The 56,771-nt window shown below is 61.5% G+C and carries 50 protein-coding genes, 5 tRNA genes and 1 pseudogene (2 of these 56 cut by a window edge); 20 read left to right on the top strand and 36 right to left on the bottom strand.

Annotation, left to right across the window (positions count from 1 at the left end):
* Together ACU5AZ_RS00645 and ACU5AZ_RS00640 are read right to left on the bottom strand one after the other, a co-directional pair.
* A protein-coding gene (locus ACU5AZ_RS00645) for a D-alanyl-D-alanine carboxypeptidase family protein (RefSeq protein ID WP_446824160.1) crosses the window boundary here: on the bottom strand, nt 1-310 show its 5' end (the start). 857 nt of this gene lie to the left of the window's left edge; 310 of the gene's 1,167 nt are visible here — the first part of the coding sequence; its start codon is at nt 308-310; the stop codon falls past the left edge of the window.
* Between the two features lie 64 nt (nt 311-374).
* Entirely contained in the window at nt 375-1,508 is a 1,134-nt protein-coding gene (locus ACU5AZ_RS00640) for a septal ring lytic transglycosylase RlpA family protein (protein WP_446826072.1), read from the bottom strand.
* A 310-nt stretch (nt 1,509-1,818) separates the two neighbouring features.
* On the opposite strand from ACU5AZ_RS00640, the gene ACU5AZ_RS00635 reads away from it, so the two are divergent.
* On the top strand, nt 1,819-2,706 hold the full coding sequence (locus tag ACU5AZ_RS00635; RefSeq protein ID WP_446824159.1) for an alpha/beta hydrolase family protein: 888 nt from the start codon (nt 1,819-1,821) through the stop codon (nt 2,704-2,706).
* Between the two features lie 64 nt (nt 2,707-2,770).
* Here ACU5AZ_RS00635 and catB read toward each other — a convergent pair whose 3' ends face one another.
* The 6 genes and pseudogenes from catB to dctP form a co-directional block, all read right to left on the bottom strand.
* Nucleotides 2,771-3,409 (bottom strand): type B chloramphenicol O-acetyltransferase, encoded by a 639-nt coding sequence (gene catB, locus ACU5AZ_RS00630; RefSeq protein WP_446826071.1) that lies wholly within the window; start codon nt 3,407-3,409, stop codon nt 2,771-2,773.
* Between the two features lie 203 nt (nt 3,410-3,612).
* Nucleotides 3,613-3,804, bottom strand: a pseudogene (locus ACU5AZ_RS00625) (IS3 family transposase); the annotation flags it as partial.
* A gap of 97 nt (nt 3,805-3,901) precedes the next feature.
* Nucleotides 3,902-4,705: an alpha/beta fold hydrolase gene (locus tag ACU5AZ_RS00620; RefSeq protein WP_446824158.1), complete on the bottom strand. Its 804-nt coding sequence runs from the start codon at nt 4,703-4,705 to the stop codon at nt 3,902-3,904.
* Between the two features lie 39 nt (nt 4,706-4,744).
* Nucleotides 4,745-6,022, bottom strand: coding sequence for a TRAP transporter large permease (locus ACU5AZ_RS00615; protein WP_446824157.1), 1,278 nt, complete (start codon nt 6,020-6,022; stop codon nt 4,745-4,747).
* 3 nt (nt 6,023-6,025) lie between these two features.
* Nucleotides 6,026-6,517 (bottom strand): TRAP transporter small permease, encoded by a 492-nt coding sequence (locus tag ACU5AZ_RS00610; protein WP_446824156.1) that lies wholly within the window; start codon nt 6,515-6,517, stop codon nt 6,026-6,028.
* A 94-nt stretch (nt 6,518-6,611) separates the two neighbouring features.
* The gene (gene dctP, locus ACU5AZ_RS00605) at nt 6,612-7,622 is read right to left on the bottom strand and encodes a TRAP transporter substrate-binding protein DctP (protein WP_446824155.1); all 1,011 of its coding nucleotides are present in this window, start codon (nt 7,620-7,622) and stop codon (nt 6,612-6,614) included.
* Nucleotides 7,623-7,749: 127 nt separating this feature from the next.
* Between dctP and ACU5AZ_RS00600 the strand changes: the two genes are divergently transcribed.
* Nucleotides 7,750-8,718, top strand: coding sequence for a LysR family transcriptional regulator (locus ACU5AZ_RS00600; protein WP_446824154.1), 969 nt, complete (start codon nt 7,750-7,752; stop codon nt 8,716-8,718).
* A gap of 309 nt (nt 8,719-9,027) precedes the next feature.
* On the opposite strand, the gene ACU5AZ_RS00595 is transcribed toward ACU5AZ_RS00600, so the two are convergent.
* From ACU5AZ_RS00595 to ACU5AZ_RS00585, 3 genes are all read right to left on the bottom strand, one after another.
* A tRNA-Ser gene (locus ACU5AZ_RS00595) sits at nt 9,028-9,117 on the bottom strand.
* A gap of 73 nt (nt 9,118-9,190) precedes the next feature.
* Nucleotides 9,191-9,661: a DUF192 domain-containing protein gene (locus ACU5AZ_RS00590; RefSeq protein WP_446824153.1), complete on the bottom strand. Its 471-nt coding sequence runs from the start codon at nt 9,659-9,661 to the stop codon at nt 9,191-9,193.
* On the bottom strand, nt 9,661-10,239 hold the full coding sequence (locus tag ACU5AZ_RS00585) for a cold-shock protein (RefSeq protein ID WP_261930061.1): 579 nt from the start codon (nt 10,237-10,239) through the stop codon (nt 9,661-9,663). The genes ACU5AZ_RS00590 and ACU5AZ_RS00585 overlap by 1 nt, the downstream gene beginning before the upstream one ends.
* 200 nt (nt 10,240-10,439) lie before the next feature.
* On the opposite strand from ACU5AZ_RS00585, the gene ACU5AZ_RS00580 reads away from it, so the two are divergent.
* The 4 genes from ACU5AZ_RS00580 (at nt 10,440) to ACU5AZ_RS00565 (ending at nt 12,540) form a co-directional block, all read left to right on the top strand.
* Nucleotides 10,440-10,880 carry a VOC family protein gene (locus ACU5AZ_RS00580; RefSeq protein WP_446824152.1) on the top strand — a complete coding sequence of 147 codons (441 nt, stop codon included), beginning with the start codon at nt 10,440-10,442 and terminating at the stop codon, nt 10,878-10,880.
* Nucleotides 10,881-11,026: 146 nt separating this feature from the next.
* Nucleotides 11,027-11,998 (top strand): D-Ala-D-Ala carboxypeptidase family metallohydrolase, encoded by a 972-nt coding sequence (locus tag ACU5AZ_RS00575; protein ID WP_446824151.1) that lies wholly within the window; start codon nt 11,027-11,029, stop codon nt 11,996-11,998.
* 191 nt (nt 11,999-12,189) lie between these two features.
* Nucleotides 12,190-12,264 (top strand) — tRNA-Glu (locus ACU5AZ_RS00570).
* Between the two features lie 201 nt (nt 12,265-12,465).
* A tRNA-Glu gene (locus tag ACU5AZ_RS00565) sits at nt 12,466-12,540 on the top strand.
* Nucleotides 12,541-12,568: 28 nt separating this feature from the next.
* Here the strand turns inward: ACU5AZ_RS00565 and recJ are convergent.
* The 6 genes from recJ to ACU5AZ_RS00535 form a co-directional block, all read right to left on the bottom strand.
* Nucleotides 12,569-14,371 carry a single-stranded-DNA-specific exonuclease RecJ gene (recJ, locus tag ACU5AZ_RS00560; protein WP_446826070.1) on the bottom strand — a complete coding sequence of 601 codons (1,803 nt, stop codon included), beginning with the start codon at nt 14,369-14,371 and terminating at the stop codon, nt 12,569-12,571.
* Nucleotides 14,372-14,453: 82 nt separating this feature from the next.
* Nucleotides 14,454-16,409 (bottom strand): MacB family efflux pump subunit, encoded by a 1,956-nt coding sequence (locus ACU5AZ_RS00555; RefSeq protein WP_446824150.1) that lies wholly within the window; start codon nt 16,407-16,409, stop codon nt 14,454-14,456.
* A 3-nt stretch (nt 16,410-16,412) separates the two neighbouring features.
* Complete coding sequence (locus tag ACU5AZ_RS00550; protein WP_446824149.1) at nt 16,413-17,621, bottom strand: efflux RND transporter periplasmic adaptor subunit; 1,209 nt, start codon at nt 17,619-17,621, stop codon at nt 16,413-16,415.
* A 222-nt stretch (nt 17,622-17,843) separates the two neighbouring features.
* A complete protein-coding gene (locus tag ACU5AZ_RS00545; RefSeq protein ID WP_446824148.1) occupies nt 17,844-19,157 on the bottom strand; it encodes a homoserine dehydrogenase in 1,314 nt (437 codons plus the stop codon).
* A gap of 63 nt (nt 19,158-19,220) precedes the next feature.
* The gene (locus ACU5AZ_RS00540) at nt 19,221-20,438 is read right to left on the bottom strand and encodes an LL-diaminopimelate aminotransferase (protein ID WP_446826069.1); all 1,218 of its coding nucleotides are present in this window, start codon (nt 20,436-20,438) and stop codon (nt 19,221-19,223) included.
* A gap of 228 nt (nt 20,439-20,666) precedes the next feature.
* On the bottom strand, nt 20,667-21,050 hold the full coding sequence (locus tag ACU5AZ_RS00535; protein WP_446824147.1) for a hypothetical protein: 384 nt from the start codon (nt 21,048-21,050) through the stop codon (nt 20,667-20,669).
* Between the two features lie 167 nt (nt 21,051-21,217).
* On the opposite strand from ACU5AZ_RS00535, the gene ACU5AZ_RS00530 reads away from it, so the two are divergent.
* Together ACU5AZ_RS00530 and sfsA are read left to right on the top strand one after the other, a co-directional pair.
* Nucleotides 21,218-23,059 (top strand): PHA/PHB synthase family protein, encoded by a 1,842-nt coding sequence (locus ACU5AZ_RS00530; protein WP_446824146.1) that lies wholly within the window; start codon nt 21,218-21,220, stop codon nt 23,057-23,059.
* Between the two features lie 16 nt (nt 23,060-23,075).
* Nucleotides 23,076-23,780, top strand: a complete 705-nt coding sequence (gene sfsA / locus ACU5AZ_RS00525; RefSeq protein ID WP_446824145.1) for a DNA/RNA nuclease SfsA — start codon at nt 23,076-23,078, stop codon at nt 23,778-23,780.
* Nucleotides 23,781-23,786: 6 nt separating this feature from the next.
* On the opposite strand, the gene ACU5AZ_RS00520 is transcribed toward sfsA, so the two are convergent.
* The gene (locus ACU5AZ_RS00520) at nt 23,787-24,794 is read right to left on the bottom strand and encodes a YeiH family protein (RefSeq protein WP_446824144.1); all 1,008 of its coding nucleotides are present in this window, start codon (nt 24,792-24,794) and stop codon (nt 23,787-23,789) included.
* A 95-nt stretch (nt 24,795-24,889) separates the two neighbouring features.
* On the opposite strand from ACU5AZ_RS00520, the gene ACU5AZ_RS00515 reads away from it, so the two are divergent.
* From ACU5AZ_RS00515 to radC, 3 genes are all read left to right on the top strand, one after another.
* A complete protein-coding gene (locus ACU5AZ_RS00515) occupies nt 24,890-25,780 on the top strand; it encodes a LysR substrate-binding domain-containing protein (RefSeq protein ID WP_446824143.1) in 891 nt (296 codons plus the stop codon).
* Nucleotides 25,781-25,875: 95 nt separating this feature from the next.
* Nucleotides 25,876-26,709 (top strand): type I methionyl aminopeptidase, encoded by an 834-nt coding sequence (gene map / locus ACU5AZ_RS00510; RefSeq protein WP_446824142.1) that lies wholly within the window; start codon nt 25,876-25,878, stop codon nt 26,707-26,709.
* A gap of 9 nt (nt 26,710-26,718) precedes the next feature.
* A complete protein-coding gene (radC, locus tag ACU5AZ_RS00505) occupies nt 26,719-27,567 on the top strand; it encodes a RadC family protein (RefSeq protein WP_446824141.1) in 849 nt (282 codons plus the stop codon).
* 12 nt (nt 27,568-27,579) lie between these two features.
* Here radC and ACU5AZ_RS00500 read toward each other — a convergent pair whose 3' ends face one another.
* The 7 genes from ACU5AZ_RS00500 to ACU5AZ_RS00470 form a co-directional block, all read right to left on the bottom strand.
* Nucleotides 27,580-28,515, bottom strand: a complete 936-nt coding sequence (locus ACU5AZ_RS00500) for a 1-phosphofructokinase family hexose kinase (RefSeq protein WP_446824140.1) — start codon at nt 28,513-28,515, stop codon at nt 27,580-27,582.
* A gap of 45 nt (nt 28,516-28,560) precedes the next feature.
* Nucleotides 28,561-30,078, bottom strand: coding sequence for a bifunctional aminoglycoside phosphotransferase/ATP-binding protein (locus tag ACU5AZ_RS00495; protein WP_446824139.1), 1,518 nt, complete (start codon nt 30,076-30,078; stop codon nt 28,561-28,563).
* A 167-nt stretch (nt 30,079-30,245) separates the two neighbouring features.
* Entirely contained in the window at nt 30,246-31,328 is a 1,083-nt protein-coding gene (locus ACU5AZ_RS00490) for a BMP family ABC transporter substrate-binding protein (RefSeq protein ID WP_446824138.1), read from the bottom strand.
* Between the two features lie 22 nt (nt 31,329-31,350).
* Nucleotides 31,351-32,274, bottom strand: coding sequence for an ABC transporter permease (locus ACU5AZ_RS00485; protein WP_446824137.1), 924 nt, complete (start codon nt 32,272-32,274; stop codon nt 31,351-31,353).
* A 3-nt stretch (nt 32,275-32,277) separates the two neighbouring features.
* On the bottom strand, nt 32,278-33,372 hold the full coding sequence (locus tag ACU5AZ_RS00480) for an ABC transporter permease (RefSeq protein ID WP_446824136.1): 1,095 nt from the start codon (nt 33,370-33,372) through the stop codon (nt 32,278-32,280).
* Nucleotides 33,362-34,927 carry an ABC transporter ATP-binding protein gene (locus tag ACU5AZ_RS00475; protein WP_446824135.1) on the bottom strand — a complete coding sequence of 522 codons (1,566 nt, stop codon included), beginning with the start codon at nt 34,925-34,927 and terminating at the stop codon, nt 33,362-33,364. The genes ACU5AZ_RS00480 and ACU5AZ_RS00475 overlap by 11 nt, the downstream gene beginning before the upstream one ends.
* A gap of 308 nt (nt 34,928-35,235) precedes the next feature.
* Nucleotides 35,236-36,156, bottom strand: coding sequence for a LysR family transcriptional regulator (locus tag ACU5AZ_RS00470; RefSeq protein ID WP_446824134.1), 921 nt, complete (start codon nt 36,154-36,156; stop codon nt 35,236-35,238).
* A 129-nt stretch (nt 36,157-36,285) separates the two neighbouring features.
* Between ACU5AZ_RS00470 and ACU5AZ_RS00465 the strand changes: the two genes are divergently transcribed.
* Nucleotides 36,286-36,765, top strand: a complete 480-nt coding sequence (locus ACU5AZ_RS00465; protein WP_446826068.1) for a nucleoside deaminase — start codon at nt 36,286-36,288, stop codon at nt 36,763-36,765.
* 90 nt (nt 36,766-36,855) lie between these two features.
* Nucleotides 36,856-38,079 carry an MFS transporter gene (locus ACU5AZ_RS00460; protein WP_446824133.1) on the top strand — a complete coding sequence of 408 codons (1,224 nt, stop codon included), beginning with the start codon at nt 36,856-36,858 and terminating at the stop codon, nt 38,077-38,079.
* Here ACU5AZ_RS00460 and ACU5AZ_RS00455 read toward each other — a convergent pair whose 3' ends face one another.
* Nucleotides 38,080-39,366: an amidohydrolase family protein gene (locus tag ACU5AZ_RS00455; protein WP_446824132.1), complete on the bottom strand. Its 1,287-nt coding sequence runs from the start codon at nt 39,364-39,366 to the stop codon at nt 38,080-38,082.
* 180 nt (nt 39,367-39,546) lie between these two features.
* On the opposite strand from ACU5AZ_RS00455, the gene ACU5AZ_RS00450 reads away from it, so the two are divergent.
* The 3 genes from ACU5AZ_RS00450 to ACU5AZ_RS00440 all read left to right on the top strand — a co-directional run bounded on the left by ACU5AZ_RS00450 (nt 39,547) and on the right by ACU5AZ_RS00440 (nt 40,136).
* Nucleotides 39,547-39,623 (top strand) — tRNA-Pro (locus ACU5AZ_RS00450).
* Between the two features lie 84 nt (nt 39,624-39,707).
* Nucleotides 39,708-40,013, top strand: coding sequence for an ETC complex I subunit (locus ACU5AZ_RS00445; protein WP_446824131.1), 306 nt, complete (start codon nt 39,708-39,710; stop codon nt 40,011-40,013).
* A gap of 46 nt (nt 40,014-40,059) precedes the next feature.
* Nucleotides 40,060-40,136: transfer RNA gene (locus ACU5AZ_RS00440), tRNA-Arg, on the top strand.
* 21 nt (nt 40,137-40,157) lie between these two features.
* Here ACU5AZ_RS00440 and ACU5AZ_RS00435 read toward each other — a convergent pair.
* Together ACU5AZ_RS00435 and ACU5AZ_RS00430 are read right to left on the bottom strand one after the other, a co-directional pair.
* Nucleotides 40,158-40,322, bottom strand: a complete 165-nt coding sequence (locus ACU5AZ_RS00435; protein WP_446824130.1) for a hypothetical protein — start codon at nt 40,320-40,322, stop codon at nt 40,158-40,160.
* Nucleotides 40,323-40,436: 114 nt separating this feature from the next.
* Nucleotides 40,437-41,075, bottom strand: a complete 639-nt coding sequence (locus ACU5AZ_RS00430; RefSeq protein ID WP_446824129.1) for an invasion associated locus B family protein — start codon at nt 41,073-41,075, stop codon at nt 40,437-40,439.
* Nucleotides 41,076-41,358: 283 nt separating this feature from the next.
* Between ACU5AZ_RS00430 and ACU5AZ_RS00425 the strand changes: the two genes are divergently transcribed.
* The 3 genes from ACU5AZ_RS00425 (at nt 41,359) to ACU5AZ_RS00415 (ending at nt 45,118) form a co-directional block, all read left to right on the top strand.
* A complete protein-coding gene (locus tag ACU5AZ_RS00425) occupies nt 41,359-43,161 on the top strand; it encodes an extracellular solute-binding protein (RefSeq protein ID WP_446824128.1) in 1,803 nt (600 codons plus the stop codon).
* A gap of 94 nt (nt 43,162-43,255) precedes the next feature.
* A complete protein-coding gene (locus ACU5AZ_RS00420) occupies nt 43,256-43,930 on the top strand; it encodes a DsbA family oxidoreductase (RefSeq protein ID WP_446824127.1) in 675 nt (224 codons plus the stop codon).
* A gap of 207 nt (nt 43,931-44,137) precedes the next feature.
* The gene (locus ACU5AZ_RS00415) at nt 44,138-45,118 is read left to right on the top strand and encodes a DMT family transporter (protein WP_446824126.1); all 981 of its coding nucleotides are present in this window, start codon (nt 44,138-44,140) and stop codon (nt 45,116-45,118) included.
* On the opposite strand, the gene mfd is transcribed toward ACU5AZ_RS00415, so the two are convergent.
* Both mfd and ACU5AZ_RS00405 read right to left on the bottom strand, forming a co-directional pair.
* Entirely contained in the window at nt 45,087-48,593 is a 3,507-nt protein-coding gene (mfd, locus tag ACU5AZ_RS00410; protein ID WP_446824125.1) for a transcription-repair coupling factor, read from the bottom strand. The genes ACU5AZ_RS00415 and mfd overlap by 32 nt on opposite strands.
* Before the next feature lie 18 nt (nt 48,594-48,611).
* Entirely contained in the window at nt 48,612-48,911 is a 300-nt protein-coding gene (locus ACU5AZ_RS00405; protein ID WP_446824124.1) for a succinate dehydrogenase assembly factor 2, read from the bottom strand.
* Nucleotides 48,912-49,003: 92 nt separating this feature from the next.
* Here ACU5AZ_RS00405 and recG point away from each other — a divergent pair, with 92 nt between their 5' ends.
* Nucleotides 49,004-51,109: an ATP-dependent DNA helicase RecG gene (recG, locus tag ACU5AZ_RS00400; protein ID WP_446826067.1), complete on the top strand. Its 2,106-nt coding sequence runs from the start codon at nt 49,004-49,006 to the stop codon at nt 51,107-51,109.
* A 21-nt stretch (nt 51,110-51,130) separates the two neighbouring features.
* Here the strand turns inward: recG and ACU5AZ_RS00395 are convergent, their stop codons facing one another.
* From ACU5AZ_RS00395 to ACU5AZ_RS00370, 6 genes are all read right to left on the bottom strand, one after another.
* Complete coding sequence (locus ACU5AZ_RS00395) at nt 51,131-51,685, bottom strand: GrpB family protein (protein ID WP_446824123.1); 555 nt, start codon at nt 51,683-51,685, stop codon at nt 51,131-51,133.
* The gene (locus ACU5AZ_RS00390) at nt 51,682-52,356 is read right to left on the bottom strand and encodes a DUF502 domain-containing protein (RefSeq protein ID WP_446824122.1); all 675 of its coding nucleotides are present in this window, start codon (nt 52,354-52,356) and stop codon (nt 51,682-51,684) included. Before ACU5AZ_RS00390 ends, ACU5AZ_RS00395 begins: the two co-directional genes overlap by 4 nt.
* Before the next feature lie 124 nt (nt 52,357-52,480).
* Nucleotides 52,481-52,978, bottom strand: a complete 498-nt coding sequence (locus ACU5AZ_RS00385) for a GNAT family N-acetyltransferase (RefSeq protein ID WP_446824121.1) — start codon at nt 52,976-52,978, stop codon at nt 52,481-52,483.
* The gene (gene glmS / locus ACU5AZ_RS00380) at nt 52,975-54,801 is read right to left on the bottom strand and encodes a glutamine--fructose-6-phosphate transaminase (isomerizing) (RefSeq protein WP_446824120.1); all 1,827 of its coding nucleotides are present in this window, start codon (nt 54,799-54,801) and stop codon (nt 52,975-52,977) included. Before glmS ends, ACU5AZ_RS00385 begins: the two co-directional genes overlap by 4 nt.
* 126 nt (nt 54,802-54,927) lie before the next feature.
* The gene (gene glmU, locus ACU5AZ_RS00375) at nt 54,928-56,304 is read right to left on the bottom strand and encodes a bifunctional UDP-N-acetylglucosamine diphosphorylase/glucosamine-1-phosphate N-acetyltransferase GlmU (protein ID WP_446824119.1); all 1,377 of its coding nucleotides are present in this window, start codon (nt 56,302-56,304) and stop codon (nt 54,928-54,930) included.
* Nucleotides 56,305-56,459: 155 nt separating this feature from the next.
* Nucleotides 56,460-56,771 carry the 3' portion of a BMP family ABC transporter substrate-binding protein gene (locus ACU5AZ_RS00370; protein ID WP_446824118.1) on the bottom strand. 759 nt of this gene lie beyond the right edge of the window, so 312 of the gene's 1,071 nt are visible here — the last part of the coding sequence; its start codon lies off the right edge, out of view; it ends in the stop codon at nt 56,460-56,462.

Raw genomic sequence — 56,771 nt, 5'->3', positions numbered from 1 at the left:
TCGTGCGCGAGGGCGCGCCACCTGTCCGCCAGGCATGCTCGGAGACCGGAAACTGCGTATCGAGGGTGATCTCGCCCTTCTTCAGCGCGTCGAACACCACTTCCATCGTCATCAGCTTGGCGAGAGAGGCAGGCGGGAGCGGGCTGTCGGCGTTGCGCGACATCAGCACCGTGCCGGTGTTCGCCTCGAGCAGCAGCACCCGGTCCGCCTTGGTCTCGAAGTCCTGGCCGAAGGCGGCTGCTGGCATGGCGGCCAGTGCCATCACCAAGGCCAGCCAGCCGAAAACCTGTCTGATCTGCGAAATGCGCATGATGGTTCAGCTCACACCCCGTCCAAGCATCCATCCGGGACAATGCGGGCTGAAGGACCGGCCGTCAATTGCCGGCGTCTGCGTTCTGCATCTTGTGGTAAAAGGCGACGATCGAGGCAGGTGTCAGATCGCCCTGCGGACGCAAGACCGCATCGAACGGCGCCTGCGAAGCATCGGCGGACGCGTCATCCTGATAACCGGCGACCAGGCTGCTGCCAGACGTCGTCATGGCCATGTAGCCGCCCGGACGGGCCAGCGGAATCGGGCCTTCTTCCGGCAGAAGTACGAACTGATCGAAGGCAGAGGTTGGCTCGGCGCTCGGCACTGGAACATCGCCGCTATAGCCGCCCGTCGGTGTCGGGCCGGCGAAGGCGGTCTGAGAATAGAGGCTCGATGCGGTGGCGTCAAACGACGGTTGAGCGCTCGGCAGCCGCGATCCCTTCAGCGACGGAACAGGTGTCGGAACCGGAACATTCTCGCTGTGCGACAGCGAGTTCGGCAGAATCTTGTTGGCGGCCATCATGATGCCACCGGCGAGATTGCCCGGGAAGCCGTCCTGCGGAACCCGGCCACCCTTCTTGACGTAGGAGGCCATCATATACTGCATGTCGTTGCCGTTCAGCGGCGCACGGCCGACATATTCGACCTTTACCTTCGCGGTGCCGGCCTGTTTCATGTCGAGGAGCTCGGCGGCCTTGCCGGAAACGTCGATGATACGACCCGGATGATACGGCCCGCGATCGTTCACGCGGACGATCAGCGAGGAGCCGTTTTCAAGATTGGTGACACGGGCATAGCTCGGCAGCGGGAAGGTCGGATGGGCCGCGGAAATGAACTGCTGGTCGTAGATCTCGCCATTGGCGGTCAGGCGGCCATGGAACGCGGAGCCGTACCAGGAGGCTAGGCCCGTCTTGGCGTAGTTTTCATCTTCTGAGGGGAAATACCATTTGCCGCGAACCTGATAGGGCTGACCGACAAGCGCCCGACCGCCGCCGCGCGGGATTTTCGCCGAGGCGGTCGTCACGCGCGGGCTGGCCTTTACGCCATATTCCTTCTCGGAGAAATATTCTTTCGTCGCGGAGGTCTTGACCGGCTTGGTCTCCGTCGTCGTGCATGAAGCAGCTGCGGCACACATAGCCACTACCGCCAGCCATCGCGCCTGCGCGCCGCCTTTAACCCCGCCAATTCGCAATGCTATCTGTCCCCTGCCGCGAAATTCTCATTTCCGATCAATGCTCCACCCGCATGGCTCGATCGATCGAAAGCTCAGTTTGCAAGACCCGATTACAATATGCAATCACGATATGTAACGCCTTATAACATGGCAAAATTGAGAACGGAACGCTCAATTTCCCTGCCATGAATTCCGCTATGGTTAGCGGTTGGTTAACGGTACGCGACCCCAATATTTTTCATGGTGTCATGACTATTCTTGAATATACATGCGCGAGGCTTGTGCCTATCGTTTGACCATGTCCGATATGCCGTCTGCAGCACCCGATAACGTCATGATTCCGGTCAGTCTGCACTGCCGTGACGGCGTGCATTTGTCCGGGCACAGATGGCCGGCGCGCACAGGCGGGCAATCGGGTTGCGTCATCGTCAATCCGGCGACCGGCGTGCAGGCGCGTTACTATCACCGCTACGCGCGGTTTCTGGCCGAAAACGGATTCCATGTCCTGACCTACGACTATCGCGGCATCGGCCTATCCCGACCGCAAGACCTTCGCGGCTGCGGCTATCTCTGGCGGGAATGGGGCGAGCAGGACTTCGATGCCGCGCTCCGCTTTGCCACCGCATGGCAGCCGGACGGGCCGATCATGGTCGTCGGCCACAGCATTGGCGGCTTCCTGCCGGGCCTGTCCGAAAACGCGGCGACCATCGACCGTATGCTGACCATGGGCGCGCAATACGCCTGGTGGGGCGACTATGCCGTACGCCGGCGCGCCGCACTGTTCTGGAAGTGGCACATGGTGATGCCGGCCGCGACCGCTCTGTTCGGCTATTTTCCGGGAAAGCGACTCGGCTGGCTGGAGGACTTACCGGCCGGCGTCGCCAATGAATGGTCGTTTCGCGGCCCGAAATTCGAGCGCAGCCATCCCGCCCCCGAGCGCAAGTCAGCATTGTCACGCATGGCAGCCGTCAAGGCGCCGATCCTCGCCGTCGCCATGGCCGACGACGAACTCGGCACCCTGCCCGCCATCCGCCGGACGCTTGACTACTACACGTCCGCCAACAGGCAGATTGCCCAACTGGCACCTGCCGACTACGGCCGGCAGGCGATCGGCCACTTCAACCTGTTCCACGACAGCCACAGGGATGGCTTCTGGACGGATACGCTTCACTGGCTGAAGGATGGGCGCAATCCTTGGCCAGGGAAGACGGTGGCGCTGTGATCGCCACGCCCTTCCCGACCGCATCCGCAAATGGAACGGGCAGACACCGGTATTTGCGCGCCTGTTACTCCGTCGGCTGAATAACCGCCCTCCAGTGGCGATGCAGTGCCGCAATGTCGCCGCTGGTCAGGATTGGCATGGCCTTCTGCAAGTCCTCGTCTTTCCAGTCCCACCAGCGAAGTTCGAGCAGCATGGCTATTTGGGCGTCGTCAAACCGCTTTCGGATCACTCTGGCGGGATTGCCGCCAACGATCGCATAAGGTTCGACGTCCTTGGTCACCAGGGATCTTGTTCCGATGATCGCCCCATCCCCGATGCTGACGCCCGGCATCACGATTGCCTCGGACCCGATCCACACATCATTGCCGATGATGGTGTCGCCGGCCGGCCGATATCCGTTCTCGGCCGCTTCAAAGAACGGAACTTCATTCATCCAGTAGAACGGAAACGTGCTGATCCAGTCGTTTCTGTGCCCCTGGTTTCCCGCCATGATAAATGCGGCACCCGAACCGATCGAGCAGAAGGAACCGATGATGAGCCGATCCACGCCTTCGTCCGGCAATAGGAAGCGGGCGCAGTCATCGAATCCGTGACCGTGATAATAGCCGGAATAGTAGCTGTATCGTCCGACCTGAATGTTTGGATTGGTGACGAGACGATCGAGAGTGATGCCCCTGAACGGGCTTTCGAAAACATTGTGCATAGGAAGTACCACTTTGTGAGCAAACCGCGCATGCGGCGTCAATCACCCGCATTCGCGGGCAAGCTCCGGCAGCAATCCCCAGGATCGCTGGCCGAGCGCTTCTCACGTCAAGAACGCGGAAGCGATATGGAGGTGGTACAATCTGCGGACTTCATCTCTTTATTTTGCACAAGCTGACACCAATTTCCAGGCCAGACTTGATATGGCTCGATGCCCGCCTGCGCCAGTCGTTCGGAATATGGAATCGACACGTATTGCGAACCATGGTCGGAATGGTGAATCAGCCCGCCACGTTTGAGGGCGTGTCGATCATGCAGTGCCTGGTCGAAAGCATCGAGGACGAATCCCGCGTGCGCCGTTGGAATGACCCGCCGGCCAACGATACGGCGGGCGAAACTAACGCGATGTCCTCTTCAGAATCAGTCTCTCGGAGCTCACCAACGATCTGCTCTGCCCTCCTAGAGATTCCACAATTTCTGAGCCGTTTTGGCTTCAATCTTGGATATCTCGCAAGAAGCCTTCCACCAGCACCAAAAAATCCTCAAGATTATCTTGGTTGATAAGGTGAGCAGCGTTTCGCACCTGCACGAGTTGCGAATCTGGCACCAACTCGTTGACTCGTTCCGCAATGGTCGGGAACGGAGATGGAGACATGCTGCCGACAAGCACGAGTGTCGGAGCCTTTACCGCGCCCAATAGAGTTGCGGAAAGCGGCGGTCGACTTTTGTCTTGCATCTGAAGCAGAATGGAGGAGGCATTCGCCAGAGATATGGCCTTCAATTCCGGCAAGCGCTCCTCCCATTTCAGCCCGCCGCAGACACTGTCAAGATAACGGGCCACTCCCTTTCGCGTCTCGCCGGCCTGCAGCAGAAGTAGCGCCTCTTTCTGGTCCTCAGCAAGGCTGCGCGCTGGCCGCTGCCCTTCCGCCGATCCGCCCGGCTCCATGAGAATGAGGGATCGCGTCAGATCAGGCCGCAAACCTGCCAGGGACGCTGCGAGATACCCGCCATAGGAATGACCCACAAGATGTACAGGCCCCAAGCCGAGTGCATCAATGAATGCAATCATATCCTCAATCTGGTCTTGGGCGCGGTACGGAACGTTCTCGTGGTCTGTCGGGACCGGCCAATGGAATCTGCGACTGGGCGCGATGCAATGATACGAGTCGGAAAGACCCTTTATCGCATCGTTCCAGTAGCGCAGATCCAATGCCGATCCGTGGATGAAGACAAGCGGCGGTCCATTGCCCTCGCAAATGTAGGAAAACTCGTAACCGCGAACACGTAATTTCTTCATCTCAACCTTGCCCTGTGTGACGTTTGCAGCGGAAAGTTCTCACCCATAGACAAGCGTTGGTAGCCATAGTGCCAGTTCGGGAACAAAGGTCACCAAAATCAGCAAAGCCAACATAATCGCAATGAAGGGCATGACACCGCGGGTGACCTCCGACAATGGCGTATTGGTTGACGACGAAAGAACGAACAGGTTCAGGCCAATCGGTGGAGTGATGAGAGCCAGCTCCATGTTGATCACCATAACCACCGCGAAGTGGATGGGATCGATTCCCAGCGGCCCTAGCAACGGCAATATTATTGGCAACGTGATCAACATGATAGCCATGACTTCCAGAAACGTTCCAAGTATCAGGAAGAAAATGTTGATAATGATGAGGAACTGCCATGACTTGAGATTGGCGTCAGCAATAACATCCGCGAGTGCCTGCGGACCCCCGGATCCTGTCAACCAATGCCCGAAGGCAACCGCCGTCATGATAATCGCGATGATGGTGGCGGTTCTGCGCATCGATTCCCCGATAATCGGGATCACGCTGCGTAGTGTGCAGCCATCGTAGAACACGACACTCACGACGATCGACAGGAGTGCAGCAATGCCGGCGGCTTCCGTTACTGTGACAATTCCCGAATAGATGCCCCCCAGGATGACGACGGGGATCGACAACGCGGGCAGTGCGCTCCATGTCCGCTTGATTGCCTCGGCACGTGCAATTGGTGGAGACTTCGAATAATTTTTGCGATGGGCTGTCCATACCGAATAGGCGATGAACAAACCGGCCTGAATCAGCCCCGGCAGCACTCCTGCGAGAAAAAGGCGTGGCACGGATTGCTCCGCAAGCATCGCGTAAACGATGAACGCCAGGCTCGGAGGGATCAGGATCCCGAGCGTACCCGACGCCCCGATCAAGCCTGCGGAGAAGGAGCGAGGGTAATTCTGCTTCACCATTGCCGGCACGAGAATTACCCCGAGCGCAACCGCGGTGGCCACGGAGGAACCGCAGATGGCTGCAAAGACGGTGGTTGCGAGGACGCCGGCCACGGCAAGGCCACCGGTCATTCGCCCCACCAACACATTGGCGAAATCCATAAGAGCTGCAGCAATCCCGCCCCTCTCCATGAATGTCGCGGACATTATGAAGAAGGGAATTGCCAACAATGTCAGCGAGTTCAGATGATCCATGTAGATCTGGGCTACGCTGACGGGAGGCATGCCTTCAAGGAGCAGCATGACACCGGATATCAAACCCAGAACAATGTAGATTGGAATGCCCACCGCCAAAAGCGCCAGCAGGGCGAAGGCTACCAGAATATATTCCATGGCTTAGCCCTCTTCCGTTTCAGCTGCTGCGTGGCGGCGTGTCACAAGACTGGCCCCATAGACGAGGCACTGGAATAGCATTCCGACCGGCAAGGCGAGGTAATAGTAGGCCTTCGGGAAATGCAGAGACGTATCACCGACTTCGCCCAGCATCAGCGCAAAACCCACCATTTTCCAACCAGCCCAAGCCAGCGCCGCGGAAAATGCGAGACCGATGCACCATGTACCGATCAGATAGGCGCGTTTGGCACCCCCCTCCAGGCGCGCAACCAAAAAGTCTGCGCTGACATGTTCGTTTCGCAAGGCGAGTTCTCCAAATGAAAGAAACACCGCCCAGATCACCGCATATACAGTGACTTCAGATCCCCAATCGGTCAGGATTTGCGGAGCAAAATATCGTCCCACAACCTCGTAGCAAACGAGAAGAAGCGCGAGGAGGCCAATGATCCCCGAAACATACTCGGAGAAATGGCACAGTTTCCTAATGTATTTCATAGATTTAAGACCCACGGAATGCACGGACACGCAACCCAATGAAGGTTTGGTGTCCGTGCTTTTGAGATGATTTCCTTATGAGGGAGACCGGCCTTTAATTCGATTTGGCCAATTCGTCGGATACCAATTTGATGAACGCCGGATCGATGCCAAGTTCCTTGATCAGGTCAGGCTGACCTTCCAGCAGCTTTCGACGCGTCGCGTCCAGCGCAGCCGGATCCGGATCAATCGTCTCCACCCCATTGTCGGAATTGAAGCGACGAGCTTCTTCCTGCGAGGTGAGAGCAGACTTGCGGGCATCCGCAACCAGCGTGTTCCAGGTTTCCTCGATCAAAGCCTGAATTTCCGGCGGGTATCCGTCCCACGCCTTCCTGCTGATCATCGGCACATATTGAAGGAAAGCCTGCCGATCCTCGAAGCCGTACTTGATGCCGCTCTCAAACAGTTTGGAGCTGCGGACAGATTCCTGAGTGCTCCAAATTCCGTCGACCGTGCCTCGCTGAAGCGCCTGAGGCACATCAGAAATGGGAATGACCACAGGCGTTGAACCCAGCGCTTCATATCGTTGGATTGTCGCTGCGCCGCCGGGAACACGGATTTTCAGACCCGCCATGTCTTCCGGAACAAGCAGCTTTTTCTGGGTCGTAAATACACTGCCATACCCCAGATCGAAATAGTGGCCGATGACCTTGACGCCCAGCTTCGCTTCGATCAGCTCATTGAGCTTGTCACCGGCGGGGCCATCCCAGAGTTTTGCAATCGTATCCGGATCAAGGCCGTAAAACATGGGCAGAAGCGGAACATTCGCCTCGGGAACGACCTTGGTCAGATGCTGGTGCAATGGCGCGCCCATGTCGATGGCGCCTTGCGCCAAGGCGATCGGAACGGTGGCTCCGCTGTATTTCGAACCCGATGAAAAGACGGTTACCTTGATCTCGCCGTTTGAATTCTTTTCGAGCTCTTCACCAAAACGGATCATCGCCTTGCTGCGAACATGCGTGGGCGGCGACTCCAATGCAATCTCAAGCTTATATTCGGCCGCCTGCACGGCCGTTGTCAGCGCAGCGGCGATCGCAAGCGCGTAAGACGCCAGTAACTTTCCCATTTATTCCTCCCAAGTTGATGTGGCCTACTCATTTGCCTGCCACGGAAACACGAGGTTTTTTAACAGAAATTGCGGATCGGGAAAAATTATGGGAATAGATATCTGATATCAAATTTGGAGATGCCCCATGCTGAGGTCGAGAGACCTGCCGCTCTTGATGGATTTCGTTGCTGTCTGCCGAAGCGGAAGCATCAGCGCCGCGGCTCGCGAGTTGAACACAGTGCAGTCGGCGATAACCCAGCGCGTTCAACGATTGGAAGAGGCTTGCGGAACCGAGCTTCTGGTTCGTCACTCAAGGGGCGTGTCTCCCTCTGACCAAGGGAAAGTCATGTTGCGGCTGGCCGAGAGCTTCGAGACATTGCTCTTCAATGCCAACCAAGAGCTTAACGAATGGCTGTCCTCGCCAAGTGGCTCGATCACTTTCGGCCTCCCCCCTTCCTTGACGCCGACGCTTGTCGAACCACTCATAAATGACTTCGCCCTCCACTTGCCGAATGTTCAGATTTCCCTGACAGAAGCTATGTCTGGCTATCTGGAAGGCTGGCTGGAAAATGGTGAAACCGATTTCGCGATCGTTTTTCAAAGACCGCATGTCGAGGGAATATCAACCACGCCGCTTCTGGATGAGGAACTTTATCTATTGGTCATCCCTGAGCTCGCGGCCGACTTGCCGGCGTCGGTCACCATTCGCGATATTGCCCGGCTTCCGCTGGTTGCGCCGAGCCGTCGGCATTCAACGAGATATCTGCTGGAGTCGGCAGCAGCGGAGGCCGGACTGGAGCTTAACATCCTTTCGATCGACGCGGGCCATCAACTCATCCGGCAAGGCATTGCCGGACGTTGCGGCATGGTGCTGTCGCGCTCGGCCGCAGCGCCTGAACTTGCAGCAGGAGACTTGGTGGCAATTCCCATTCGGCAGCCAAAATTTCAGAGGACAATTTATCTAGCCGAACGCAGCGAGGCATCTAAATCTTATCTGGTCAATGCCGCGCGCCAGCAGTTCCTAACAACCTTCGAACATCTCGTTGTCAGTGGAAAACTCATGGGCCGCCCGCGCGGCGCTTTGACCGATCTTGGAAAAGAGGCATTAAAATAGTCGGCATAGTCCGTACCAAGGGGTCTGGAAGGAATCGCACAACACACTGATTCCCAAGTAAGCTGACCATAGCCGTGCGCAGGCACTGCAAATGGAGCAGTCCAGCGCCCGTCGCGAGCGTCCTCACCCGATTTTAACCGATTTCCGCGCCGTCAATCTGAGTATTTGAGGATGCAACAGCCAATCGGCAGTTTTGCAACACGTATGCAGTTGCAGCATTGTTGCAGAAAAGAATCGAGAATGTTGCAAGCCGCCTCAAATTGAGACGCTTGGGGGAGTGTAGCTATATAATATGTTTTCATAGGGTGTTGGCGGATGGGGTGGGATTCGAACCCACGGTACGGTCTCCCGCACGCCGGTTTTCAAGACCGGTTCCTTAAACCACTCGGACACCCATCCAACGGCTGCCTTATGAACAATGGCCGCCCGCTTTGCAAGCCGGACATTGCGGCAGCCGAATATTTTCGAACTCTCATTTCAGGCCGGAGATGACCTTGTCCCCGATGGCTACCCCTGCCCGCTTGGCGGCGCCACCGTTGATCTCCAGCACATAGGCGACCGGCTGGCCGGATGAAATGATCGTGTCGGAGTACGGTTCGGTGTCCTCGGTGATATTCCGGATGTTGCCGTCCTTGTCGATGAACAGCATGTCGAGCGGCAGCGGCGTGTCGTGCATCCACATCGATACCATCCGCGTCGTGCCGAAATCGAAGAGCATGCCGGCGGTCTCGTCGAGCGTCTTGCGTTCCATCAGGCCCTTTTCGCGCTCGACCTGCGTCGCCGCGATCTCGACCTCAAATGTCACCGTGCCGCCGCTGGCGCGGGCAATCTCCAGCGCTCGCGTGCCACCGGCGCTGGCCGTGAAATTCGAAGCGACGAGCACAAACGAAAACAGCGCCATGACGGCGCTGAAATGCAGGAGCGTTCTGGACAGGAGTCGCATCAGTGCGCGCGGCTGCCCGGATTAGGCATGTCCGGATGGATTTCGGCAGCCATAAGCCCCTTGTCGCCGTCGCCGAAACGGACCAGCACCACCTGGCCCGGCCGCAATTCGGTGAGCCCGAACCGGCGCAGCGTCTCCATGTGGATGAAGATGTCCTCGGTGCCCTCGCCGCGCGTCAGGAAGCCGAAGCCCTTGGTGCGGTTGAACCACTTGACGATCGCCCGTTCCAGGCCGCTTGTCGGCGTCACCTGCACATGCGTCTTGACCGGCGGCAGCTGCGAGGGATGCACCGCCGTCGACTGGTCCATGGAGAGAATGCGGAAGGCCTGGAAGCCGCGATCTCGCTTCTGGATCAGCGCCACGATGCGCGTGCCTTCGAGAATGGTCTGGTAGCCGTCCCGTCTGAGGCAGCTCACATGCAGGAGAATGTCCTGCATGCCGTTGTCCGGAATGATGAAACCGTATCCCTTGGCGACGTCGAACCATTTCACGACGCCGGTGATTTCGATGAGGTCTACCGGTTCGCCCGCAAGATCTTCAAGCTGCGGTATCCCTTTGGATGAAATCCTGTCAGCCATGCCTAAGTCAGCCCCTCGAATACGCGTTACCACAATAAAGGATACGTGCAATTTTGATTCTTGCAGACGAGATTAACATCCGGTTAACCATAGGGCGCAAGCCCCAGATTGCAATTATCCCATGGGCTTTTTATGGGCCATGCCTTGCCTGAAGCTGATTTGCGACCAAATATGCGTTGCAACGAACAAAGGGAGAGGTCATGCGCTATCTGCACACCATGGTCCGGGTCAAGGACGTCGACGCATCCATGCGTTTCTACTGTGAGCTGTTCGGGCTCGAGGAAGTCCGCCGCATCGAAAACGAAAAGGGCCGCTTCACGCTGATTTTCCTCGCCGCGCCGGACGATGTCCCGGCCGCCAAGGAGAACAAGGCGCCCTGCCTGGAGCTTACCTACAACTGGGATCCGGAAGACTACACCGGCGGCCGCAATTTCGGCCACCTCGCCTATGAGGTCGATGACATCTATGCCTTCTGCCAGAAGCTGATGGACAATGGCGTGACGATCAACCGCCCGCCGCGCGACGGCCACATGGCGTTCGTCCGTTCGCCGGACGGCATTTCGATCGAGATCCTGCAGAAGACGGAAGCGCTTCCCGCGCAGGAACCCTGGGCCTCCATGCCGAACACCGGCAGCTGGTAACAACCGCCCGCATCGGCGCTTGCCGAGACGGGCCGCGTCAAACCGCACAGCTTAACGCAAGCCCTGCATGCTCAACTGCATTGGCCGCCTTCATGTCCAGCCCGGAATGAAGGCGGCCATGTGTTGTTTGCGGGGATTTCTCGAAGGTGCGGCAAAAGCCAGTTTCCATTCCATCCCGCCGCCATCTCCTTGGCGGCCTGGCGATCCTGATGACCGTTGCGCCGTTAAGCGCCTGCACGACATCCGGCAAGGCTGATGTCGATTCGGTGCTCTCGCAGGCCGCAGATGCCGACGCAACCGAAACGGAAGCAACCGACGTCGCCCGCAACGCCGAAGATGCAAAGCGGCTGCAGACGCCCAATCTGGCCGAAGCGAGCCAAACGCCAGACAATCTCCAGACTGCATCCGTGCCCGCATCCGATCCGGCTGCCTCGTTCCAGAACGCCGTCATGCAGCCGACCGCGATCAACGCTTCGGCCATGAGCATCTTCGCCAACGCCCGCTCCGCTGCCCAGCCGGTCCAGGTCGCCTCCTATGCGCCGGATACGGGAACGCGTTCGTTCTTCGCGCAGGTCTACTCGATGCCGGAACAGGCCTATGCGGCCTCGCCCGGCCTCTATCAGAGCCTGCAGATCGAATCGCCGAAGGAAACCCATCCGGACCTCTCGACGCGCATGGCGGTGGATGAGGATTCGGAGGAGGACGAAAAGCCGCGAGGCCTCGCACGTCTCGTCTCCCTCTCCGGCATGACGCGCATCGCGCCCAACGGTCTGGCCATCCAGACACCGGATATCGATGTCTCCTGCTTCAAGCCCGAGCTGATGGGCATGATCCACAATATCGAGAGCCATTTCGGCAAGAAGGTGCTGGTCACTTCCGGCTACCGCGACAAGGAACGCAACCGCCGCGCCGGCGGTGTCGAAGGATCGCTCCACACCCATTGCGACGCCGCAGACATCCAGGTGAAGGGTGTTTCCAACGGCGATCTCGCCAATTACGTCCGCGCGCTTCCGGATCGCGGCGGCGTCGGCACCTATTGTCACACCAAGTCCATCCATATCGATACCGGGCGCCCGCGCGACTGGAACTGGACCTGCGACGTCGCCTCGCGAAAGTAGCCGGCCGCGTGGCTTCCCGAGGGGATCGGTAAATATCTGTTTTCAATGGATGTTTGCATGAGGTTCACAGCACGTTCCCCGGCTGTCATCTTTTTGCAAAAAAAACGGAAATGCCGCTTGCGGGAATCCGAAGTCCTGACTATAAGGTCGCCACGTCGCGAGACGCCGCAAGGCGAAAGCGACACAGGCATGCGCCCTTCGTCTATCGGTTAGGACGTCAGATTTTCATTCTGAAAAGAGGGGTTCGACTCCCCTAGGGCGTGCCACCTTATCCCCTCAGTACTGACTTTAAAATATACTTCTATCGCGCTGATATCGTGACGTTATCAACGCTTGCATTCCTTCCTTGAGAATCTCCGAAAAAATCCGGCCGGGCTGAATTTTTCTACTTGCGGCGCAGCAAAGCCCTGACTATAAGGGCGCCACACCGCAAGACGCCGACGGATCGGCGCCCCGCGGAACGGCATGCGCCCTTCGTCTATCGGTTAGGACGCCAGATTTTCATTCTGGAAAGAGGGGTTCGATTCCCCTAGGGCGTGCCACCCACTTCTCCCAAACATATTTGATATCTCAAATCGGACTTGCCGCATCGACGACGCGGATCTGTACGCGCCGCGAGCCCTGCCAGTGATCGGCGGAGAGTGAACCGGCCAGATGCATCTGCGTGCCGCGGCCGTTCAGCAGGAACTGTCCGAGCGGCGTCTCCGCGGCGCGGAAGGCAATGCCGTCGATCCGGCTGCCGTCGGCGGCCGCTGCGCTGATCTTCACATGAGTCGTGCCAACGACCCGGGCATCGGTGATGCGATGGGAGGGCAACGCGAAGATCGGTTGCGGATGACCCGAGCCGTAGGGACCACCGGTCTCCAGCCGGTCGATGAGCTCCAGCGTCGCGCCCGAGGCAGAGAGCGCGCCGTCCACCTTGAGCGTGCGGTTGTCGGTGAGTGTCGGGACCACCTTCTGTGCACGCTCGTCGAAGAACTGCCGGAGTTTGCCCAGATTGCTCCGCTCGACCGTCAGGCCGGCAGCCATCGCATGGCCTCCACCCTTCACAAGCAGGCCCTCGTCGACGGCGGCGCGCACCATGCGGCCGAGATCGAAGCCGGCAATCGAGCGTCCGGACCCCGTCCCCTTGCCGGACGGATCGAAGGCGATGGCAAATGCCGGCCGATGAAAGCGATCTTTCAGCCGTGACGACAGAAGACCGACGATCCCCGGATGCCAGTTGTCGCGCGCCGTGATGATCACCGAGGCGGCCGAGCCGTCCCCGTATTCCGCCAGCGCCTCGGCTTCCGCCTCCTCCAGCATCACGGCCTCCATCGCCTGACGCTCGCGATTGAGTTCGTCCAGTTCCCCGGCGACCTCTTCCGCCGCGATCGGATCGTCGAGCGTCAGAAGCCGGCTACCGAGCGCTGCGTCACCGATCCGTCCGCCGGCATTGATCCGGGGGCCGATCAGGAAGCCCAGATGATAGGGCGTCACAGGACCATTGACGCCCGCCTTGCGAAACAGGGCAGCCAGCCCCGGGTTCGACATCAGCCGGGCCGCCAGCATGCCCTTGACCACGTAGGCGCGGTTCAAGCCCTTGAGCGGCACCACATCGCAGACCGTGGCCAGCGCCACCAGGTCGAGCAATGCCAACAGGTCGAAGCTGCCAACCCGCTTGTCGCCGCGCTCGCGCAGGAGCCGCATGCAGGCGACCATAACGAGAAAGACGACGCCTGCCGCGCAGAGATGCCCCTGCCCCGACAGATCATCCTCCCGGTTCGGATTGACCAGCGCATGGCAGACCGGCAGGTCATGGTTGACCTGATGGTGATCGATGACGACCACGTCGATTCCGCGCTTTGCCGCGGCCTCCAGTGATGTGTGGCTCGTCGAGCCGCAATCGACGGTGACGATCAGTTGCGCGCCCTCGTCGATCAGCTGGTTGATCGCCTGCGGGTTGGGGCCATAGCCTTCGAAGATCCTGTCGGGAATGTAGATATGCGCTTTCACGCCGAAATGCGTGAGGAACCGGTAGAGCAGCGCCGAAGACGCCGCGCCGTCGACATCGTAGTCCCCGAAGATCGCCACATGCTCCTCCCGGCCGATCGCGTCGACGATGCGTTCGGCGGCCTTGTTGCAGTCGGTCAAAGTCGAAGGATCCGGCATCAGGTTGCGAATGGTGGGGTCGAGAAAGGCCGGCGCCTCGTCTATTCCGACGCTGCGTCCCGCCAGCACCCGGGCGATCAGCTCGGGAATGCCGTGCACCTGCGCGATCGCCAGCGCGCGGTTCTGCGCCGCCTGGTCGAGCCGGGAGATCCAGCGCTGCCCGCTGGCCGACTTTTCGACGTTGAGAAAGGCCCTTTGTACGGGATCGGCGGGTTCGTTCATGGCTTTCGTCATATTTGCCCTTCGCTTGCCCTTCCTTGTCCTCTTTCCTGGCCCGTCGTCAACACCAACGACAAGAGAAAGATCAGCGCGCGAGGGCGGCGACGGGATCGAGGCGCGAGGCATTCCGCGCCGGGAGGAAGCCGAAGGCGACGCCGATCATGAAGGAGCATAGGAAGGCCAATACGATCGATTCCGACGAGAAGACGAGGCTGAAGCTCGGAACAAAGGCGTTGAACACAGCGCCGAAACCGAGCGCGGTGCCGATACCGAGCGCTCCGCCGATCAGGCAGACAAGCACGGCCTCGATCAGAAACTGCTGCAGGATGTCGTAGCGACGCGCGCCGACAGCCATGCGCACGCCGATCTCGCCGACGCGCTCGGAGACGGAGACCAGCATGATGTTCATCACCCCGATCCCGCCGACGACGAGGGAAATGACCGCGATCGCCGCCACCAGAAGCGTCAGCGTCTGTGTGGTCGATGTGATCGTTTGGCGGATGTCGTCGGTATTGAGGATGAAGAAGTCCTTGGTCCCGTGCCGCGCGGTCAGATAATCCGTGACCGCTTTTTCCGCCACGCCGGTATCAGTGTCGTCGGAGACCCTGACGGTGATGCTGCGAAGCGACATGCTGCCGAGGAAGCGCGCCTGCACGCTTCTGTAGGGTAGGTAGATGGAGAGGTTGTTGCGCCCGCCGAAGCCGCTCTGGGAAGCCGCGATGACGCCGACGATCCGGCACGGTACATCGCCGATGAAGACCACCTGACCCAGCGGATCGACGCCGCTGTCGCCGAACAGCGCCTTGGCCGCATCCTCGTCGATGACGGCATTCTGCGACATGGAATCGACATCGCTTTGGTCGAAGAACTGTCCGTCGACGAGCCTGGAGCCCTTGACGGCGAAATATTGCGCGCCGACGCCGTTGACCAGCGCGTTGGCCACCGTCGCGCGGAAGCGCACCGTGCCATTGGTCGAAACGGTCGGAGTGACCGCGGCGACATAGGGCAGTTGTGCCAGCGCATTCGCGTCGGAGACGACCAGCGTCGTCACCCTGCCCGACCGCACGTCGCCGAATCCGGAGCCGGGAAACACCTCAAGCGTGTTGGTTCCGAGGCTGGAGATGTTCTCCAGCACCTTGCGCTGCGATCCTTCGCCGAGCGCGACGACACAGACGACCGATGCAATGCCGATAATGATGCCGAGCATCGTCAGGAAGGTCCGCAGCCGATGCGCCTTGAGCGCCAGAAGCGCCATGAAGAACGCCTCCCGGAAGCGGTCGAGCGTAGCCCCGAGCGCCGAGCGCCCCCGCCCTGCCAAAGCCTTGGCGGGTACGTCCGAAGCCGCCCGCTTCTCCTTGGAGAGGCTGTCGCCGACGATGACGCCGTCGGCGATCTCGATGATCCGGTTGGCGCGGCGGGCGACATTCATGTCGTGCGTGACGATGATGACCGTTCGGCCGTCGCGGTTGAGTTCGTCGAGGATTCGCAGCACCTCGTCGCCGCTCGCCTGATCGAGCGCGCCGGTCGGCTCGTCGGCCAGGATGACATCGCCGTCGTTCATCAGCGCGCGGGCAATCGAGACGCGCTGCTGCTGGCCGCCGGAAAGCTGACCCGGACGGTGATCGAGCCTCTCATGCATGCCGAGCCGGTCGAGAAGCTGGCTTGCCCGGGACAGGCGATCGCGCCGAGTTCGCCCCGCATAGATTGCCGGCACCTCGACATTGCCGATGGCGGAGAGTTCACCGAGAAGATGATAGCGCTGGAAGATGAAGCCGAAATGTTCGCGCCGCAGCGCAGACCGCTCGTCCGGATCGAGAAGGCTAGTCTCCTTGCCGGAGACCTGATAGCTGCCGGATGTCGGCCGGTCGAGCAGTCCGATGATGTTCATCAGCGTCGACTTGCCCGAACCGGACGGCCCGACGATCGCGACCATTTCGCCGCGGGCGATCTCGAGATCGATATCGTTGAGGACCGTCAGAACCTGATCGCCTGCGGGATATTCACGCCGGACGTTCTTGAGGCGGATGATTGCGTCCTTCATCGGCTAGAGCCCCATGGCGCCTGCTGGCGGCCCGCCCCTGCCCGAAAAGGGACCAGCCGTACCCGTCCCCTCGCCGATGACGACCCGTTCGCCCTCGGACAGTCCGGACTTTACCTCGACCAGCGTCTTGTTGTTCAGTCCGGTTTCTATCTGCCTCTTTTCGAGAGTGCCGTCCTTGCCGACCACCTGCACGCTGTATGCACCATCCTTGCCGGCACCGCTCAATGCCGAGGACGGGATGACGAGCACGTCCTTCGCCTCGCCGAGGACGATCTTCACTTCCGCCGTCATGTATGTGCGGAACTTGCGATCCTTGTTGTCGATGTCGAACACACCGATGTAGTAGACCGCGGACGACGAGGATGACGACGAACTCGAGCTTGTGGACGTCGTTACCGCGCTGTCGCTGGTGATTGATTCCGGTGCCGGTTCGATCGAGGCAAGCGTCGCCTCATATTCGTGATCCGGCTGCCCGAGAATGTTGAAATAGACTTTTTGCCCGGGCTCGACCCTGACGATGTCCGCCTCCGAAATTTCGGCCCTGACGGTCATGGTGCTGAGGTCGCCCAGGATGACGATCGTCGGCGCCGATTGCGAGGCGTTGACCGTCCGGCCCTCCTGGTTGACGACGGCAAGGACAGTGCCGTCGATCGGGGCAGAAATCCGCGTATAGCCGATATTGACCTTCGCAGTGTCGACGTCGACCTGCGATTCGACGATCTGCGCATCGATCGCGGCGATCTGTGCCTTGGCGGCCTCGACATTGGCCTCGGCCGTCTCAAGGTCCGCCTGGGAGCCGGCCTTCTGCCTGTAGATCGACTGCTGGCGTGCCAGCGTGAGCTCCGCACTTCTGAGGTCGGCCGCCTTCTCGTTGCGCTGGGCCTTGGCGTAGTCGAGCTGCGCCTGGCTCGTCTTCAGGTTGTTTTCCTGCGTCGCCGAATCGATCTCGGCGATCAGGTCTCCCTTCTTGACCTGATCCCCAGCAGCCACCTTGACAGACGTGATCCGTCCGGACACCTGGGCCCCGACGGCGACCAGCTGTTTCGGCTTGATGATGCCGGTGGCCAGGACAGTTTGCGAAATCGTGCCCTTGTGCACGTCCGCTGCGATGTAGCGCGGCGTCTCGGCGCCGAAATAACGCGTCTTGATCCAGTACCCTCCGCCAATCAGAAGAAGGAGACCCAAAGCGGAGATAAACAAACGGAATTTCATCACATACTGCCGCAATCTGGCATGCGGTCCATCGAGAACAACACTGGTTGAAAAAATCGGGTGACAAAGCGTCACACCTCAAAGACCGATATCAGAGTTGCATTCCGCCTGAAACTTAAAGTTTAGCAAGGTTTGACATATGGCAGGTGTGCCTCTGCCGCACACACGAAAAGGCCCGCGACAACCGGAGCCGCGGGCCTGTCTTCACGATTGCAGCAGCGCTCAGGGGCGCTCGATGCGGATGACCTGCGGTTCGCCGCGCAGGTAGCCTTCCCGCTGGATCGACGCCACGGCCTGGCGCACGGCTTCTTCCATCGTCGCGTGCGTGACCAGGATGATCGTCTTGTCGCCGGCCGAATTGACCGGCTCCTTGGAGTGCTGGACGATCGATTCGAGCGAGATCTTGTTCTCGGCCATGCGTGTGGCGATCGAGGCGAAGACGCCGGTGCGATCCTCGACCGTCAGACGGATGAAATAGCCTCCTTCGTGGCTGCGCATTTCCGCACGCTTGTAGGGCGCAAGGAGTGCGGCCGGCCGGCCGAGTGACGGCACGCTCTGCGCGCCCGGCTGGCTCTTGGCAATGTCGGCAATGTCGCCAAGCACGGCCGAGGCCGTCGCATCGCCGCCGGCGCCGGGACCGACCATCAGGAGTTCGCCGAGAATGTCGGCTTCCAGCGCCACGGCATTGGTCACGCCATCAACCTGGGCGATCACCGAATCGCGCGGCACCATGGTCGGATGCACGCGCTGCTCGATCCCCGTCTCGGTTCTCTGCGCGACGCCGAGAAGCTTGATCCGGTAGCCGAGATCGGCAGCCGCATTGATGTCCTCGATGGTGATGTTGGTGATGCCTTCCAGATAGATCTCGTCGGCGGCAATCTCTGTGCCGAAGGCAAGCGTCGTCAGGATCGCCAGCTTGTGCGCCGTATCGTTGCCCTCGATGTCGAAGGCGGGCTCGGCCTCGGCGTAGCCGAGACGCTGGGCCTCTGCGAGGCATACTTCGAACGACAGGCCTTCCTTCTCCATCCGGGTCAGGATGTAATTGCAGGTGCCGTTCATGATCCCGTAGATGCGGGAGATGTTGTTGCCGGTCAGCGATTCTCGCAGCGCCTTGATCACCGGAATGCCACCGGCGACGGCGGCCTCGAAATTGAGAAGCGCGCCCTGATTTTCCGCAAGCTTGGCGAGCGCCACGCCATGACGGGCCAGCAGTGCCTTGTTGGCGGTCACCACATGGAGACCGCGGGCCAGCGCCGCCTCGACGGACGCATGGGCCGAACCGCCCTCGCCGCCCATCAACTCGACGAAGACGTCGATGTCGGCCTCTTTCGCCATGGCGACCGGATCGTCGAACCAGGTGTATGTCGAAATGTCGATGCCGCGGTCCCTGTTGCGCGTGCGTGCCGAAACGGCTGTGATCGTGATCGGACGACCACAGGTCACGGCCAGCTGGTTGGCACGGTTTTGGAGGATTCGGACAAGCGCGACACCGACGGTGCCGAGGCCCGCAATGCCGATCTTCAGGGCATCTGCCATTGGGTATTCCTGACGTTTGGGCTGAAGGGCGGCCGGACGGCCGCCCGTCGGAGGGTGATGGACTTAACGGTGGGCGTTGAGCGAGACGACGTTGTGCAGCGTGTCGTCCGCCGTCGACAGGAAGCGCTTGATGTTGCGAGCGGCCTGGCGGATGCGGTGTTCGTTTTCGACGAGCGCGATACGGACATGCTCGTCACCCTGCTCGCCGAAGCCGACGCCCGGCGCCACTGCGACATCCGCCTTTTCAACCAGCAGCTTGGAGAATTCCAAGGAGCCGAGATGACGGAACTTTTCCGGGATCTTCGCCCAGGCGAACATGGTCGCCGCCGGCGGCGGCACGTCGAAGCCTGCCTTGCCGAAGCTGTCAACCAGCACGTCGCGGCGCTTCTTGTAGATCGAGCGCACTTCGGCGATGTCGCTGCCGTCGCCATTCAGCGCATGCGTCGCCGCCACCTGGATCGGCGTGAAGGCGCCGTAGTCGAGATAGGACTTCACGCGGGTCAGCGCCGAGATCAGCCGCTCGTTGCCGACGGCAAAGCCCATGCGCCAGCCGGGCATGGAGAAGGTCTTCGACATCGAGGTGAATTCGACGGTGATGTCGATCGCGCCGGGCACTTCCAGAACCGACGGCGGCGGGTTGCCGTCGAAATAGATTTCCGAATAGGCCAGGTCCGACAGCACGATGATGTCGTGCTTCTTGGCGAACGCGATGACGTCCTTGTAGAAGTCCAGCGTCGCGACATAGGCCGTCGGGTTGGACGGATAGTTGAGGATCAGCGCCAGCGGCTTCGGGATGGAGTGGCGCACGGCGCGCTCCAGCGGTCCGAAGAAGCTTTCATCCGGTTCGACGGAAAGCGAGCGGATGACGCCACCGGCCATCAGGAAGCCGAAGGCATGGATCGGATAGGTCGGATTCGGGCAGAGAATGACATCGCCGGGCGCGGTGATCGCCTGCGCCATGTTGGCGAAGCCTTCCTTGGAACCGAGCGTGGCGACGATCTGCGTGTCGGGATTGAGCTTCACGCCGAAACGGCGGGCGTAATAGCCGGCCTGAGCCCGGCGAAGACCGGGAATGCCCTTCGACGCGGAATAGCGATGCGTACGCGGGTCCTGGACCACTTCGCACAGCTTGTCGACGATCGCCTTCGGGGTCGGCAAATCGGGATTGCCCATGCCGAGGTCGATGATGTCCGCTCCGCCCGCTCGCGCGCTCGCTTTCAAACGGTTGACCTGTTCGAAAACGTAGGGCGGCAGACGCCGGACTTTATGAAATTCTTCCATCATCGTTCCTCATGGAAATCTGCGGCTCAGCCGGCCGCCAGCGATCCCCGTTTTCCTTTCTCTTTCGACGCTACCCGGCAACGGGGTTCAAAAACAGGGTAGCATGAAGTGCATTCGAACGCATGGACGCTGGCGAATTTGTGGCCTGCGCCGCATTTCGGCACAGTGATTTGCGGCGAAAATGTCTGAAACGCAAGTCCCGTGGCGCACGCGATCGAGAAAACTTGCCTACTGCTTGATCTGGGTTTCCATATCCGTGCCGTGCGACTGGGCCAGCTTGCGCAGTTCCGCGACCTTCGCCTTGTACTGCGCATCGGTAAGAGTGCCGGCCTTTCGCTGCTGGCCAAGGGCTGTCAGCTGCGCCTGCAGGGCGGCCGCGTCGCCGTCGCTCATCTGGGTATTGGCGGCCACCAGAGGCGTCGAAATGTTGGGATAGCCATCCTTGCCGACAAGGGCGGACTTCTCCGCAGAACGCGTCGAAATGGTCGGCGGTGGCGGCTTGCGCAAAGCCAGGTCTTCCAGCGGAAAGGCGCTGCATCCGCTGATCAGCCCGAAACCCAGGACAGCAACGGGCAGAAATCTGGCCCCGAGTGACATCGTACGGTAGGTCACAGAAATTCCTTCAACAACGATTCCGGTGCACCCCCGCACCACCCTATTCACGTCTATTATCGAAAAGACGCGGGCAACTGCAATGGCGGGATGCCTAGCGCTTGTATTCTTTTTCATGCAGAATGTAAAAAGCCAAAAGAAAATGCGTTGTTCGGGAGGAAACTGGATTGGCTGATGGAGGTCGCACTGCGCGAGGTGAAAACGGTGACCGTGAGGCTCCCGGCTCCATCGACATAGAGCCTTTTGTCGTCAAGGACCCAGAAAACATGGCGATGAACATCGCCCGCGCGCTCCAGAATCTGGGCGAAGCCGCATCCGAATGGATCGGCCCTCGCGAGCGCGGCGAGGTGGCCGATGTCGTCGCCGAGCCGATGGCCGACATGGTCAAGACGCTGTCCAAGGTGGTGGAATACTGGGTCGCCGACCCGAAGCGGACGCTCGAAGCCCAGACGATGCTGATGAACAGCTTCTTCGGCATCTGGATGCAGACGATGCAGCGCATGCAGGGACAGGAAACGGCGCCACCCGTCCCGTCCAAGGACAAGCGCTTCGCCTTCGACGACTGGTACAGCAATCCCTTCTACAGTTTCCTGCGCGAAGCCTATCAACTCGTGTCCAATTGGGCGGCAAAGCTCGTGACCGAGGCGGAGGGGCTGGACGAGCACACCCGCCACAAGGCGCAGTTTTACGTCACGCAGATCGTCGCGGCGCTGTCGCCGGCCAACTTCTCGGTCACCAATCCCGAAGTCTACCGCGAAACGGTTGCCACGAGCGGCATGAACCTCGTCAAGGGCATGAAGATGTTCGCCGAGGACATCAAGGCCGGCAAGGGCGACCTGCGCATGCGCCAGACGGATGCGAGCAAGTTCGCCGTTGGCGAGAACATGGCGCTGACACCCGGTCAGGTGATTGCGCAAAGCGATGTCTGCCAGGTGATCCAGTACAATCCGTCGACGGAAACGGTGCTGAAGCGTCCGCTGCTGATCGTGCCGCCATGGATCAACAAGTTCTACATCCTCGACCTCAACCCGCAGAAATCCTTCATCAAGTGGTGCGTCGACCAAGGGCATACCGTCTTCGTCATCTCCTGGGTCAACCCGGACGAGCGGCATGCGAGCAAGAACTGGGAATCCTATATCCGTGAAGGCATAGATTTCGCGCTCGAAGCGGTGGAAACGTCGACCGGCGAAAAGGGCGTCAATGCCATCGGCTACTGCGTCGGCGGCACATTGCTGGCCGCGACGCTGGCCCTGCATGCGCGGGAGAAGAACACCCGTATCAAGACGGTGACGCTGTTTACCACGCAGGTCGATTTCACCTATGCCGGCGACCTGAAGGTGTTCGTGGACGAGGAGCAGCTAGACACCATCGAGACGCAGATGATGGCCAATGGCTATCTGGACGGCTCGAAGATGGCGATGGCCTTCAACATGCTGCGTTCGCAGGAGCTGATCTGGCCCTATTTCGTCAACAACTACCTTCGCGGCCAGGACCCCACGCCATTCGACCTGCTCTACTGGAATTCCGATTCCACCCGCATGGCGGCGGCCAACCATTCCTACTACCTGCGCAATTGCTACCTCGACAACACGCTGGCTCAGGACAAGATGGTGCTGGCCGGCTACAAGCTGTCGCTGAAGGATGTGAAGATCCCGGTCTATAATCTGGCGACCAAGGAAGATCACATCGCGCCACCGAAATCCGTCTTTCACGGCTGCCAGTTCTTCGGCGGTCCGGTCGAGTACGTGCTGTCCGGCTCCGGACATATCGCCGGCGTGGTCAATCCGCCGGACAAGAAGAAGTACCAGTACTGGACGAACGGCGAACCGGTCGGCGATCTGGAAACCTGGTTCGCCAATGCCAAGGAAACTCCTGGCTCCTGGTGGCCGCACTGGGACGGCTGGATCAGGAGCCACAACGACAAGCAGGTGCCGGCGCGCCAGCCGGGCGGCGGCCACATGAACGCGATCGAGGAAGCGCCGGGCTCCTACGTCCGCGCCCGCATCTAGGCCGAAACCTGTCTCAATGAAGTTCCCCTCGCCTCTCGTTCCGGCAACCCTGGTGCGCCGCTACAAGCGTTTCCTGTTCGATGCCGTCCTCGACACCGGCGAGGCAATTACCGGCTCCTGCCCCAACACCGGTTCCATGCTTGGCCTGACCACGCCCGGCTCCCGTATCTGGCTCTCCGAACACGACATGGCCGGCGGGCGGAAATACCGGCACCGCTTCGAGATGATCGAGGCGGACGGCACGACCGTCGGGGTCAACACCGGTCTGCCCAACCGCCTGGCCGAAGAAGCCATCTGTAAGGGAATGATTGCCGATCTTGGGGGTTACACGACAATCCTGCGCGAACAGAAATACGGACGCAATTCGCGCATCGACCTGCAGCTAAAGTCGGACGGGCTGCCGGACGCCTATGTCGAGGTCAAGAACGTACACTTCATCCGCGAGCCCGGACTTGCGGAGTTTCCCGATACCGTCACCGCGCGTGGCGCCAAGCATCTCCAGGAACTGTCGGACATGGCAGCGATGGGTCACCGGGCGGTGATGGTCTATCTCATCCAGCGCGACGATTGCGACCGGTTCTCGATCTGCGGCGATCTCGACCCGGCCTATCAAACCGCGTTCCACCGTGCCCGGGCGCTCGGTGTCGAGGCCTATGCCGTCAAATGCCAGGCAACGCCCGACGCGATCACGCCCATGCAGGCCGTGCCGCTGGTCGACTGACCGGCCTCAGAGCGCCAGGGAATAGATGAGCGCGCCGCTGATCGCAGTCAACGCGAGGATCGACAGACAGCCTGCTGCCAGAACCCGTCCACCGGAGGCGAAAACGGAACGGATGTCGACGGAAAGACCCAGCGCAGCCATCGACAGGATCGTCAGAAGCGTTGCGATCTCGCCCATCGGCGCGATGCTCCAATGCGGCAGGGCGTCTGCGGTGCGCAGCAGCATCATGGCAAAGAAACCGACGATGAACCAGGGAACGAGGTGGCGGATCTTCAGCGTGCCGCTGGTCCTTGTCCCGCTGCTCAGACCAAGCACCAGAATGACAGGTCCGAGCATGAGCACCCGCATCAGCTTGACGACGGTACCAAGCTGCACGCTGATCGCGCCGACCGGCACTGTGGCGGCCAGCACCTGCGGCACGGCATAGACCGTCATGCCGGCAAGAATGCCATAGCTGTGCTGACCGATATCGAAGACCCTGGCGCCGAGCGGCAGAAGAAGCACGACGGCAATGCCGAGCGCTGCCGTGAAGGCGATCGATGCTGCGACATCGTCGGATTCAGCTTCGATGACAGGCGCTGCCGCGACGATCGCCGAATTGCCGCAGATGGAATTGCCGCAGGCGACAAGAAGCGCCAGCTGCCGGTGAAGGCCGAGCGATCGCCCAATCGCGTAACTGACCATGATGGCCACAACCACCACACCGGCAACGACCGCGACCAGCAGTCCGCCCATTCCGGTGATGACCGAAAGGCTGAGAGACGCGCCGAGAAAGACGATTGCCAGCTCCAGCAACGTCTTGGCTGAAAACTGGACCCCGCGATGGAAACGCGGATGGAGGCCGGCGAGGCTGTGATAGGCCGTCCCGAGCAGGATGGCAAAGACGAGGGCGTCGATGAAGCGTTCACCCGTGAGGTGAACCTCGAGCCATTCCGCGCAATAGGATACCCCGGCGATGGCTACGCAGAGCAGAATTCCCGGAAGAAAGTCCTTGGCAAATTGAATGTGCTTCATGTCGACCTCGCTAATGTGGCCTGACATTGGCATTGAAATTCATTCAGAAAAATCGAATAATAATGCATGTTTCATGCATCTGGATTTCATGAATTATGACATTCGAACAATTGTCCATCTTCGTCGCGGTCGCGGAACGCCAGCACGTGACCAAGGCCGCCGATGCGCTCGGCCTGACCCCATCCGCCGTAAGCGCCGCGATCAAGACACTGGAAAACTTCTATAATGTCAGCCTGTTCGACCGCGTCGGGCGGGGCATACGCCTGACGCGGGCCGGCGTGATCTTTCTCCAGGAGGCGCGCGACACGCTGGCCCGCGCCAAGGCGGCCTCGCTGGTGCTGAGCGAACTCGGCGGCTTGAAGCGCGGCGCGCTGGAGGTCCAGGCCAGCCAGACGGTCGCAAGCTACTGGCTCCCGCCGCGGCTGATGCGCTTTCACGAACGCTATCCGGACATCGACATTCAGCTGCATGTCGGCAACACGGACACCGTCAGCCGGGCGATTCGCGACGGCGCCGCCGACATGGGCTTCATCGAGGGGGAAATCGACGAGCCGGCACTGAGCAAGATCATGGTCGGCAGCGACGAGATCGGCATCATCGTCGATGCCTCGAACCCGCTGGCAGACCTGCAACGCAAGGACATGCTCGAAGAACTGGCAAGGACCCGCTGGATCATGCGTGAAAAGGGATCCGGCACCCGATCCGTCTTCGAAAGCGCGATCGCCACCCTCGGGCTGGACAGCGACCAGATGAGCATTGCCCTGATCTTGCCGTCGAACGAAAGCATCCTCACGGCGCTGATCGGCAGTGCCTGCGCGGCGGCGGTCTCCAAGGCGGCGGCGGAGCCCTTCGTCGCAACCGGTCGCCTGCGGCTTCTCGATCTCCCGCTACCGCCGCGACGGTTCTACGCGCTCTGTCACAAGGAGCGGCATTTGAGCCGCGCTGCGCACGAATTTCTGCACCTCTGCGGCGGAAATCTCGGCTGATCCGGTCACAAAACGCCTTTGCCGACGACGGCGCCATGGACGAGAGCCGCCAGACTGCTTTATGTATTGAAAAAACACATCGGGAATATAACCAAATGGTGAACTACATCGAAGCGGCCGGCGCGCCGCTGAAGAACACCGGCGCGATCCGGCTTTATGGCTCCGAGGCTTTCGAAGGAATGCGGGCCGCCTGCCAGTTGACGGCGCGCTGCCTTGATGCGCTCGTGGATGTCGTCAAGCCGGGCGTGACCACCGACGAAATCGACCGTTTCATCCTGGCTTTCGGTCTCGATCACGGCGCCCTGCCCGCGACCCTCAATTACCGTGGCTATACGAAATCGTCCTGCACCTCGATCAACCATGTTGTCTGCCACGGCATCCCGAATGACAAGCCGCTGCGCGAAGGCGACGTCGTCAACGTCGATGTGACGTTCATTCTCAACGGTTGGCATGGCGATGCGAGCCGCATGTATCCCGTCGGTGTCATCAAGCGGGCGGCGGAACGTCTCCTCGAGGTGACATATGAATGCCTGATGCTCGGCATTGCCGCCGTCAGGCCGGGCGCGCGCACCGGCGCCATCGGCGAAGCCATCCAGACCTTCGCCGAAGCGGAGCGCTGCTCTGTGGTCCGCGACTTCTGCGGCCATGGCGTCGGCCAGCTTTTCCACGACACGCCGAACATCCTCCATTACGGCCGCGCCAACGAAGGCCCGGAAATCCGCGAAGGCATGATCTTCACCATCGAGCCGATGATCAATCTCGGCCGGCCGCATGTGAAGGTATTGGCTGACGGGTGGACGGCCGTCACCCGCGACCGTTCGCTGTCGGCCCAATACGAGCATACCGTCGGCGTGACGGCGGATGGATGCGAGATCTTCACCCTGTCGCCGGCGGGCCTCGATCGCCCGGGCCTCGCGTCGAACACCTAGAGGGTCGACATGGCAACACGCTCCGGCCGTTCAGGAAACAAAGGGAAAGGTGACACTCTCCCCGGTTTCGCTGAAGGACCGGAAGATGCGTTGCCCGACGACGAACGCGGCTTCTTCGCCGAGCAGGCACCCAAACGCGGCGGAATGCCGGCGGGACCGCCAATTGTCGCGGGTCGGGACGCAAAGGCCTCCCATTTCCATGGCCATCGCGAACGCCTTCGGACCCGCTACCGCGAAAACGGCGACGGCGCGCTCGCCGATTACGAGCTGCTGGAACTCTTCCTCTTCCGCCTGATACCACGGCGTGACACCAAGCCGATCGCAAAGGCGCTCATCGACCGCTTCGGCTCGCTGGCTGAAGTGTTCGGCGCGCCGCCTGCGCTGCTGCAGGAGGTGAGCGGCGTCGGCGAGACGGTGGCGCTGGACATCAAACTCGTCGCCAGCATCTCCCAGCGCATGCTGAAGGGCGAACTGAAAGGCCGACAGGTTCTCGGCTCATGGTCGGCCGTCATCGATTACTGTCACACGGCGATGGCCCATGAAGCCCGCGAGCAATTCCGCATCCTGTTCCTAGACAAGCGCAACGCGCTGATCGCCGACGAGGTGCAGGGCAAGGGCACCGTCGACCACACGCCAGTCTATCCCCGCGAAGTGGTGCGCCGCGCGCTGGAACTGTCGGCAACGGCCGTCATCCTCGTGCACAACCATCCCTCCGGCGACCCGACGCCCTCGCGCGCCGACATAGACATGACGCGCATGATCATCGACACGGCCAAGCCGCTCGGCATCACCGTCCACGATCACATCATCATCGGCAAGCAGGGGCATGCGAGCCTGAAGGGCCTGCGGCTGATCTGACCGACGCAACTGTCACGCCCCGGTGTCGTAGGCCGCCCTGCCCTCGTAAATCGCAAAGATATCGTCGCGATGGCAAAGTTCGGTGCCCGGCGTCATGGCCGCCGCGGCCCCCGCTGCAACCCCGAAACGGAAGGCCTCTTCCATGGTGCCGCCGTTGGAAAGCATCCAGACCAGTGCGCCGACGAAGCTGTCGCCCGCGCCGACCGCAGACTTGACCGGGACGTGAATGGCGGGCACGCGCAGAATGCCGTTCGCACCGGCAAGGATTGCGCCCTCGCGCCCCAGCGTGACGGCGACATACTGCGAACGGCCTTCTCTTACCAGCCGCATCGCCTCTTCGCGCAGGCCCGCCTCGTCGAGCTTTCGCCCTGCCAGCGTTTCCAGTTCGCCGAGGCTCGGCTTGACCAGAAAGACCTGGCCCTTGTCGAGCGTCGCGCGCAGCGGCCCGCCGGACGTGTCGAGCACGAAACGGACCCCGTTGGCGGCAGCAATATCGGACATCTTCGCATAGGTGTCGTCCGGCGCCCCACGCGGAAGCGAGCCGCTGGCAACAATGTAGTCGCCTCGAAACCCGGCCACCGCCGCCATCGCCTTTTCGAGTTCATCTGCGGTGATGTCCGCACCCTCCGGAACGAAACGGTACTCCTGCCCGGTGTCCCTTTCAAAGACCATGAAGGCAATGCGCGTGGAGCCGCTGACATGCACAGTCCTGAGCGTGATCGGCAATTGCGCGAGAATTTCCTCGAGAAGCGCCCCCGTCGCCCCGCCTGAGAGAATCAGAAGTTCCGGACGCTCGCCAAGCTTGGCGATGACCCGCGCGACATTGACACCGCCGCCACCGGCATGGCGCTCCTGGAGCGACGTGCGCATCTTGTGCGTCGGCTGCACATGCTGCACCTCGCTGGAGATGTCGATGGTGGGGTTGAGGGCGACTGCGAGAATAGTCATGGGTGATCTCCTCCTGCCGATCGGTCCGTCTTCATCATGCGCATGTCAGCTGCCATTGACGATATCAAGAATGGAGCGGACCACCTCGTCCACCGGCCGATCCGCGTCGATGCGAATCCAGTCATTGTCACCGGCGCCGCGCTGCAGCTGGCGTTCCAACACATCGACGGTGGCATCCGACGAGCCGCCCCGGCGCGCGCCGACCCTTTCGCGCAGTCGCTGCGGTTCGATGTCCAGCCAGACACCGCGGAAGGGCACGCTTGCCGCCGCCGCGCTGGCGGCAATCCCGGCCCGCATCGCCGGCAGATCGAAGACCGCGTTTGCAAGGACCGCCGCGCCCTGCATAAGTGTGGCCTGACTGCGGGCAAATATCTGCCCATAGACCTGTTCCGAGACCTCCGGGCGATAGGCTTCCGATAGCAGATGCGTTTCACGCGATACGCCGTGCATCGCCTTGCGAATCGTATCGCTTTCCAGAATGCGGGCACCCGGCGGCGGCCCCAGCCGATCGGCCAGCCGTTCCGCCACGGTGCTCTTGCCGGATCCGCTGAATCCGCCGATCGCCAGAAGCCGTGAGGGACGCTCCTCCAGAAGGTCCCGGGCCAGCGCAAGATAGCTGAATGCAACAGCCTCGAGATCAGTCCTGTCGCCTGTGCTTTCCTCGATAGCCGTCGCGGTCACATGAGCGCGGACAGCGGCGCGGAGGGCCATCAGGAACGAGAGCAAAGCAAAACCGTCCTCTTCTGCGGTCATGTCGAAATATCGGTTGGCAACCAGATTGGCATGGGCGGTCAGGCCGCGATGCCAGAGGTCCATCAGCAGGAAAGCGAGATCATAGAGCACGTCGGTCGTGGCGATCCGGTCGTTGAACTCGATGCAATCGAACAGCCGCGGCGCGCCATCAAGCCAGCAGATGTTGCGCAGGTGCAGATCGCCATGGCACCGCCGGATTTTCCCCGCGGAGGCTCGTGCATCGAGATGTCCGGCATGGCGAGAAAGATGGACGCGGAACAGCGCATTGAGGCGCGCGACCTCGTCCGGATCGAAGACACGGCTACTGGCAAAGCCTTGCTCGTTGATGTCGAGGACAGCCGCGATATTTGCCGCGCCACCCTCGCTGCGGATGATCTCCGCGCCCCGGTGAAATGCGGCGACAGTCTCGGCGACCCGCTCGACGTGAGCCGTCGTCAACTCGCCAACCTCCGCCATGGCGTCCATGAGCGCGGATTGCTCGAAGCGGCGCATGACGACAACCGCGTCGACAAGCTCCCCCTCGCCGCCGAATCCGAGGCTGCCGTCAGCCTGCCGAACGATCCGCTCGATGCCGAGATAAAGCCCCGGCGCGGTGGGCGTGTTGAGCGCGACTTCCTTCTCGCAGGCTGCCAGGCGTTTGCCGACCGTCGAGAAATCGACATAGGGCAACGCCACCGCCCGCTTCAGCTTGAAGACGCGGTCGCGGCCGAGGAATATCCTCGAAATATGCGTCTCGATCTCGTCCGCTTCTGCGCTCCCCGCCGCGCTGCGCAGGAAGTCGGCTACGGCATTCTGGTCCTCGGTAATCATCCGCGCGCCATCCCTTCATGCCGGAGACCGACTGGATACCGGTCTTTCCTACAGCACGCAGGGCACCATGGCTTTGACAAGTGTCAAAAGAACAGCAAGCCTCGACGGAGCAACGAGAAAGGGCGGGGATCGCTCCCCGCCCTTCCTGATCGAATACCGCGTTGAAATCAGGCGGCGCTCTCGACGCCCTTGACGAACCAGTCGATGACGGCGAGCTGATCCATGGTCATGACCTCACCGTCCTTGACCTTGAGGTTGCCGTCCTGATCGTAGATCGGGCCCGTGAAGATGTCATAGCTGCCGTCCTTGTAGCCGGCCTGAATGTCGTCGGCGAGCTTGCGCACATCCTCCGGAATGACCTCGTTGTACGGCGAAATCACCACGGTGCCTTCCTTCATGCCGTCCCAGGTATCGGCCGATTTCCACGTGCCTTCGACAATCGCCTTTGCACGCTCGACGTAATACGGACCCCAGATGTCCTCGATCGCAGTCAGGTGCGCCTTCGGTGCGAAGGACGACATGTCGGCGCCCTGGCCAAAGCCGTAAAGGCCCTTCTGCTCGAGGATCTGCAGCGCAGCCGGGCTGTCGGTGTGGGTGGTGACGATATCGCAGCCGAGGTTGATCAGCGTTTCGGTCGCAGCCGCTTCCTTCGGCGGGTCGAACCAGCTGTCGATCATCACGAGCTTGACCTTGGCGTCCGGGTTCTGCTTCTGCGCCGACAGGCAGAAGGAGTTCACGCCGAGCACCACTTCCGGAACCTTGAACGAGCCGAGGTAGCCGAGCGTGCCGGACTTCGACATCTTGCCGGCGATCGTGCCGAGAACGGCGCGGCCTTCATGGAACTTCGAGTTGTAGGTCGAGACGTTGTCGGCGCGCTTGAAGCCCGTGCAATGCTCGAACATCACATCCGGGAATTCCTTGGCGACTTCGATGGTCTGGTCCATGTAGCCGTAGGAAGTCGTGAAGATGAGCTTGCAGCCCTGCTGTGCCAGATCGCGAATAACCGGGATGGCGGACGCATCTTCCGGCACGTTTTCGACATAGACCGTCTCGACCTTGTCGCCGAGCGCTTCGTCGACGGCCAGGCGGCCCTTGTTGTGGGCCCAGGTCCAGCCGTAGTCGCCGATCGGGCCGAGGAAGACGAAGCCGATCTTGACCTTGTCAGCGGCGAAGGCGGCACGGCCCAGCAGCGGCAGGGCCGCAGCGGCGCCAGCGGCCTTGAGCATTGTGCGACGATTGATAATTCCCATGGAGGTCTCCTGTTTATGATGTTCAGGTTGAGGGTAGGAAAGGCTTGCCGAGGCAGGCAGGCGCGCTGCCCCCGGCATTCTTGCGGGCGGAAATAGCCGCCAGCGCGACAACGGTCATCAGATAGGGCATGGCCGCCCAGAACTGCGACGGAAGGAAGGAGAAACCGGCGGCCTTGGCGTAGAGTTCGAGCGCCATCAGGATGCCGAAGAAGTAGGCGCCGACCAGAAGGCGACCCGTACGCCAGCCGGCGAAGACAACGAGTGCAAGAGCGATCCAGCCCCTGCCCGCGGTCATCTTCTCCGCCCACATCGGCGTGATCACCATCGAGAAGTAGGCGCCGCCAATGCCGGCCATCGCCCCGCCGAAAGCGATCGCGGCATAGCGCACGCCGATCACCGAATAGCCGATCGAATGCGCAGAATGGTCGTTCTCGCCGACGGCGCGCAGGATGAGCCCGGCGCGCGTCGACTTCAGGAACCAGGCCACCAGCGGCACCATGATCAGCGCGAAATAGACGATCGGCGAATAGCCGAAGATGACCTTGAGGATCGGGTCGCGGGCGAGAAAGTCCGGAAAGATCGAGCCGAACGGCATGACGATGCGGCCGACGAAGGAAAGTCCGAGCAACGATGACAGGCCAGTGCCGAAAATCGTCAGCGCAAGGCCGGTCGCAACCTGGTTCGAATTCAGTTGCAGCACGAGCACGGCAAACAGCATGGAGGACAGCGCACCGCCGGCGGCGGCACCGAGCATGCCGATCCAGGGATTGAAGGTCATGACCGTGACGCCGAAGCCAGAGATCGCCCCCATCAGCATCATGCCTTCGACGCCGAGATTGAGAACGCCGGATTTTTCGACAACCAGTTCACCGAGGCCGGCGAGCAGGATGGGTGTCGTGAGGCCGACGACGGTGATGATCGCAGCGATGATGAAATCGAGGCTCATGCGTTACTCTCCCGCTGCCGGCACTGGGGCGGCCTTGTGGCTTGGCACGATGCGCACACGGTAGCGCACCAGGATATCACTCGCCAGGATGAAGAACAGCATCATCGCCTGGAAGATGCCCGCCGTCGAATTGGGGATGTGAACGGTTGTCTGTGCCACCTGTCCGCCGACATAGGTGACGGCAAGCACGATGCCGGCCAGGAGGCAGCCGATCGGATGCAGCCGGCCGAGGAAGGAGACGATGATGGCGGTGAAGCCGTAACCGGAAGGGAAGCCGAGATTGATGGCCTTCAACAGGCCGGCAAATTCCAGCGCACCGGCAAGCCCCGCCATGCCGCCGCCGATCAGCAGAGTCACCCAGATCGTCTGCTTGGCATCGAACCCGCCGTGGCGGGCCGCCTGCGGGGCACTGCCGACGACGCGGATCTGGAAGCCGAAGACCGACCGGGACATGATCAGCCAGAAGACAAATGGCAGGATGACCGCGATCGCAACGCCGAGATGGATCGTCGTGCCGGGAAACAGGATCGGCAGGGTCTGGTCGGGCTGTAGCGGTGCGGTGGCCGGAAAGTTTCGCCCGTTCGGATCCTTCCACGGACCACCGACGAGATAGCCCAGCACCTGCAGCGCCACGTAGGTGAACATCAGCGTCGACAGGATCTCGTTGACGTTGTACCGGGTGCGCAGGAAGGCCGGCACCGCCGCCCACAGCGTGCCGCCAACGATACCGGCAATGATCATGGCGATCATCACGGGCGCCCCGCCGGCGGTACCAGCAGCAATGCCCATACCGGCGGCGCAGAGCGCGCCGATAATATACTGACCTTCAGCCCCGATGTTCCACACCTGGGCCCGGTTGCCGAGCGACAGACCGAGCGCGATGATGATCAGCGGCGCGGCCTTCACGGCGACGTCCTGCCACTTGTAGGAGGCGAGCAACGGCGTCAGGAAGATGTCGATGACCGCCTGCAGGCCGTTGACGCCAATGGCGTCGAAAACGATGACGCCGATGATCATGGTGGCCAGAACGGAGGCGATCGGTGTCACCACCAGCATCAGCCGGCTGGGCTCGGGGCGTTTTTCCAGTTTAATGCGCATGGGCGGGCTCCGCCTTGGTCTGGGTTGCGGATGCGTGGCTCTCGCCGTGAATGCCGCCCATCAGCAATCCGATCTCCTCGATGTCCGCGTCGACGACCCGCATCGATTTCGACAGCCGTCCTTCATTGATGACGGCGAGCGTATCGCAGAGAGACAGGAGTTCGTCGAGGTCCTGGCTGATGACGACGATTGCGGAGCCAGCGGCGGCAAGATCGACCAGCGCTTGGTGGATGGCCGCGGCCGCTCCCGCATCGACGCCCCATGTCGGCTGGCTGACCACCAGCACGGTCGGCTTCTGCATGATCTCGCGGCCCATGATGTATTTCTGCAGGTTACCGCCCGAAAGCGAACCGGCCATGGAACCGGGACCGAGCGCCTTGACCGAAAAGGATGTGATGACCTCGCCGGCATAGGTCCGCGCGACACCGGAATCGATGAGGCCCATTCTGACCATGCCAAGCCGGTCGCGGGCCGTGAGCACCGCATTGTCGGAGAGCGAGAAATCCGGTACCGCGGCATGACCGTTGCGTTCTTCCGGAACGGTCGCCATGCCGGACAGGCGTCGCTGCTTTGCGGTCATCTTGCCGATCGCAGCGCCGTCCACAGTGACGTGGTCCGCCCCGAGCGACGGGATCTCACCGGAGAGCGCCAGCAACAACTCGTTCTGGCCGTTGCCCGCCACACCGGCAATGCCGAAGATCTCGCCGGCCTTCACCGTGAAGGTCACGTCCTTCAGCGACGTTCCGAAGGCCTCGGTCGTCGGCACGTCCATCTTGTTGACGATCAGCATGTCCTGCCCGAAGGAGCGGTCGGCCGCCTTCTGGATATCCTTCAGCCCGCCGCCGATCATTTTTTCGGCCATCGAGCGCGACGTCTCGACCTTCGGGTCGCAGGTGTCGACCAGCTTGCCGCCGCGCAGGATCGTCGCCGTATCGCACAGCGCCTTGATCTCGTGCAGCTTGTGGGAAATGTAGAGGATCGAACAGCCTTCCTTGGCAAGCTGGCGCAGGACGACGAACAATTGCTCGACTTCCTGCGGCGTCAGCACCGAGGTCGGCTCGTCCATGATCAGCAGGCTCGGATTGAGGAGCAGCGCCCGCACGATCTCGATACGCTGACGCTCGCCGACGGAGAGCGTCGACACGATGCGATGCGGCTCCAGCTTCAGGCCGTATTGCTTCATGACCTCGAGGATGCGCGCTTCCAGATCGCGGGCCGGGATCTTCGCATCCATGCCGAGCGCGATGTTTTCCAGAACGGTCATCGCGTCGAACAGCGAGAAGTGCTGGAAAACCATACCGATGCCGAGCTTGCGCGCGGCCTTCGGATTGGAAATCGTCATCGCCTGGCCGTTCCAGCGGATCTGACCCTCGTCCGGCTGCATGATGCCATAGATCATCTTGACGAGCGTCGACTTACCCGCGCCGTTCTCGCCGAGAAGGGCGTGAATTTCGCCGGGCAGCACCGAAAAGCTGACATGATCATTCGCGAGAACGCCGGGGAACCGCTTGGTAATTCCCGTCAGTTCAAGGCGAGGTAAAGGCTTGTTTTCCATCGCTGTCCCCTGCTCAACCCCAAGCCGTCGAATAATATGTCGACTGCGCGCTCATGCGACTGATCGCACCGGCGCCCGGCTCTTTTCGATGTGCTGAATTGCAGGAAATGACCAAACGGATATGTGCCGGTGCCACACTGTCACCGGCCGTATTCGGATGCGCTACCGACGCATGCCGACCTACTGCCAAATCACCCAGTTCCACTCATGTCCCCTTGCATTCTTATAACCGGTAGTTGGTGCCGCTTTTGCAGCGCACACAAGCATATTGTTTCGAGCGGTGCGTTGCAAAAAACGCAACACTGACGTTAGACCGCTTTCGTGTGGTAAGGCAAGGCTTCCATGCGCTCCTTCAAGAGTTGAATGATGGCCTGAACGGCCGCGCTCGGCGCATGCGTGCTGCGGGTTATGAGCGACAATTCCTCGTATGGCATCTGGCGTCCCGATACGGCGAGAAACCGCAGACGATTGTCCTTGAGCTCCTGCATGATGTTGACCGGCCCGAGGAAGGCAATGTGCCGGTGATCGCCGACGAGCAGCTTGAGGAGACTGCTGGAATTGGTGACGAGGCTGGGGATCGCCCGAAAATTGGCCGCTTCGAGCGCACGGTCGATCAGCTTGCGGGATGCCAGCGTCGCATCCGGCAGGATGTAGGGAAAATCCATGCAGTCGCTCAGATGCACGCTGGAGCGTGCGGCCAGCGGATGCTCCGGCGACACGACGATCCCGGCCGGCACCTGGAAGGTCACCAGTTTGCGGATATAGGGAAGGTCCGCGACGTTGAAACATATGGCGATATCGAGTTCGCTCGCCTGCAGCTTCTCGATGATATGCGACGTGCCGCCGATGAAGACGTCGAGCGTGAAACGCGAGAATTTCTGCTGCACGGTCTCGAACATGTCGCGGGCGAAGTCGCCCGCCAGGCATTCCATCAGTCCGACCGCCAGATGGCCACGACGCAGGCCCTGCATCTCCTGAAGTCGGACGCGGGAACGATCCTGCTCGGCCCGCCAGCGGCGAATGTCGGCGATCAGCACTTCTCCCGCCGAGGTCAGGCGAACACCGCGCGGCAGCCGCTCGAAGAGCTTCACGCCATATTCGGCCTCGAGATTGAGAATGCGGCGGTTGAGCGCCGACGGCGACACGTTCAGATGCTCCGCGGCCCGCCGAATGGAGCCGATGCGGGCCACTTCGTCGAAAAGCATGGCTGCGGGAGAAATCAGGGACACCGGCGCACCTCCGAACGTGCGAACAATTCGCACGATGCAAATCAATAGATGCACTTGAAAAGAACGGCGATCAAGGCGAGTTTCAGCACCAATAGAGACGCCAGAACAGGAGCAAGGATATTGGCGATGATGTGCGAAGAACTCGACCACGAGGCGCTGCTGCGCCAGGCCATCGACGAATCGGCCAAGGCGAAGGCTGCAGGTGTGCACCCCTTCGCCTCCATCCTGGTCGGCCCGGACGGCAAGGTGCTGATGACCCAGCACAACGCCTTCATGCCGGATCACGACATGACCGGCCACGCCGAACGCGTTTTGATGACGCGTGCCTCGACGACGCTGCCGATGGAGCTCCTCAAGGAATGCACCATCTACACATCCGCCGAACCCTGCGCCATGTGCGCCGGCGCCATCTACTGGACCGGTTTGAAGCGCGTCGTCTACGGCCTATCGGAATCGAAGCTGAAGACGATCACCGGAAATCATCCGGAAAATCCGACCCTGGACCTCCCCTGCCGTACGGTCTTTGCCGCCGGACAGAGGGAAGTGGAAGTCATTGGACCGATGCTGGAGGACGAAGCTGCCGTCATTCACGAGGGCGTCTGGGGCTGATTTCACCCCGATTTTGTCGCCTCTTGCGATCCGGACTTAATGTTGATATCAACATAAACAACAGGTCTACGGTTTCGTCCGGAGGGAACAATGCAGCAGTCGCCTTATCGTTGGGTCATGGTCGCCGCCGGGGGGTTGATGGGCTGCGTGGCAATGGGGACGCTGTTCTCCCTGCCGGTGCTTCTCAACCCGATGACGGTCGCCACCGGCTGGTCGCGGACAGGCATTTCCGGGGCGATGACGATCGCCTTTCTCGCCATGGCCTTCAGCTCGATGATCTGGGGTGCATTGTCCGACCGGTTCGGCGCGCGTCCGGTCGTGCTTGCCGGCGCCGCCATGTTTGCGGCAAGCGTCTGGCTTGCGGCACATGCGACATCGCTCCTCGCCTTCCAGCTGACATTCGGCATCCTGATGGGTGGCACGGTGGCAGCCTTCTTCGCGCCGATGATGGCGACCGTCGTCGGCTGGTTCCAGACCGGGCGCGGCCTTGCGGTCTCCCTCGTCTCCGCCGGCATGGGGCTGGCCCCCGTCACCATGTCGCCGCTCGCCGCAAGGCTTGCCGAAACGCATGACTGGCAGCAGGTGCTGATGATCCTCGCCGCCGTCGTCGCGGTCACCACCATCCCGACGGCGCTGCTGCTCCGCCGTCCGCCTGTCATAACCGCACCGATGGGTGGTACCGGTGGAGCATCTTTCGATGACCCGAACCCGGCGATGACCGTGCGCGAGGCAGTGACCTCGCCGCAGTTCATCTGCCTGGTGCTGACCAACTTCTTCTGTTGCGCTACCCATTCCGGCCCGATCTTCCATACCGTCAGCTACGCGGAAATCTGCGGCATTTCGGCGATCGCCGCCGTTTCCATCTATTCCGTCGAGGGCATTGCCGGCATGGGCGGACGCATCGGCTTCGGCCTGATGGGAGACCGCTTCGGCGCCAAGCGCGTTCTCGTCGCCGGCCTGCTGGCCCAGTCCGTCGGCGCCATGGGCTACTATTTCACCCGCGAACTCTTCCAGTTCTATCTGGTCGCCGCCATCTTCGGCTTCATCTATGCCGGCATCATGCCGCTCTACGCCGTGCTGGTGCGCGAAAATTTCCCGATGAAGATGATGGGCACGATCATGGGCGGCACCGGCATGGCCGGCGGGCTTGGCATGGCGACGGGTCCCGTGCTCGGCGGCTGGATCTACGACACGACCGGCAGCTACGGCCTGATGTACATCACCTGCGCGGTGCTTGGGCTTGGCGCCTTCGCGATCGCCATGACCTTCCGCCCGTTCCCGAGACCGCAGGCAGCGTCGCCGCAGCCGGTCTGATCAGACGTTCGGGGCATAGGTGGAGGCATCCACCGAGCCTGGCCTGCCCGGCAGGAAAATGTCGCTGACGCGCGGCGCAGAGCGCGCGATCACCTTGCCACCCTTGATCACGGCCAGCCGGTTGGCCTTCAGCCGCAGCGCCTCCTGCGGATCGCGCGCCTGCAGGATTACGAGATCGGCATTGCAGCCCTTGGTAAGACCATAGCCTTCGAGCCCCATCGTCTTCGCCGAATTGACGGTGATCGCGTCGAATATCTGCCGCTTGTCCTCGATGCCGGCCATCTGCGCCACATGGATCGCCATGTGCCCGACCTCCAGCATGTCGCCGGAGCCCATGGAATACCAGGGGTCCATCACGCAGTCATGGCCGAAGGAGACGTTGAGCCCGGCCTCCATCAGTTCCTTCACCCGCGTCATGCCGCGCCGCTTCGGATAGGTGTCGTGCCGCCCCTGCAGCATGATGTTGATCAGCGGATTAGGAATGACGTTGATTCTCGCCTCCGCCATCAGCGGGATCAGCTTGGAGACGTAGTAATTATCCATCGAATGCATGGAAGTCAGGTGCGATCCCACCACCCTGCCCTGCAGCCCGAACCGCACCGTCTCCGCCGCCAGCGTCTCGATGTGACGCGACATCGGATCGTCGGTCTCGTCGCAGTGCATGTCGACCGGCAGACCGCGCTCCGCGGCGATCCGGCAGAGCGCCTCGACCGATTGGCGACCCTCATCCATCGTCCGCTCGAAATGCGGAATGCCGCCGACGATGTCGACGCCCATGTCGAGCGCCCGGACGAGCGAAGCGACCCCGTCTTTCGCCCGGTAGTAGCCGTCCTGCGGAAAGGCAACGAGCTGCAGGTCGATATACGGACGGACCTTCTCTTTGACTTCCAGCATCGCTTCGACCGTCACCAGCCGCGGATCGGAGGTATCGACATGGCTGCGGATGAACAGGAGCCCCTGCGAGACGGCAAGGTCGCAATAGCGAAGCGCGCGCTCGACCAGCGCCTCGCGCGTCAGGATCGGCCTCAACTCGCCCCAGAGCGCGATTCCCTCCAGCAGCGTGCCGGACACGTTCATCCGCGGCAGTCCGAGAGACAGCGTCGCGTCCATGTGAAAATGCGGGTCGACGAAAGGCGGCGTCACCAGCCGTCCGATCGCATCGATCACCTCGGCGCCCTCGACGGAAATGCCGGGTTCGACGGCTGCAATCCTGCCGCCGGCGATGCCAATGTCCACACCAGCGCGGCCGTCGGGAAGGTTTGCGTTCTTAATAATCAGGTCGATCATGGGAGGTCCCGGAAGCAGGAAGACGGAAGGCAAGCGGAGAGATCATCCGCAGGCGATCCTTTCCAATTCTTCCGGGCCCGTCAAGCGTGGCAGCACCCGGGCGATGGACACTGCCGGTACAAGGACAAATTGCTATTGCAGCGCGGAAACGAAACGTGTATCCCCGCTTCGTTGGTCAAACGGAGTGTAGCGCAGCCTGGTAGCGCATCTGGTTTGGGACCAGAGGGTCGGGAGTTCGAATCTCTCCACTCCGACCAGCCGCCTTGAACGGAATGGAAAGACATTCGGTTCAAACTGTGGAACAATATCATCGGAACCTTCATTCGGAGCGTGTTCGAAACATGTCTGCCAAGATCTACCGTCCCGCCAAGACCGCCATGCAGTCCGGAAAGGCAAAGACGCATCTCTGGGTACTCGAATTCGATCAAAGCGTTGCCCGCAAGATCGATCCGATCATGGGTTACACCTCCTCATCGGACATGCTGCAGCAGGTCAAGCTGACCTTCGAAACGCAGGAAGAAGCCGAAGCCTACGCCCAGCGCAAGGGTATCGAATACCGGGTGATCCAGCCCAAGGAAGCGACCCGCAAGGCGCTGTCCTACACGGATAACTTCCGCTACAGCCGCACGCAGCCCTGGACCCACTGAGGTCCCAAAGGCGCATATCGCCATTTGACCGCTTTTCCCGGCAAACGGCCCCTTAGCTCAGCTGGATAGAGCACCGGCCTTCTAAGCCGATGGTCGCAGGTTCGAATCCTGCAGGGGTCGCCATTTGCATTTCCGTTGAAAAAATCAGACGCCTGCCTGCCCCGGTAGGGTCAGCGCATAATAGGTGTAGACCGCGGCGATCCCGAGGATGACGCCGGCGATGATCAGGAGCTTCTGCGTCCTGGGCGACATCGGCCGCTTTTCCTTCGGCTTTTTCGGGCGCTCAAATTTGATGACGTTGTTGTTCATGGCAATTCCAGTTCGGCGATGACGGCGGCGCCGTAAGCAGCTTCTTTCATACAACAAAAAACCCGGCTCGAAAGCCGGGTTCTGTTATGCAGACGCGCATGCGCGGCGATCCGATCAGTTGTTTTCGGACTGCTTGGCGGCGTTCTGGGCGTCTTCGAGTTTCTTGCGAGCCTCTTCGGCCTTCTTCTGCATGCTTTCTTCCAGGCTGCGCTGGGTTTCGGCAAGCTTCGATTCCGACATCGGCTCGCCGTCATAGGCTGCCGTGAAGCCGCCGAGGCTGACCTTGATCGGGTTCGGGGCGCGACGGAAGTTGATCGAGGTGAACACGACTTCGCCGCCCTTCTTCAGCGATGCGATCATCGCGTCGGTCAGCGGCACTTCGGCCGTGCAGCGGTCCGGCAGGCAGACGGCGTAATCGATCTTCTGGCCCTGGCCACCGTCGATCTGCATCTGTACGCCCGGCTGGATCAGGCGGGCGGTCGGAACCGACACCTGCAAGAGCTTGCGGTTGACCTTGCCTTCGATGCTGATCAGCGCAACGGCGGTCAGCATCTGGCCGTTGTTGGCGCGAACGATGTTCTGGACGAGGCAGATGTCGTTGTCTTCCTGCTTGTTGCAGGTCTTGAACCAGCCAAGCGGCGGCTGCCCGGCCGCAGGCGCGTCCTGAGCGGCAACCGGCTGCGCGCCGTAGCCAATGCCCAGCGCAAGCGTTGCTGCAAAGGCCGGAAGAATTTTACGCGCGATTGAGATCATAACGAATTCCATCTCCTGAAATTGAAACGGCGGCGGCTTCCTGCCGACCTTCCGCGTCACGGGTCACATGTGGTGATCACCTGTCTCCCAAATAAGGCAATTGGATGACCCCGGCATTTCCGCCCATCCTGTTACATTGCCACAATCGGGATATCCAGTATTTCTTTCGCATTTTTTGACACCCGGCCCAACAAAGGCCGCTTCCGGAAGGTCAAAGGTTGGAAATGCCGCCGCCCATGGTAACGTCCAGGGGAATCGTCCGCACTCTATGGGATACAGCGAAATGCGCCGCCTTCTCCTCTGCCTTTCCATGCTTCTGGCTCCCGCTCTGGCTTGCGCCGAGCCCGTCCACGGCATCGCCATGCACGGAGATCCGGCACTGCCGTCCGACTACAAGAACTTCCCTTACGTCAATCCGGATGTGAAGAAGGGCGGCGAGATCACCTATGGCGTCGTCGGCACCTTCGACAGCCTCAATTCCTTCGTGCTGAAGGGCATGCGCACCACCGCCCGCGGCATCTGGGATCCGGAATATGGCAATCTCTTCTACGAGTCGCTGATGACGCGGTCCTCCGACGAGCCCTTCAGCCTCTACGGACTGCTCGCCGAGAGCGTCGAGTGGGACGACGACCGCACCTATATCCAGTTCAATCTCAATCCCAGGGCGCATTGGCAGGACGGAAAGCCGGTCACCGCCGATGATGTGATCTTCTCCTTCAATCTGCTCGCCGACAAGGGCCGCCCGCCCTACAACAACCGGCTGAAGACAGTCGAGAAGATGGAGAAGATCGGCGACAACAGCGTGCGCTTCACCTTCAACGACAAGGCGAACCGGGAAACGCCGATGATCATCGCCATGTCGCCAATCCTCCCGAAGCATGCGATCAATCCCGACACATTCGAGCAGACGTCGCTCGACATTCCGGTCGGATCGGGACCCTACAAGATTAAGTCCATCACGCCCGGCGAGCAGATCGTCTACGAACGCGATCCAAACTACTGGGGCAAGGATATTCCTGCCAAGGTCGGCTTCGACAATTACGACAAGATCACGGTCAAGTATTTCCTCCAGCAGTCGACGCTGTTCGAGGCCTTCAAGAAGGGCAACGTCAACGTCTATCCGGAGGGCGATGCGACGCATTGGGCGCGTGCCTACGACTTCCCGGCGGTCCAGAATGGCGACGTGATCAAGGAGACGGTCAAGCCTGGTCTGCCGTCCGGCATGCTCGGCTTCGTCTTCAACATGCGCCGGCCCGTCTTCCAGAACGAGAAGCTGCGTGAAGCCCTCACCTGGTCGCTCGATTTCGAGTGGATGAACAGGAACCTCTACGGCAACCAGTTCCATCGCACCGAAAGCTTCTGGCAGAATTCCGATCTCGGCGCCTATGGCCACGCCGCCGACGAGCGGGAGCTGAAACTGCTCGGCCCGGCGAAGGACAAGCTCGATCCGGCCATTCTCGCCGGCACCTACGAGTTCCCGGTGACCGACGGTTCGGGCAGCGACCGCAAGGTGCTGCGCAAGGCCGTCGATCTCTTCAAGGAGGCAGGCTACACGATCCAGGGGCGTCAGATGGTGGGTCCCGACGGCAAGCCGCTCGCCTTCGAGGTCATGACCCAGAACGCCGACCAGGAAAAGATGGCTCTTGCCTATCAGCGAACGCTGAAGCTGATCGGCGTCAACATGGCGATCCGCACCGTCGATGACGCGCAATACCAGAGCCGCTCGAACAGCTACGACTACGATGTGATCATCAAGGCATACCCGTCCTCCCTTTCGCCCGGCGCCGAGCAGCTCTATCGCTGGGGTTCCATTTCGAAGGACCTGGAAGGCACGTACAATTATGCCGGTGTCGCCGACCCGGATATCGACCGGATGATCGAGGCGCTGCTGGCCGCCCGCAGCCAGGAGGATTTCACGGCCGCGGTGCGCGCCTACGACCGGCTGCTGGTCGCCGGCCACTACGTCATCCCCCTCTACTATGTCGGCGAACAATGGGTCGCTCGCTGGAAGCAGATCGAGCATGTCGAGAAGGCGCCGCTCTACGGCTACCAGCTCGAAACATGGTGGGACGCCAGGGCGCAGTAGCAGACGAGAGGTAGTTACCTCCGCGTAACGCCTTGAAGTTCGGCGCCTTCCGGCCTAGGTCTGGCAAAAAGCCAAAGCCGGAAGGACCCCGTTCATGGAAAAGCTCGTCATCGATGTCGTCTCCGACGTTGTCTGCCCCTGGTGCTATCTCGGCAAGGCCCGTCTGGAAAAGGCGTTGGCCGAAGTGGCCCCGCAAGGCATCGAGGCCGAGGTGACATTTCGTCCCTTTCAGCTCAATCCGGACTTCCCGCCGGAAGGCGTCGATCAGCGCGCGCATCTGGCCGCCAAGTTCGGCGGCGAGGAAGCCCTCGATCGAGCCCATGCCCAGCTGACGGAACTCGGCAAGGAAGACGGCATCGACTATCACTTCGACAAGATCAAGGTCGGTCCGAACACGCTCGACGCGCACCGCCTGATCCATTGGGCCATGCAGGAAGGCAACGATGTCCACCAGAATGTCGTCGATCTGCTGTTCAAGGCCAATTTCGAAGAGGGACTCAACATCGGCGACGCCGGCGTCCTGCTCGACATCGGCCAAAAGGCCGGCCTCGACCGCGCCGTTGTCGAACGCCTCCTCTATTCGGATGCGGACAAGGACACCGTGAAGGACGAGATCCAGCAGGCACAGAAAATGGGCGTCAGCGGCGTGCCCTTCATCATCATCGATCAGAAATATGCGGTCAGCGGCGCCCAGCCCGCACAGGTGCTCGCCAATGCCTTCCGTCAGATTGCCGCGGAGAAGGAACGGGGCAGCGCGAATCTGAATTGACGGGAAAGGGCCGCGGTCTTAGAGCAGGTTCGATCTGAGCGCATTCGCAAGACACGATGCGGCGACAGGGTTGAAATGCGACCGGAGCAGGATGTGGCAATTGCCGCAGGGAGGAACCGGTCAGCGTTGAAGACCGCCGGCCGACGAATGACGGATGTGCCCGATCGATTGAACGTCTCATCTCCCGTATCCAAGAGACCGCGACCCATGCGCAATGATTTTGTCCTCAAGGGCGTCCTGATCGCTTTCGGCTCGTTTGCCGCGTTTTCCTTCAGCGACGCGTCGGTGAAGATGATCGAAGGCCGCATCCCGCCCTACGAATCGGCCTTTTTCGGTGCGCTTCTCTCGCTGCTCGCCTTGCCCTTTCTCAAGAAACGCTCGGACCGCTGGCTCGACACTGTCCGCAGTGTCAACCGGCCACTCTGGATGTTGCGATTCGTCTGTTCGGCGATCGGGGCGATCACCAGCGTCACGGCCTTCACGCATCTGTCGATGGCAGAAGCCTTCTCGCTGATCTTCCTGCTGCCGTGCTTCGTCACCATCATGTCGGTGATCTTCCTGAAAGAAGAGGTCGGCATCCGTCGCTGGAGCGCCGTCATCCTCGGATTCATCGGCGTTCTGGTCGTCCTGCGTCCCGGCTTTCGCGAGCTCGGAATCGGTCACGCTGCCGCCCTCGCTGCCGGTCTGGCTGCGGCGATCAACATCGTCATCATGCGCGGCATCGGCCCCTCGGAGAAAAGCATCTCATTGTTCGGTGCCGGTTCGCTCGGCGCGCTGATCATCTGCGCCGCGGTCATGGCGCCGACCTTCACCATGCCCGAAGGGCACGAATGGCTGCTGCTGCTCGGCTACGGCATCCTCGGAGCGCTCGGAAACGTGCTGTTGATGTATGCGACGTTTTACGCGCCCGCCGCGGTCGTCAGTCCCATCCAGTACAGCCAGATGATCTGGGCGATCATCCTCGGCTACCTCATCTTTGGAGACGGCGTCGACGCGCCCATGCTGCTCGGAATCGGTCTCATCATCGGCTCCGGCCTGATCACGCTGGTGCGCGAACGCAAGCGCGGCGTCGCCATGCCGCCACCGGTCGCGCCCAACACCCAGGCCGCCGTCGCCATCAGCGACGACGCGCTCACCAATCCCGACGACGCGAACGCTACTTCAGCAGTCCCGCCAGCTGGGTCATGATGACGCCGGCACCGGCCAGGCGCTTTTCCGGGGTCGGCAGGTCGCGCAGGAAGAACACGCTCTGATCCGGACGGATCTTCGCCATCGAGCCCTGCTTGGCGATGAAGCCGACAAGGCTTGCCGGATCGGGGAATTCCTTGTTGCGGAACTGCACGACGATGCCCTTCGGGCCTGCTTCCAGCTTCTCGACATTCGCCTTGCGGCAGAGCGCCTTGATATAGACGATCTTGAGGAGATGCTGGACCTCGATCGGCAGCGGGCCGAAGCGGTCGATCATCTCCGCTCCGAACGCGTCGATCTCCTGCAGGTCCCGGATTTCGCCAAGACGGCGATAGAGACCGAGACGCAGGTGCAGGTCCGGCACATATTCATCCGGGATCATCACAGGTGTGCCGACGGAAATCTGCGGCGACCAGCCGCTGTCGTGGATTTCCTCCTCGCCCTTCACCTCGGCGACCGCCTCTTCCAGCATCTGCTGGTAGAGTTCGAAACCGACTTCCTTGATGTGGCCGGACTGCTCCTCGCCCAGCAAGTTGCCGGCGCCGCGGATGTCGAGGTCGTGGGAGGCAAGCTGGAAGCCCGCGCCCAACGTATCAAGCGACTGCAGCACCTTCAGGCGCCGCTCGGCGGTTGCCGTCAGCGTCTTGTTGGCCGGCAGCGTGAACAGCGCAAAGGCGCGGACCTTGGAACGGCCGACGCGACCGCGCAGCTGGTAGAGCTGGGCAAGGCCGAACATGTCGGCCCGGTGGACGATCAGCGTGTTGGCGGTCGGCACGTCGAGGCCGGATTCGACGATCGTCGTCGACAGCAGCACGTCGTAGCGCCCGTCATAGAAGGCGTTCATGATGTCTTCGAGCTCGCCCGCCGCCATCTGGCCATGAGCAACCGCCACCTTCAGTTCTGGGCAGTCCGACTGCAGGAAGGCGTGAATGTCGGCAAGGTCGGCGAGCCGCGGGCAGACATAAAAGCTCTGGCCGCCGCGATAATGCTCGCGCATCAGCGTCTCGCGGATCACCAGCGGATCGAACGGCGATATGAAGGTGCGCACCGCCATGCGGTCGACCGGCGGCGTGGTGATCAGAGACAGTTCGCGCACACCCGTCATGGCCAGTTGCAGCGTCCGCGGGATCGGCGTCGCCGACAACGTCACCACGTGGACGTCCGATTTCAGCTCTTTCAGCCGTTCCTTGTGCTTCACCCCGAAATGCTGTTCTTCGTCGATGATCAAGAGACCGAGATTGGCGAACTTGATGCCGGAGCCGAGAAGCGCATGAGTGCCGACGACGATGTCGGTCTTGCCTTCGGATACTTCCTTCTTGGTCAGCGCCAGTTCCTTGGCGCCAACGAGGCGGGACGCCTGCTGCACGCGGATAGGCAGGCCGCGGAAGCGCTCGGAGAATGTCTTGAAATGCTGGCGGGCGAGCAGCGTCGTCGGCACGACGACCGCCACCTGCACACCGTTCATCGCGGCGATGAAGGCGGCGCGCAGCGCCACTTCCGTCTTCCCGAATCCGACGTCGCCGCAGATCAGGCGGTCCATCGGCTTGCCGGCGGCGAGATCCTCACGCACCGCCTCAATGGCATTCATCTGGTCTTCCGTCTCGTCATAGGGGAAGCGGGCGGCAAATTCGTCGTAGATCCCGTCAGGTGCTGCAAGCGCCGGCGCATGACGCGTCACGCGTTCCGCGGCGATGCGGATCAGCGCGCCGGCCATGTCGAGCAGCCGCTTCTTCAGCTTCGCCTTGCGTGCCTGCCAGGCGACGCCGCCCAGCTTGTCGAGCTGCGAGTCGGAGCCATCCGCCGAGCCGTAGCGCGACAGAAGCTCGATGTTTTCGACCGGCAGGTAGAGCTTGGCCTCGTCGGCATAGTGCAAGAGCAGGCAGGCATGCGGCGCACCGGCGGCCTGGATGGTTTCCAGCCCCACGAACCGGCCGATGCCGTGCTGGGCGTGAACGACGAGCGCGCCCTCCTCCAGCCCCGCCACCTCGGAGATGAAGTCCGAACCGCGCTTGCGCCGCTTCGACCGGCGCACCATGCGGTCGCCGAGAATATCCTGTTCGCCGATGACGGCGACGTCACCCACCTCGAAACCGGATTCGAGGCTGAGAACCGTCGAGGCCGCCTCGCCCTTTTTGAGGCTTGCCAGTTCCTTGAAGCTTGCGACCGGCTTGATCTTTTCGAGCCCGTGTTCGTCGAGCACCTGCAGCAGACGGTCGAGAGAGCCTTCGGACCAGCCGGCGATCAGCACCTTCGAACCCTTGGCGCGCTTGTCGGCGATATGCTTGACCGCGATGTCGAAGACGTTGACGCGGTCGGTCTCGGCTTTGGCCTCGAGCGTAGAAGTCGCCCAGCGCGGTCCGGCATGGGCGTCGAGATTGATGACGGGCCGGGTTTCACCCTCGTGCTCGTTGAAGGGCGACAGGCGGATCGCGCCAAAGGCTTCCAGCCCGGCCTTGAACTGATCGGCGCCGAGATAGAGCATGCCGGGCGGAACCGGCTTGTAAGGCGTGCCTTGCGAAAAGCCGGCCTTGCCGGAATCGCCGGTCGTCCGCCGCGCGTCGTAATAGTCCTCGATCAGCTTGAAGCGTTCCTCGGCCGCCTGCAGCGCCGTATGATCGGTGACGATGCGGAAGCCGGAAAGGTAATCGAAGACTGTCGAAAGCTCATCGTGGAACAGCGGCAGCCAATGCTCCATGCCGGCATAGCGCCGGCCCTCGGAAATCGCCGCATAGAGCGCATCGTCGCGGGTCGCCGCGCCGAACAGGCTCAGATAGTTCTTGCGGAAGCGGCTGATCGTTTCCGGCGTCAGGCTGACCTCGCTCATCGGGTTGAGGTCGAGCGTTCTCGCCTGGCCGGTCGTGCGCTGGCTGGCCGGATCGAAGGAGCGGATCGATTCCAGCGTGTCCCCGAAGAAATCGAGCCGCACTGGCTCCTCGGCGCCGGGAACATAGACGTCGAGGATGCCGCCGCGCACGGCGAATTCGCCGACCTCGCGTACCGTTGAAACGCGCTCGAACCCGTTGGCGGCCAAGCGGTCCGCGATATCCTCCATGCGGATCTGGTTGCCGGGCCTTGCCGAGAAGGTCAGGCTCTCGATCACCGGAGCCGGCGTCAGCCGCTGCAGCATGGCATTGACGGTGACGAGGACGATTGCCGCATGCGGCTTCTTCTGATGCGCCACGAGGCCGGCCAGTGCGGACAGACGGCGCGCGGACGTGTCTGCGCTCGGTGACACACGGTCGTAGGGTAGACAGTCCCAGGCAGGCAGGCTCAGCACCGGAATTTCAGGGGCAAAGAAGCCGAGCATCTGTTCGAGGTCGCTCACCACCTGTCCGTCGGACACGACATAGGCCACAGGCTTGCCGGTGCGCGCCAGTTCGGCGATCAGCAGCGGCTCCATGCCGGAAGGCACATTGCCGACAGTCAGGGCGGAGGCGTCTTCCGCCAGTCTCTTGGCATCAAAACCGGGTATCATGGGACCTTACGGGAATTGTCAGGAAGCTGTCTTCGGATCGAAATCCGGAACATAGGAACAGATTTTGGAAAACAAGGGCGTCAGCATCCGCTCGGGCGTCGCCTCCGCACCGGTCACCCATTTCACCAGATCATTGTCCTCCTCCTTCATGATCAACTCGAGCTCGTCGAGCTGATCGTCGGAGAGGTCGGAGATATTCTCCTCGGCGAACTGGCCGAGCACCAGATCCATTTCGCGAATGCCGCGGTGCCAGCAGCGGAATAGAATGCGGCGGCGGCGGGGATCGAGATCGGCGCTGGTGCGGGAGAGACCGGTCATGAGCGGAACCTTTCGTTTGCATGGCTTCTATAGACGGTGATTTCCCAAATGTCAGCCTTGCAAATGGCGCGAATGTCGTCTCTTTTCGTGCCATGCGCCCGGCCCTCCTCGATCCCCTGTTTGCTTCCGTTTCGTCGCTTGCCGGCGTCGGCCCGAAACTCGCCGACACGCTGGCGCGGCTGTTCGGCCGCGAAGACGCCGACGACTGCCGCGTCATCGACGTGCTGTTTCATGCGCCCTACGCGCTGATCGACCGGCGCAAGCAGCCGGGAATCGCACTGGCGCCGCAAGGCGCGATCGTCACCGTCACCGGCCGCGTCGACCGCCACCAGCCGCCGCCGAACAGCCGTTCCAACGTGCCTTACCGCGTGTATCTGCACGACGACACAGGCGAACTGACGCTAGTCTTCTTCCATGCCAAGTCCTCATGGCTGGAAAAGTCTCTGCCCGAGGGCGAGACGGTCATCGTCTCCGGCAAGATCGACTGGTTCAACGGCCGCGCCTCCATGGTTCATCCGGACCACATGGTCACCGAGGATCGCGCCGGCGAGCTGCCGCTCGTCGAGCCAGTCTATCCGCTGACGGCGGGTCTCTCGCCCAAGGTGCTGCGCCGCGCGGTCGAGCAGAGCCTGGAACGCCTGCCCGACCTGCCGGAATGGCTGGATGCGGCGTTCACCGGCAAGCAGCGCTTTCCCTCTTTGAAGGAAGCCTTCGACTGCCTCCACAATCCAAGCGACGATGCCGACATCGATCCACAATCGCCGTCCCGTCGCAGGCTTGCCTATGACGAATTCCTGGCCGGGCAGCTGTCACTGGCGCTCGTCCGCCAGCGCATCCGCAAGGTCGCGGGGCGGCCGGTTCAGGACAAGGGCGTGCTACGCGAGAAGATCGCCTCCTCCCTGCCCTTCTCGCTGACCAACAGCCAGACGATGGCCATCGCCGACATCCTGAAGGACATGGCGGGCACGGATCGGATGCTGCGCCTGCTGCAGGGCGACGTCGGGGCCGGCAAGACGCTGGTGGCGCTGATGGCCATGGCCGCGGCGGTCGAAAGCGGCGGCCAGGCCGTTCTGATGGCGCCGACGGAAATCCTTGCCCGCCAGCATCTGGCGACCATCACCCCGCTTGCCGCTGCGGCCGGGATCACCGTGGAAATCCTCACCGGCAAGATGAAGGCGGCCGAGCGCCGCGAAGCGCTGGAGCGTATCGCCAGCGGCGAGGCGCAGATCATTCTCGGCACCCACGCGCTTTTCCAGGACAGCGTCGCCTATCACGACCTGCTGCTTGCCGTCGTCGACGAGCAGCACCGCTTCGGTGTGCACCAGCGGCTGCGGCTGACCGCCAAGGGCATCTCTCCCCACATGCTGGTCATGACCGCCACCCCGATTCCGCGAACCCTTGTGCTCGCCGCCTTCGGCGACATGGACGTCTCCAAGCTGACCGAAAAGCCCGCCGGGCGTAAGCCGGTGCAGACCGTCACCGTACCGATGGAACGGATCGCCGACATCATTAGCCGACTAAAGACGGCGATCGCCGAGGGCAAGAAAGCCTACTGGATCTGCCCGCTGGTCGAGGAATCGGATGTCTCCGACCTGATGTCGGCCGAGGAACGCCACGCCGTCCTGACCCGGGAACTCGGGCCCGGCGTCGGCCTTGTCCACGGCCGCATGTCCGGTATCGAGAAGGACGAGGTGATGGGCCGTTTCAAGTCGGGAGACCTGCGGCTTCTGGTGGCGACGACCGTCGTCGAGGTCGGCGTCGACGTGCCAGATGCTACGATCATGGTCATCGAGCACGCCGAACGCTTCGGGCTCGCCCAGCTCCACCAGCTGCGCGGCCGCGTCGGTCGTGGCGCGGAGGCGTCGAGCTGCATCCTGCTCTACAAGGGTCCGCTCGGCGACACCGGCCACGCCCGCCTCTCGATCATGCGCGACACAGAGGACGGTTTCGTCATCGCCGAGGAAGATTTGCGCCTGCGCGGTGAAGGTGAGCTCTTGGGCACCCGCCAGTCGGGCACGCCGGGTTTCCGTTTTGCCAGCCTCGAAGCCCATGGAGACCTGCTGGAGACTGCGCGCCGCGATGCGTCCTACATGATCGAGAAGGATCCCGACCTGCTGTCACCGCGTGGTGACGCACTCCGAACGCTTCTCTATTTCCACCGCCGCGACGAAGCCGTGCGCTTCCTGAGCGCGGGCTAAGCAAATGCGGTCCTAGCGTCATCAAGAGTCTGAGGGACCGACATGCCATCCTGTCCGCTGCGCCCATTCACTGGCCTTGCGGATGCAGGCCCAAACATGTTGGTTCTTGCCGTCGACATACAACGCACGGTTGGCGCCGGCTGATTGTGCCAAGTCGCGTTTCAAGGCGACATATGCGACATGATCTTCCGGATGCATTCGCATGAAGTCCCGAAATAGAAGTGAACACTGTTCATGAAACGAGCCAAGCTCTCGAACGTGAATATGCAATCGCCGCTCGTTCTCCCTCTCCCGGAAGTAGCGCTTTGTAAGATCTTTGTTTGAAGATCTGTAGTGGTATCCCAGCGCAGTCAGTCCCGCGATAAGATCGTAATCTATGGCAAGATCGACAACAGAAATCTGAATGTCGACAATGGGCTTTCCCGCGAGTCCCGCAACAGATGTCGATCCGATATGATCAATCCGCACGGCTGTTGCACCAAGCTCCGCGCGAATGAATTTGGCATGCTTGAGGAATTCGTCACGATAGCCGTCTGTCCAATCCACAATGGCAATCGTCTCTGACCCGAGCATCATGCCTCTTCTGGTGTCTTGACGGGCTTCGACTTGTACTCGGGCGTGATGATGCCGCCGGAAATCAAGAGCTTGGTCGCATCTTCCGGCGACATGTCGAGCGGCACGACCTTGTTCTTCGGCACGTAGAGCAGGAAGCCCGCGGTCGGAACCGGTGTCGGCGGCACGAAGACGGCGACCATTTCCTGCCCGAGTTCGTCGAATTTCTCCGCCAGTTCCCCCTGAGGCTCGGACGAGATGAAGGCGACCACCCAGGTTCCGGGCGTCGGGAATTCGACCAAGCCGACCTTGCGGAACGACGTCGACTGTTCCTTGAGAACGGTCTCGAAAATCTGCTTCAGGCTTTTATACAGCGTCCTCACCAGCGGCATGCGGTGCAGGATGGAATCGCCGAAACTGAAGATCGACCGACCGATCAGGTTCTTGCCGAGAAAGCCGATCAGCGTGATGATGATCATGGCGATCAGCAGACCGAGACCGGGAATGGCGATCGGCAGATATTTTTCCGGGTTGTAGTAGGGCGGAATATAGGGCGTCACCCAGCTGTCGGCCCAGCGGATGAAGGTAAGCGTCAGCCAGATTGTGATGGCGATCGGCGCGCAGATGACAAGCCCGGCGAGGAAATTGTTCCGCAGACGGGAGGCAAAGGAATCGCGCTTCAGCTCTTCGGGCATAGGCTCTATGATCGCTATCGGGATTGGAGTGGGCCTTCGGGGATCGCCGTCCCCTGACAGCGTGACAATGCCCAAGCCCGCAGCAAGAGGCAAGCGGCAGAGACGATAAAATTCCCGCGAGCCGTCAGGGATTGAAGGCTGGGTCGAAGTGGACTGCGGTCTTCGGAAACGGTCCGGCAAAGCCGATGGCCATGAAATAGGCCGCCGGCGCACCGGCGTAAATCAGTCCCGTGTGCTGAACGAATCCGTGGCGCATGTAATAATTCGGATCGCCGAGGACGACGCAGCCGGCGGCGCCGCGCTCCTTAAGCTCATTGAGACCAGTCTCGATCAACCGGCTGCCCACCCCGGTCCGCTGATGGGCGGGTACCACCGAGATCGGACCGAGTCCGTACCATCCGGCAGTGCCGTCGCTCAAACTCACGGCCGAATAAGCCGCATGACCGATGACCCGGCCTTCCGCCTCCGCCACGAGGGATAGCGAAAGAGCCCCTTTGTCACGCAACCGCGCAGGAATGAGATGTTCGTACCCGGCGGCAAAGGGCATGTCGAGGAAGCCCGCCCGCGTCACCTGCTCGATCGCCGAGCAATCCTCTTCCTTTTCCGGCCTGATGGCGATCATTCCACCGTCACCGACTTGGCGAGGTTGCGCGGCTGGTCGACGTCCGTACCCATGAAGACAGCCGTATGGTAGGCGATCAGCTGGATGGGCAGCGAGAAGACCATCGGCGCGATGATCTCGTCGACATTCGGCAGCACGATAGTCGCCATGGTCGGCAGGTTCGAGGCCGAGGCGCCCTTCTCGTCCGTGATGAAGATGATCCTGCCGCCGCGCGCGGCGACCTCCTGCATGTTGGAGACGGTCTTCTCGAAGAAGCGGTCATGCGGCGCAATCACGATCACCGGCATGTTTTCGTCGATCAGCGCGATCGGGCCATGCTTCAATTCGCCTGCGGCATAGCCCTCGGCGTGGATATAGGAAATCTCCTTCAGCTTCAGCGCGCCTTCCATGGCGAGCGGATAGCTGGTGCCGCGGCCAAGATAGAGCACGTCCCGGCAGCGAGACAGTTCGCGCGCCAGCGATTCCATCTGCGGCTGGATGAGGTTTAAAACCCGCGACATGATGCGCGGCATTTCGGCGAGGTGCTTGACCATCGCCTGCTCGTCCGCCGCATCGATGGTCCCGCGCGCCTTGGCCGCCGCGATCGCCAGTGACGCCAGAACGCCGAGCTGGCAGGTGAATGCCTTGGTGGAGGCGACCCCGATCTCCGGACCGGCCAGCGTCGGGAAGATCGCATCCGCCTCACGCGCGATCGTCGATTCGGTCACATTGACGACCGCGCCGATCTTCAGCCCCTGCCCGCGGCAATAGCGCAGCGATGCCAGTGTGTCGGCCGTCTCGCCGGACTGCGAAATGAAGAGCGCTGCCTGCGTCGGCGCCAGCGGCATCTCGCGGTAGCGGAACTCCGATGCGACGTCAATCTCCACCGGCAGGCGCGCATAGCGCTCGAACCAGTACTTTCCGACCAGTCCGGCCAGATAGGCCGTGCCGCAGGCGGAGATCGCCAGACCCGTCGCGGAGGCGAAATCGATCCCGTCGGCGACCTTCGAGACACGATTGGTGGAGAAGTCGACATAATGTCCGAGCGCGTGCGAAATTACCTCGGGCTGCTCATAGATTTCCTTCTCCATGAAGTGCTTGTGGTTGCCCTTGTCGACCACATAGGCGGTCGCCTGCGAGATCTGCCGGGGACGGCTGACCGGCTTGCCGGAAAAGTCGATGATCTCCGCATCCTCGGCGGTAATCACCGCGCAATCGCCGTCGGCGAGATAGGTGATCTCGCTGGTGAACGGCGAAAGCGCGATCGCGTCGGAGCCGAGGAACATCTCGCCGCGGCCATAGCCGATGGCAAGCGGCGGACCGGAGCGCGCGCCGATGATCGTGCCGGGATCGTTGCGGAACATGACGGCAAGTGCGAACGCGCCCGTGACCCGCCCCAGCGTCGCCAGAACCGCCTCGCGGTTGGACATGCCGGCTTTCAGGTAATGCGCGATCAGATGGGCGACGACTTCCGTATCGGTCTGTGTCGAAAACACAGCGCCGGCGACGGTCAGCTCGTCCCGCAACTCGGAAAAGTTCTCGATGATGCCGTTGTGGACGACGGCAACGCCGTCGACGAAATGCGGATGGGCATTGGTCTCGTTCGGCACGCCATGCGTCGCCCAGCGCGTGTGCGCAATGCCCGTGAGACCGGCCAGCGGTTCGCCGTCGAGCTTCTTTTCCAAATTGAAGAGCTTGCCGGGCGCGCGACGGCGGTCCATCACGCCGTCATGAACGGTCGCCACGCCGGCGGAATCATAGCCGCGATATTCCAGACGCTTCAGCGCATCGACCAGACGTTCCGCAACCGGCGCCTTGCCGACAATTCCAACAATTCCACACATGCAACAACCCTGCGCTTATCACTCGGTTGCAGCACTCCTAACCATTCCGGCGCAATACGCAATCCTTGCCGATTCACATTGAATTTCGGCAGGTTAATGGACAAATTGCCTCTGTCGCGACCGACGTCAGCGGCCGGCATCCTTCGCCGCTTTCTTGGCGGCCTTGATGGCGAGGTTGCGCTCGCGGATGACGGTTGCCCGGCCCGGCTTCATCTCCTGGCGTGCGCGGCCGAGCGCAAGCGCTTCATCCGGCACGTTCTCGGTGATCACGCTGCCGGACGCGACGAGCGCGTTCACGCCGATGCTGACCGGGGCGACAAGCGCGGAGTTCGATCCGATGAAAGCCCCTGCCCCGATGTCCGTATGGTGCTTGTTCACCCCGTCGTAGTTGCAGGTGATCGTCCCGGCGCCGATATTCGCGTCGGCCCCGACGGAAGCGTCACCGATATAGCTGAGGTGATTGACCTTGGCGCCCTTGCCGATGTCGGCATTCTTCACCTCGCAGAAATTGCCGACCTTCGATCCTTCCGCCAGATCGGCGCCCGGCCTCAGCCGTGCAAACGGGCCGACCGAAGCGCCGGCAGAAACATGCGCGCCCTCGATATGCGAAAAGGCATGGATCACCGCGCCGCCGTCGATCGTCACACCCGGGCCGAACACGACATTGGGCTCGATCAAAGCGTCCTGGTCAATCTCGGTATCATAGGCGAGAAACACCGTTTCCGGGGCAATCATCGTCACGCCGGAGACCATCAGCTCATGGCGACGGCGCTCCTGCCAGAAGCGTTCGATCATCGCCAGTTCGGCGCGATTGTTGCAGCCGGCGAGTTCGGTTTCCGGCGCATCGACGACCGATGTCCGTCCACCGAGCGAGCGGGCGATCTCGACGAGGTCCGTCAGGTAATACTCACCCTTGGCGTTCTGGTTGCCGATCCGGCTCAGAAGATCGATCGCCTTCCGGCCGTTGATCGCCATCAGGCCACTGTTGCAGCGGGTGATCTTGCGCTCCTCGTCGGAGGCATCCTTTTCCTCGCGGATCGCCAGAAGCTCGCCGTTCTCGACGATCAGCCGGCCATAGCCGGTCGGCTTGGCCGTCTCGAAGCCGATGACGACCACGTCGTTTCCTGCGGCAAGGCCTTCACGGGCGGCGAGAAACGGCGCGGCGGTCACCAACGGCACGTCGCCATAGGTGACGAGGATATCGTCATAGCCACGCTCGATCGCCTCACGCGCCGTGAGTACGGCATGTCCGGTTCCAAGGCGCTCGGTCTGCAGGAACGCCTCCACGGCCAGACCATCGACGGAGGCGGCCTTGGCCACCTCGTCGGCATTGCGGCCGACCACCAGCGCCGCATCCGCGATCCCGGTGGCGGCCACAGCGGCCATCACATGGGCTATCATCGGACGCCCGGCGATCGGATGCAGGACCTTGGATTTGTTCGATTTCATCCGCGTGCTGTCGCCGGCGGCAAGGACGATCGCGAGACAGGTACGGTCGTTCATTCTCTCTTCTCCGAATTGATCGTTCGCCACATGCCCGTGGGCGGGATGAAGCCCGGCCGTCAGTCGACAGGCCGCCGGGATTGATAGCAACAGAATCCGATCGTCGCTAAATGAAATCTGTGATGACGGAAAAACGGTTCAAGCCGGGCCGTTTGTCAGTGCGGCATCTCGCCTTCCACGCCCTGGACCAGGAAATTCAGCCCCAGAAGCGTGCGGTCGTCTGCCGTCTCGCCATCCGGAAGCCAGAGGCTGCCATCCTGCTTGTGGATGGGCCCGCTGAAAGGCTTCAACTCCCCGGACTTGATCTTCTTCTCGGTAGCCTCCGCCATCGCCTTAACGTCGTCCGGCATGTTGGTGTAAGGCGCCATCGTCAGAATGCCATCGGCCAGTCCTTCCCAGCTCCGCTGCGCCTCCCACTTGCCATCGAGAAACGCCTGGACCCGGCGAATGTAATAGGCGCCCCAGGT

It is taken from the genome of Rhizobium sp. PAMB 3182 (assembly GCF_052908355.1).
This window is presented reverse-complemented; position numbering and strand designations above follow the sequence as displayed.

Excerpts from the sequence above, each read along its gene's own strand:
- ACU5AZ_RS00445 (WP_446824131.1), top strand. The coding sequence starts at position 39,708 with ATGTCTGCCAAGATCTACCGTCCCGCCAAGACCGCCATGCAGTCCGGA.
- ACU5AZ_RS00455 (WP_446824132.1), bottom strand. The coding sequence starts at position 39,366 with ATGATCGACCTGATTATTAAGAACGCAAACCTTCCCGACGGCCGCGCT.
- dctP (WP_446824155.1), bottom strand. The coding sequence starts at position 7,622 with ATGGGAAAGTTACTGGCGTCTTACGCGCTTGCGATCGCCGCTGCGCTG.
- ACU5AZ_RS00615 (WP_446824157.1), bottom strand. The coding sequence starts at position 6,022 with ATGGAATATATTCTGGTAGCCTTCGCCCTGCTGGCGCTTTTGGCGGTG.
- ACU5AZ_RS00395 (WP_446824123.1), bottom strand. The coding sequence starts at position 51,685 with ATGATGCTCGGGTCAGAGACGATTGCCATTGTGGATTGGACAGACGGC.
- ACU5AZ_RS00480 (WP_446824136.1), bottom strand. The coding sequence starts at position 33,372 with ATGCGCATTAAACTGGAAAAACGCCCCGAGCCCAGCCGGCTGATGCTG.
- ACU5AZ_RS00465 (WP_446826068.1), top strand. The coding sequence starts at position 36,286 with ATGTGCGAAGAACTCGACCACGAGGCGCTGCTGCGCCAGGCCATCGAC.
- ACU5AZ_RS00415 (WP_446824126.1), top strand. The coding sequence starts at position 44,138 with ATGCGCAATGATTTTGTCCTCAAGGGCGTCCTGATCGCTTTCGGCTCG.
- ACU5AZ_RS00600 (WP_446824154.1), top strand. The coding sequence starts at position 7,750 with ATGCTGAGGTCGAGAGACCTGCCGCTCTTGATGGATTTCGTTGCTGTC.
- ACU5AZ_RS00580 (WP_446824152.1), top strand. The coding sequence starts at position 10,440 with ATGCGCTATCTGCACACCATGGTCCGGGTCAAGGACGTCGACGCATCC.
- recG (WP_446826067.1), top strand. The coding sequence starts at position 49,004 with ATGCGCCCGGCCCTCCTCGATCCCCTGTTTGCTTCCGTTTCGTCGCTT.
- ACU5AZ_RS00500 (WP_446824140.1), bottom strand. The coding sequence starts at position 28,515 with ATGACTATTCTCGCAGTCGCCCTCAACCCCACCATCGACATCTCCAGC.
- ACU5AZ_RS00475 (WP_446824135.1), bottom strand. The coding sequence starts at position 34,927 with ATGGAAAACAAGCCTTTACCTCGCCTTGAACTGACGGGAATTACCAAG.
- ACU5AZ_RS00550 (WP_446824149.1), bottom strand. The coding sequence starts at position 17,621 with ATGAAATTCCGTTTGTTTATCTCCGCTTTGGGTCTCCTTCTTCTGATT.
- ACU5AZ_RS00540 (WP_446826069.1), bottom strand. The coding sequence starts at position 20,438 with ATGGAAGAATTTCATAAAGTCCGGCGTCTGCCGCCCTACGTTTTCGAA.
- glmS (WP_446824120.1), bottom strand. The coding sequence starts at position 54,801 with ATGTGTGGAATTGTTGGAATTGTCGGCAAGGCGCCGGTTGCGGAACGT.
- ACU5AZ_RS00590 (WP_446824153.1), bottom strand. The coding sequence starts at position 9,661 with ATGCGACTCCTGTCCAGAACGCTCCTGCATTTCAGCGCCGTCATGGCG.
- ACU5AZ_RS00385 (WP_446824121.1), bottom strand. The coding sequence starts at position 52,978 with ATGATCGCCATCAGGCCGGAAAAGGAAGAGGATTGCTCGGCGATCGAG.
- ACU5AZ_RS00435 (WP_446824130.1), bottom strand. The coding sequence starts at position 40,322 with ATGAACAACAACGTCATCAAATTTGAGCGCCCGAAAAAGCCGAAGGAA.
- ACU5AZ_RS00430 (WP_446824129.1), bottom strand. The coding sequence starts at position 41,075 with ATGATCTCAATCGCGCGTAAAATTCTTCCGGCCTTTGCAGCAACGCTT.
- ACU5AZ_RS00545 (WP_446824148.1), bottom strand. The coding sequence starts at position 19,157 with ATGGCAGATGCCCTGAAGATCGGCATTGCGGGCCTCGGCACCGTCGGT.
- ACU5AZ_RS00635 (WP_446824159.1), top strand. The coding sequence starts at position 1,819 with ATGATTCCGGTCAGTCTGCACTGCCGTGACGGCGTGCATTTGTCCGGG.
- ACU5AZ_RS00425 (WP_446824128.1), top strand. The coding sequence starts at position 41,359 with ATGCGCCGCCTTCTCCTCTGCCTTTCCATGCTTCTGGCTCCCGCTCTG.
- ACU5AZ_RS00555 (WP_446824150.1), bottom strand. The coding sequence starts at position 16,409 with ATGAAGGACGCAATCATCCGCCTCAAGAACGTCCGGCGTGAATATCCC.
- ACU5AZ_RS00460 (WP_446824133.1), top strand. The coding sequence starts at position 36,856 with ATGCAGCAGTCGCCTTATCGTTGGGTCATGGTCGCCGCCGGGGGGTTG.
- ACU5AZ_RS00495 (WP_446824139.1), bottom strand. The coding sequence starts at position 30,078 with ATGATTACCGAGGACCAGAATGCCGTAGCCGACTTCCTGCGCAGCGCG.
- sfsA (WP_446824145.1), top strand. The coding sequence starts at position 23,076 with ATGAAGTTCCCCTCGCCTCTCGTTCCGGCAACCCTGGTGCGCCGCTAC.
- map (WP_446824142.1), top strand. The coding sequence starts at position 25,876 with ATGGTGAACTACATCGAAGCGGCCGGCGCGCCGCTGAAGAACACCGGC.
- mfd (WP_446824125.1), bottom strand. The coding sequence starts at position 48,593 with ATGATACCCGGTTTTGATGCCAAGAGACTGGCGGAAGACGCCTCCGCC.
- ACU5AZ_RS00390 (WP_446824122.1), bottom strand. The coding sequence starts at position 52,356 with ATGCCCGAAGAGCTGAAGCGCGATTCCTTTGCCTCCCGTCTGCGGAAC.
- ACU5AZ_RS00585 (WP_261930061.1), bottom strand. The coding sequence starts at position 10,239 with ATGGCTGACAGGATTTCATCCAAAGGGATACCGCAGCTTGAAGATCTT.
- radC (WP_446824141.1), top strand. The coding sequence starts at position 26,719 with ATGGCAACACGCTCCGGCCGTTCAGGAAACAAAGGGAAAGGTGACACT.
- glmU (WP_446824119.1), bottom strand. The coding sequence starts at position 56,304 with ATGAACGACCGTACCTGTCTCGCGATCGTCCTTGCCGCCGGCGACAGC.
- ACU5AZ_RS00620 (WP_446824158.1), bottom strand. The coding sequence starts at position 4,705 with ATGAAGAAATTACGTGTTCGCGGTTACGAGTTTTCCTACATTTGCGAG.
- ACU5AZ_RS00485 (WP_446824137.1), bottom strand. The coding sequence starts at position 32,274 with ATGAGCCTCGATTTCATCATCGCTGCGATCATCACCGTCGTCGGCCTC.
- recJ (WP_446826070.1), bottom strand. The coding sequence starts at position 14,371 with ATGAACGAACCCGCCGATCCCGTACAAAGGGCCTTTCTCAACGTCGAA.
- ACU5AZ_RS00515 (WP_446824143.1), top strand. The coding sequence starts at position 24,890 with ATGACATTCGAACAATTGTCCATCTTCGTCGCGGTCGCGGAACGCCAG.
- ACU5AZ_RS00520 (WP_446824144.1), bottom strand. The coding sequence starts at position 24,794 with ATGAAGCACATTCAATTTGCCAAGGACTTTCTTCCGGGAATTCTGCTC.
- catB (WP_446826071.1), bottom strand. The coding sequence starts at position 3,409 with ATGCACAATGTTTTCGAAAGCCCGTTCAGGGGCATCACTCTCGATCGT.
- ACU5AZ_RS00405 (WP_446824124.1), bottom strand. The coding sequence starts at position 48,911 with ATGACCGGTCTCTCCCGCACCAGCGCCGATCTCGATCCCCGCCGCCGC.
- ACU5AZ_RS00490 (WP_446824138.1), bottom strand. The coding sequence starts at position 31,328 with ATGGGAATTATCAATCGTCGCACAATGCTCAAGGCCGCTGGCGCCGCT.
- ACU5AZ_RS00420 (WP_446824127.1), top strand. The coding sequence starts at position 43,256 with ATGGAAAAGCTCGTCATCGATGTCGTCTCCGACGTTGTCTGCCCCTGG.
- ACU5AZ_RS00610 (WP_446824156.1), bottom strand. The coding sequence starts at position 6,517 with ATGAAATACATTAGGAAACTGTGCCATTTCTCCGAGTATGTTTCGGGG.